Raw genomic sequence first — 56,574 nt, 5'->3', positions numbered from 1 at the left:
CGTGACCGAGCGGCTGCGCCCCGTCCGCGATGGGTGCGGCCGAGCCCAGGCCGAACCCGCCGTCGGCGACCTCGTCGAACCCGGAGACGCGTCGCCCGGAGGCCGCCGGCTCCTCGGCAGAGTCCGTGTCATCGGCCGTGTCGTCGGCGGTGTCATCGGCCGTGTCGTCGGCCGTGCCGTCCACGGTGTCATCCGTGGCGTCGGAGGTCTCCGCGTCAGCGGTCCTCGTGTCGGCGTCGGTCACGGCGGTGTCGTCGTCCGTGCGGGCGTCGGCCGCGTCCTGGTCGGACTCGTGCGCCGGCTCCGCCAGCTCCTCGTCGTCCTCACTCTCGTGCGAGTGCGGCGCCATGTCGACGTCGAGGCCGTCGTCGACGGTGTCGTCGTCGAGGTCGGTGCCCTCCTCGGGACCCCGCTCGCCCGGTGTCGTCGCCCACGGCTGACCGCGGTGGTCACCGGGGTCGTCGGTCGGGGTGCCGCCACCGGTCACGACCTCGTCGCGATCGTCGAGCGCGGGCACCTCGACGGACTCCGTGTCCGCGTCGGCCTGCGCCGGAACGCTCTGCGGCGTCGGGTTCTCCGAGGCGGTCGCGTCGGCGGCCAGGTCTGCGGGCTCATCGTCGGCGTGCTCGTCGTGGACGGGCTGCTCGTCGTGGTCGTGGTCGTGGTCGTCGTCGCTCGACGCCAGCGCGGCAGCAGCAGCCACACCTCCAGCCGCAGCCCCGACCTGCGGGGCCTCGTCCCGCGCGTCAGCACCCGCGTCGGCACCACCATCGGCACCCGCGTCCGCATCCGTCGCGGACCAGTCGTGACCGCCCGACTCTCCCGCAGCGGCAGCACCCGCGTCGGCACCACCAACGGCACCCGCGTCGGCATCCGTCGTGGACCAGTCGTGACTGCCCGCCTCTTCCGCGGCGTCAGCACCCGCGTCGGCACCACCATCGGCACCCGCGTCGGCGTCGGTCGACGACGCTGCCGCCGTCGCTCCGCCGGTGACCTCGGGCTCGTCGGTGACCTCGGGCTCGTCGGTGGCGTAGGAGGACTGCTCCTCGTCGGCGCGAAGGTCCGCCTCGCTCGCGAGGTCCGCGCGCTGCGTGGCCGACTCGCCGTCCGTGGCGGACGCGCTGGGCGCGAAGGGGTTCTCGGCGTCCGCGAGGTCGTCCTCGTCGTCGTCGTGCGCGAAGGCCGCGGCTCCGACCGCTGCCGCACCGGCAGCGCCGGCCGCACCGGCGGCGGACCCGGCACCGCGCGGTGGCTCCTGACCCGGCAGGCGGTTCCCGGCGTCGTCGACGCGGTAGCCCTCGTCGTCGGTGGCGACGTCGGGGTCGACGCGGTCGGCCTCACGCTCGAGACCCGCGTGCTCGACGCGGGCGGACTCGGCGGAGGCACGGTGCGCCTCGGCCTGGTCCTCGAGCCGCCGCGCCTCCGCGGCGACCCGCTCGGCCTCGGCGGCCTTGCGCTCGGCCTCGGCGCGGGCATCAACAGCCATCGCGGCCGTCACTGACGCGCGGTCCTCGGTGTCCTGCACCTCGGGCAGGCGCTCCTCGACCTTGGCTCGCAGCTCGCCGGCCTCGAAGCGCCGTGCCTCGACCTCGCGACGCCGCCCTGCCGAGACGAACAACCAGATGATCACTGCAATGACGACGATCGCCACCACGATCCACAGAATCGTCTTGCCTGTGTCGGACATGCCATCCCCTTACGGATTACGGGCCCTCACGACCACTTCCCCCGAAACCTACTGCGCTGGGGGACCTCTGCGGCACCCAGCGCGCCGTCGTCGTCGTGCACGTACCCCGAACCGTGGGCACGACCGCCCGGTTCGCACCCCGACGAGCGCGCTATGCCGTCCGGCCGGGCGGACGGCATACGCCATCGGTGCTCGGGTGCAGCCCCGCACGCTGCTCGTGCGCGCCAATCCCGTTGCTCCGCGGCCCCACTCGGGTCCGCCCGGGGTGCTCAGCCGAGTCCGAGCTTCTTCGCCGTGGTCTCGCGCATCTCGACCTTGCGGATCTTGCCCGTCACGGTCATCGGGAACTCGTCGACGATCTCGACGTAACGCGGGATCTTGTAGTGGGCGAGCTGACCTGTGCAGAACTCGCGCAGCGACTCGGCGGTCAGCGGGGTGGCGCTCCCCTTCATCCGCACCCAGGCGCACAGCTCCTCGCCGTACTTCTCGTCCGGGACGCCGATGACCTGCGCGTCGAGGATGTCCGGGTGCGTGTAGAGGAACTCCTCGATCTCGCGTGGGTAGACGTTCTCGCCACCGCGGATGACCATGTCCTTGATGCGCCCGGTGATCTCGACGTAGCCGTCGTCGTGCATCACCCCGATGTCGCCCGTGTGCATCCACCCGTCCTCGATGGCCTCCGCCGTCTTGTCGGGCTGCTCCCAGTAGCCGAGCATCACCGAGTAGCCCTTCGTCAGGAACTCGCCGGCCTTCCCCCGGGGCAGCGTCTCGCCGGTCACGGGGTCGACGATCTTGATCTCGAGGTGCGGGCCGACCCGACCGACCGTGCCGACCTTCTGCTCGAACGTGTCGTTCGTGCGGTTCTGGGTCGACACCGGCGACGTCTCGGTCATCCCGTAGCAGATCGTCATCTCCTCGATGCCGGCCGCGATGAGCTGCTTCATCAGCTCTGCGGGACAAGGGGATCCGGCCATGATGCCGGTGCGCACGGTGGACAGGTCGTAGTCGGCGAAGGAGGGAAGGTTCCACTCGGCGATGAACATCGTCGGCACGCCGTAGAGCGAGGTGACCTTCTCGTCCTGGGTGGCCTTGAGGGTCAGCGCGGGGTCGAAGCCGGGCGCCGGGATCACCATGCAGGCACCGTGCGTCGTGCAGGCGAGGTTGCCCATGACCATGCCGAAGCAGTGGTAGAAGGGCACCGGGATGCAGACGCGGTCGGCCTCGGTGTAGTCGCACAGCTCGCCGACGAAGTAGCCGTTGTTGAGGATGTTGCGATGGCTCAGCGTCGCACCCTTCGGGAACCCCGTGGTGCCCGAGGTGTACTGGATGTTGATCGGGTCGGTGTTCGAGAGTCCCGCCTGGACGCGCGCGAGCTCCTCCGGGGCCACCTCGTCGGCACGGGCGACGAGGTCGGCCCAGTCGGACGTCCCGATGTAGACGACGCGCTCGAGGCCGTCGACCTCGTCGCGCACCTCGTCGACCATCTGCCGGTAGTTGCTCGACTTGAAGGACTCCGCCGCCACGAGGGTGGAGATGCCGGCCTGCCCGAGGACGTACTGCAGCTCGTGGGACCGGTAGGCCGGGTTGATGTTGACGAGGATGGCGCCGATCTTGGCCGTCGCGTACTGCACGAGCGTCCACTCGGAGCAGTTCGGCGCCCAGATGCCGACCCGGTCCCCCGTGGCGACACCGACGGCGAGCAGCGCGCGGGCCAGCCGGTCCACGTCAGCCCGCAGCTCGGCATACGTCCACCGGCGGCCCTGGGTGACGTCGACGAGGGCGTCACGCTCGCCGAACCGCTCGGCCGTGGCGTCGAAGCTGTCGCCGATCGTCGTCTCGAGCAGCGGAGTGTCCGTCTCGCCGCGGGTGTGCGAGAGGTTCGGGTCGAGCGTGACGGGCGGTGCGGCGGTCATCGGTGGCCTCCCGGCGTGCGGCGATGGACGGTCTCACCACACCCAACCCCGGCGCGACCCGAGGCACAAGGGAAAGCCCGCGAGGTGGAGCGAACTCACATGGTGCGCCCACTGGACGTGTCCGTCGGGTATGTCACGCGTCGTCGACCGGAGGCGCAAGCGCCCCCCGGTGGATCTCGTAGACCCGGGCCTGACCCGGTGAGTCGGGGTCGTCGACGATCGGCTGGTCGGACATGAACTGCCGGATGACGTTGGCCAGCTCACCCGGGTGGCTGAAGTTGATGGCGTGGGCGGCCCCGTGGATGACGACGAGCAGGACCGAGTTGTCGATCTGCCCAGCCACCTCCTTGACCCGCGGCGGCGCGGGCATGAGCGGGTCGGCACTCCCGAGCACGACGAGGGTCGGGATGTGCAGCTGCAGCAGGCGGTCGAGCGCCGGATAGCGGGTCAGGGCGCGGAACATGCGCAGCGTGCTCGGCACCCCGAACCTCAGATAGTCCGGCACCGCCACCTGCATGAGCCCCAACGGCTCGCGTATGCCGTCCCGCGCGAGCTGCTGCAGCGCCCGGCCCAGTGGCTGGTTGTGGAGCCCGCCCGCAGGCGCGACGAGTACGGCCCGCTCGAGACGTTCGGGGTAGAGGTGGGCGAACTCGCAGATGACGGCGCAGCCCATCGAGTTGCCGACGAGCGTCACCTTCTCGATGCCACGGTCGTCGAGGAACGCCGCTGCCGCCTGGGCGAGCTCGGGCACGTCGAGCGGTTGACGCGGCCGGCCGCTGCGCCCGAATCCGGGGAGGTCGGGCACGAGCGTCCGGAACTCGCCGGCGAGCAGCTCGGCCGTCGGGAGCAGGTAGCGGCCCGAGAGCCCGAAGCCGTGCAGGTGCATCATCGGAGACGAGTCCGGCGGCCCTGGCGACTCGCGGTAGAAGACCTTGACGCCGTCGTTCGACGTCCATCGCTCGACGAGCGACCCCGCGGCCACGAGTCAGGCCTGCCCGAGCAGGGACGAGCTGCGCCACGTCCAGGACCGCGAGGATCGGACGGACGCCGGTACGGATGGGTGAGTCGACACGGGACCAGAGTCCGCCGCCGCACGTTTGGCCGCGTCACCCCCACAGGATGAACGCGGACCACCGAGCGCACCCCGGACAGCACGACGCCCCGGCCGGGAGACCCGGTCGGGGCGTGGTGTTCTGTCTCAACACAGAGTGCACCCGTAGGGATTCGAACCCCAAACCTTCTGATCCGTAGTCAGATGCTCTATCCGTTGAGCTACGGGTGCGTCGTTCCGTCACTCGGAGGAACGAAAAGTTACCTTAGCGCCTCTGGTCCGCATCCACGAAATCCGCCCCGGCCCGAGCCTGACGACCCCGCCCGGCACCCCACGAGCAGCGGCCCGCGGACGCCGCCTCACGGCCTACGCGGTCGGCCCGAGAGGGTGCCACGTTCACCCGCTGCCCGGTACCGGCGAGTACTGAAATTCCTGCAAGAAACCGACAATGGAGCGTCGTTTTTCTTGCGGGCCAGAGCCCATGTGAGGCGTCTCACCGCCTTGGCGCCCGCATGCGGTCAACGGCGTCCACGACGGCGCGTACCTTGAAGACATCACGTCATCTGTTCAGCATGTGGACACCTGGAGCCCGATCCGGGCTCGTCCAGGATCCACCTGTGGAGCAGCTTCACACCGGCACGACGTGGTGCCGGGCGGCACCGCGCGCGAAGGGATGGGCCCCGAGTTGACCACGACCCACGAGAAACAGACACACACGACGCACGCGGGTCTTGCCGCGTGGGTCGAGCAGGTCGCCGAGCTGACGCAGCCGCGCGACATCCGCTGGATCACCGGCTCCCCCGAGGAGTGGACCGAGCTGACCGACCACCTCGTCGAGGCCGGCACCTTCGTCCGGCTCGACGAGAGCAAGAAGCCGAACTCCTTCTACTGCGCCTCCGACCCCAGTGACGTCGCGCGCGTCGAGGGGCAGACCTACATCTGCTCCGTCGACGAGAAGGACTCCGGGCCCACCAACAACTGGATGGCGCCCGACGAGATGAAGGCTCGGATGACCGAGCTGTACCGCGGCAGCATGGCGGGCCGCACGATGTACGTCATCCCGTTCGTCATGGGTCACCTCGAGGCCAAGGTCCCGATGTTCGGCGTCGAGATCACCGACTCCGCCTACGTCGTCGTCTCCATGCTCGTCATGGCCCGCTGCGGCGACAAGGTGCTCCACAAGATCGAGGAGACGAACGCCGACTACGTGCCGGCGCTCCACTCGGTCGGCGCCCCGCTCGCCGAGGGCCAGGCCGACGTCGCATGGCCGTGCTCCGACACGAAGTACATCGTCCACTTCCCCGAGGAGCGCACGATCTGGAGCTACGGCTCCGGCTACGGCGGCAACGCCCTGCTCGGCAAGAAGTGCTACTCGCTGCGCATCGCCTCGGCCATCGCCCGCGACGAGGGCTGGATGGCCGAGCACATGCTCATCCTCAAGCTCACCTCGCCCAAGGGGTCCGTCCACTACATCGCGGCGGCCTTCCCGTCCGCCTGTGGCAAGACGAACCTCGCGATGATCACGCCGACCATCCCCGGCTGGAAGGCCGAGATGGTCGGCGACGACATCGCCTGGATGCGCTTCGGTGAGGACGGCCGCCTCTACGCCGTGAACCCGGAGTTCGGGCTCTTCGGCGTCGCCCCCGGCACGGGCGAGTCGACCAACCCCAACGCGATGGCCACCATCGAGAAGGGCAACTCGGTCTTCACCAACGTCGCCCTGACCGACGACGGCGACGTGTGGTGGGAGGGCATGACCGACGAGCCGCCGGCACACCTCACCGACTGGCACGGCAACAGCTGGACGCCCGAGGACGGCAAGGCGGGGACGCTCTCGAGCCACCCGAACAGCCGCTTCTGCACGCCGGCCTCGCAGTGCCCGATGATCGCCCCGGAGTACGACAACCCCGACGGCGTGCCGATCGACGCGATCCTCTTCGGCGGCCGCCGCAAGACGACCGTGCCGCTCGTCTACGAGTCGCGCGACTGGCAGCACGGCACGTTCATCGGCGCCACGCTCTCCTCGGAGACCACCGCCGCCGCAACCGGCGCCGTCGGCGTCGTGCGCCGCGACCCGATGGCGATGCTGCCCTTCATCGGCTACCACGCCGGCGACTACATGAACCACTGGCTCGAGATCGGCAAGAGCGCGGACGCCTCCAAGCTCCCCCGCATCTTCGGCGTCAACTGGTTCCGTCGCGACGAGGAGGACGGCTCCTTCCTCTGGCCCGGGTTCGGCGAGAACAGCCGTGTCCTCAAGTGGGTCATCGAGCGCCTCGACGGCGACGCCGATGCCGTGGAGACCCCGATCGGGTTCGTGCCGACCGAGGGCGCCATCGACATCGACGGGCTCGACATGACGCCCGAGCAGGTCGCCAAGGCCATTCGGGTCGACGCGGCCGACTGGGAGAAGGAGCTGCCCCTCATCCAGGAGTGGTTCGACAAGTTCGGCGAGCAGCTCCCCGCGGAGCTGTGGGCCGAGTTCGACGCCCTCAAGGCCCGCGTCAGCGTGCGCTGAGAGGTCGGTCCACCGCCTGCTGGCCGGCGGGCGGCGGACGACGTGATGCAGGGCCCGGCACCTCAGGGTGCCGGGCCCTCCGTCACGCCACGGGCCCGTGGCGTCGTAGGCCCGCACGGCACCGAGGGCGTATGCCGTGTCGCCGAGCACGCGGCATACGTTGCCTCTCGTGTCCGCTGTCCTCGAGGGCACTCCGTGGGGTACTTGTGAGCCATGAGCGACTCACAGCCCTACACCCGCGACGAGACCGAGGCCGAGCGGCTCGATCGCAACTTCGGCGAGCAGCTGCAGGAGCTGCGCATCGTCCAGACGGGCGTGCAGATCCTCTTCGCCTTCCTGCTGACCATCCCGTTCCAGCAGCGGTTCACCAGCCTCTCTGACCTGCAGCGGAGCATCTACATCGTCACCCTGCTGTGCATGACGATCGCCACGCTGCTGTTCATGACCCCCGTGGCCATGCACCGGATGCTCTTCCGCGAGGGCCTCAAGGACTTCGTGGTGCGTCACACGGACACCCTCATCGGCACGGGACTCTTCTTCCTCGGATCCGGCATGATCGGCGGCGTCGTGCTCGTCCTCGACGTCCTGCTGCACAGCTCCACGGCATTCTGGATCGGTGGCGTGCTGGCGCTGCTCGGGGTCGCCTTGTGGGTCCTGCTCCCTCTGGCGCAGCGCCGCCGTGGGCGGCGCGAGGACGCCCTGGACTGAACGGTCGAGAGGCCACGTCCTACACCCCACGCGTTCGACCAGCATCAGACAGAAGGACCCCGACGAAAAGCGTGTCGGGGTCCTTCTGTCTGGTGCTGGCGGAGGCGGCGGGAGCCGTCGCGCTGGTCGTGGCTCGTTCCTCACCACGACCAACCGCTCCTCCCGGCATCGCGCCGCCTCCGTGGAAGAACGCCGAATGCCCCCGAGCTCGCTCGGGGGCATTCGGCGTTCTGGAGCGGAGGCGGCGGGATTTGAACCCGCGAGAGGTTTTATCCTCAACCCGCTTAGCAGGCGGGCGCACTAGGCCACTATGCGACGCCTCCGTGCCCGCGACGAGGCCGCCGAGGCGGCGTCCGATGCACGGGCGAGCACAGGCTACCGGCACCGGTGCGCCCGACCCAAACCGGGGGTGGACGCGTCCAAGCGCCTTACCCAACTCGATGAGGCATATATCAGGTTGGCAGGGCACAATGTGCATCGGCTCGTGCGCACGGGCCGATGCAGAGAGGACTCCATGACCTACCCGAACACGCGAGGTCCGGCTGCGCCCCCGACCCGTGAGGCGCTGCGACGCGAGCTCAAGTCAGGCTTCCGCCGCGCCGTCGGGCTCACGGCCCTCGGCACCGTCGTCCCGGGAGCAGGCCTGACGCAGACCCGTAGCCGCAAGTTCGGCTGGCTGCTGCTCGCCCTCGCCATCGTCAGCCTCGGCGTCGGCGCGTACTACGTGATGCGCACCGGCGTGACGAACGCCGCGCTGTCGATCGTCGCGCGCCCCACGGTGCTGCAGACGCTCGCGGTCGCCTTCGTCATCGGCGGCATCCTCTGGTGCGGCTCGATCATCCTCACTGCCGTGCAGTCGCGCCCCACGAGGCTCGACCGCGCCCGCACGCGCCTGCTCGCCGGCTTCACCACCCTGATGGTCTTCGTCGTCGCCGGCTCGTCGTTCAAGTTCGCCGAGTACGCCACGATCACGCAGAGCACCGTGGCGCAGGTCTTCGGCAAGACCCCCACGACCCCCGGAGCCGGAGCCCAGGTCTCCGAGGGCGAGGACCCCTGGGCCGAGCAGGCCCGCGTCAACATCCTGCTGCTCGGCTCCGATGCCGGCGCCGACCGCGTCGGCATCCGCACGGACTCGATGATCCTCGCGAGCATCGACACCAAGACCGGACGCACGGCGCTCATCTCGATGCCGCGCAACCTGCTCAACGCGCCGTTGGCGCCGAAGAGCCCGCTGCGCGCCATCTACCCCTCCGGCACGTTCGGCTCGCCCGACAGCTCCTGTGACCAGGGCCCCGGCCAGTGCATGCTGACCAACCTCTACGTCGACGCCGAGAACTACGCCAAGGCCCACCCGGGCGCCTACCCCTCGGGTGACCAGCCCGGGCGCGTCGAGCTGCGTGGGACCGTCCAGGAGATCACCGGGCTCGAGGTCGACCAGATGGTCGTCATCGACCTCAAGGGCTTTTCGCGCCTCATCGACGCCATGGGTGGACTCGACATCAACGTCAAGCTGAGCGGCTACGGCACCAAGCTGACCATCGGCGGCGAGCACGCCCCCGACGGCAGCGTCTTCGGCGTCAAGGGCTACTTACAGCCCGGCCGCCAGCACCTCGATGGCTACCACTCCCTCTGGTACGCCCGCTCACGCGCCGCCGACAGCGACACGTTCCGCCAGATGCGCCAGCGCTGCGTCGTCCAGGCGATCGTCCAGCAGGTCAACCCGGCCCAGATGGTCTCGAAGTACCCCGAGGTCGCGAGCATCCTCAAGGACAACATCTACACCGACATCCCGGTGCAGAACCTCCCGGCCTTCGTCGAGCTCGTCGAGCGTGTGCAGAAGTCGAAGATCAACAGCGTGGCCCTGACGCAGAAGCAGAAGGTCTACTCCAACGACCCCGACTACGCGCTCATCCGCGAGCTGATCCAGAAGGGCATCGCGCCGCCGAAGGCGACGCCCAAGCCCTCCTCGACGTCGACGAGCACGCCGACGAAGACGAAGACCCCGACCACGTCGAGCACCGACTCCTACGAGACCTGCTGACCCGCAGGCCCGCCGACCCACAACAAAGCCCCCGGCCGCTGGCCGGGGGCTTTGTCACAAACGACTGAGGTTGGTGTCGCTCGTTGCTGTTGCTCTCGAGTGATCAGAGCGGGCGAACTGCGTCGGCCTGCGGGCCCTTGGGACCCTGCGTGACCTCGAACTCGACTCGCTGCGCCTCGTCCAGCGAACGGTAACCGTTCGACTGAATGGCCGAGTAGTGGACGAAAACGTCGGGGCCGCCGCCGTCCTGGGCGATGAAGCCGAAGCCCTTTTCAGCGTTGAACCACTTGACGGTGCCCTGTGCCATACGGGTAACTCTTCCTTCTTTAGCGTGTGGGACAACGCACCTCGCGCATCCCAAGCTGCCGCATTGACTCCACTCGACGGGCGCGAACCCACCGAAGCCGAAAGGAAACCCGTCACCGTTGTGGATGACGGGCACCTGCTCGACTGCGAGGAACTGCAACTGCAACCGCGACGAACCTAGCAGAATACCGGCCGGTCGGCCCGTCGGATGACACTCGTTTTTGGGCGTTCAGGAACCGTTCGTCGCGACGTCACGTCGGGTGCCTCGCAGCGCGAGCCGCGGGGGTCGGTCGCCGCGGATCGTCGCGACCATGTCGAGGACGCGCCGGGTCGCCCGGACGTCGTGCGCGCGGAACACCGTGGCCCCCAGCCAGGCCGCCACCGCGGTCGCCGCGAGGGACCCCTCGAGGCGCTCCTCGGCCGGCAGGTCGAGCGATTCCCCGACGAAGTCCTTCCGCGACATCGCCTGCAGCACAGGGTAGTTCAGGGCAGTGATGTCGGCCGTGTGCCTCAGGACCTCGAGCGAGTGCGCCGTGGTCTTGCCGAAGTCGAGCGTGGGGTCGACGAGGATGCGCTCACGAGGTATGCCGGCACGCTCGGCCGCGAGGGCGCCGTCGGCCAGGGTGCGCACGACGTCCCGCACGACGTCGAGCGGGTCGTCGCCGTAGGTGACGTCGACCGGATCGGTCCGGGGCGGAAGGCCGCCGGTATGTGAGATGACGTAGCCGGCACCGATGCCCGACGCGACGTGGACGAGCTCGGGGTCGTGCCCGGCCCACGTGTCGTTGACGAGGTCCACGACCCCGGCCGCCTCACGGGCCACCTCCGACCTCCACGTGTCGAGGCTCAGCAGGATCTCCGGGTGCGCGGCTCGCGCCCACTGCAGGAACGGTACGACCCGCCGGATCTCCTCGTCGGCGTCGACGACCTCGCCCTCCTGGCCGGCGCGCACGCCACCGACGTCGACGAGGTCCGCGCCGAGCTCGACGGCCTCGACGACGGCCGCCTTGGCGGACTCGAGGTCGGCGTGGCGGTTGCCGCTGAAGAAGGAGTCAGCGGTCCGATTGACGATGGCCATGACGGCGGGCGAGGCAGCGTCGAAGCGGCGCCCGCGCAGGACGAGAGGGCTCGCCGACGGGAGCTCGAGAGGGGCCAGCCGGCTCAGGATCTCGGCGGTGTCGGGCGCGGGATCCGAGCCGGAATGTCTGGTCACACTGTCGTATCTCATGGGGCCATCCAAAGGTCAACGGCGGTCCGAAGCATGGTTGCGGAACTGTTACCATTGTGGAGCAGACATCGCCCACGGCCCGGCCACGCTCCCGGCCGGGTCGCGGGTGGTCCGCCGGTCCTGATCGTCCCGCAATGACGGTCGACCAACCGGGTCCGCGACGACGCGTCGGCGGGCCCAGTCACCAAGGAAACTGAATACAGAGATGTCGTACATCGTGTCGTTCTTCGCGGCCATGAACCGTCCGTCCACGTCGATGCCGGTCGGTCAGTACAACTCCAGCACGACGTTCGAGGAGAGGCTCGGCCTGCTCTGAGAGCGCGTGCAACCGCTGGGCTCACCGTCGAGGCCGGTGCATGAGAACAAAAGGGACTCCGGATCTCCGGAGGCCCTTTTTTCATGCCCGGATCCGGTCCGAGGCCAGGCCGGAGGAGTGGGGTCGTGAGGTCGCGCGTGAGACCGCGCACGAGGTCGTGCGTCTGCTGCGCCCTGGCGACACGAACTGCGCGATCTCCCGCGCTGTCTGGGTGCACCCGTGGCCTCCGGCGTGGCGACGCTCCGGCCAGCGTGCGGAGGGCGTGGGACTCCGCGCCTACGGAGCAGTTGGCGGAGGGCGTGGGATTCGAACCCACGATGGGCTGTGAACCCATAGCGGTTTTCAAGACCGCCGCACTCGGCCACTATGCGAGCCCTCCAGTGTCCGCGGAAGTCTAGCCGCGGGCGACCCACCCGGCCGAATCATCCCGGCGCCGACCATCACGCGCCTGATGACACGCCTCATGATGCTGCGTCTGGTGTGGTCATCGCCCCACCAGCGGCAGGACCATCCGCAGGACCATGACGGCACTGCCGGGGCTGTGGGTCAGATGTACATCGCCGGGTCGAGCCACTGGTTGGTCGCGTCGCGCTTCGGGAACCGGATGACCGCCGGGATGCCGGTCGCCACCGCGCCGGAAGGGACGTCCTTGACGACGACGGAGTTCGCGCCGATCTGGACGTCGTCACCGATGCGGATCGGGCCGAGCACACGGGCGCCGGCCCCGATCGTGACGCGGTTGCCGACCGTGGGGTGGCGCTTGACGTGCTCCATCGACCGGCCGCCCAGGGTGACGCCGTGATAGAGCATGACGTCGTCGCCGACCTCGGCCGTCTCACCGATGACGACTCCCATGCCGTGGTCGATGAAGAAGCGCCGTCCGAGCCGGGCCGCCGGGTGGATCTCGACGCCCGTGACCGAACGCGCGACCGTGGCGAGCACGCGCGCGGGCAGCCGCCCACCCGGACGCTTCCACAGCTCGTGCAGGCCGCGGTGCGCCCAGATGGCGTGCAGCCCAGGAGAGGTCAGGACCATCTCGAGCCGGGAGTTGGCCGCGGGGTCGCGCTCGATCGCGCCGTCGACGTCCTCGCGGGCCCGATCGGCGAGCTTGCGCACGAGGCCGAGCGGGCCGGCATACGACCGCTCGCCGGGGACGACGGCGGCTGCGTGGGAGGTCACAGTCGCCGCCGGCTCCCCGGCCACCCCGACCACCTCGGCCGCGCCGTCACCGCGCACGAGCGTCAGCGGCTTCTCGGCCGGCCGGGGCTCGTGGTCGATCTGTGGTGCGGTGCTCATGCACGACTCCTTGGTGGCATTGCAGGTGGGACGGGCGAACGAGGGGACGTCAGTCGACGAGGCCCTCGAAGAGGATCGTCGACAGGTAGCGCTCACCGAACGACGGGATGATGACGACGATCGTCTTGCCGGCATTCTCGGGACGCTGGGCGACCTGGACGGCGGCGGCGATGGCGGCACCGGACGACAGGCCGACGAGCAGGCCCTCCTCGGTCGCGGCGCGGCGGGCCCATTTGACGGAGGTCTCGGCGTTGACGTCGATGACCTCGTCGTAGACCTCGGTGTCGAGGATCTCGGGGACGAAGTTGGCGCCGATGCCCTGGATCTTGTGCGGACCGGGCTGGCCGCCGTTGAGGATCGGGCTCTCCTCGGGCTCGACGGCGATGATCTGGACGCTCGGCTTGCGGGCCTTGAGCACCTGGCCGACGCCGGTGATGGTGCCGCCCGTGCCGATGCCGGCGACGACGATGTCGACCTCGCCGTCGGTGTCCTTCCAGATCTCCTCCGCGGTGGTCCTGCGGTGGATCTCGGGGTTGGCCTCGTTGGCGAACTGGCGAGCCAGCACGCCGCCGCGCTCGGCGACGATCTCGTCGGCCTTGGCGACCGCGCCCTTCATGCCGGTCGACGGGTCGGTGAGGACGAGCTCGGCACCGAAGGCGCGCAGCAGCGCGCGGCGCTCCTTGCTCATCGACTCGGGCATCGTCAGCACGACCTTGTAGCCACGGGCGGCGCCGACCATGGCGAGCGCGATGCCGGTGTTGCCGGAGGTGGCCTCGACGATGGTGCCGCCGGGCTCGAGCTGCCCGCTCGCCTCGGCGGCGTCGATGATGGCGACGCCGATGCGGTCCTTGACGGAGTTGGCGGGGTTGTAGAACTCGAGCTTGGCGGCAACGGTCGCCTGCGCCCCGTCGGTGACCTTGTTGAGGCGCACGAGCGGCGTGTTGCCGATCAGCTTGGTCACGTCGTCGTAGATCGGCATTGCTGGAGCCCTTTCGGCTGGGTACGGCGGAACGGTCTGTCGCCTCGATTGTCTCCGACAACCGAGTTCTCGTTATGCATATTCCAACACGTCGTTATCGATTGCCAAGGCCGCGCCCATGATCCGGGCGCCGCCGCGACGCCGGGCCACCCGGCATACACCCCGAAGGGCGTATGCCGCCCGGCGCGGGAGGAAGGGGACGAGCGTCACGCCGCGACGGCCGTCACAATCACTAAGCGCTTGCTCACGCGTCAGTAGACTCCCCGGCATGAGTGCGCTCCAGATCGTCGCCGTCGTCGTCTGCCTCGGCGTCACCGCCGTCGCCGTCGCCCTGCTCGTCAAGACGGTCAACCACTTCCTCGCGACCTTCCGCCTCGGCCAGCCCGAGGACCGTGGTGACGACAAGGGGGCCCGCACGCGCACGCTGCTGCGCGAGTTCCTCGGCCACACGCGCATGTCGCGGCTGCCCGTCGTCGCGATCGCGCACTGGTTCACGATGATCAGCTTCGGCGTCCTCTTCTTCACCCTGCTCAACGCGTTCGGCCAGCTCTTCCAGCCGGAGTTCGTGCTGCCGCTCATCGGCCACTTCTTCCCCTACGAGTGGATCACCGACTTCTTCGCCTTCGCGGGCTTCCTCTCGATCCTCGTGCTCATGGCGATCCGCCAGAAGAACCACCCGCGCTCGGCCGCCGGTGAGGACGGTCGCCGCAGCCGCTTCTTCGGCTCCACGTGGTGGCAGGCCTACTACGTCGAGCTGACGATCCTCGGCGTCACGCTCTGCATCGGCCTGCTCCGCGCCCTCGAGTGGACCCTCGCGCGCAAGACCGGCACCGGCATGGACACCGCCCTCCACTTCCCGCTGACGGGCTGGATCGGCAACTTCTTCACCGGTCTGTCGGTCAGCGCCGTCGAGAACCTCATCGTCGTCATCGCCGCCGTCAAGATCCTCATCTCCTTCGCCTGGATGATCACCATCGCGCTCCAGCCGACGATGGGCGTCGCCTGGCACCGCTTCCTCGCCTTCTTCAACATCTTCTTCAAGCGCCACGCCGACGGCCGCACGAGCCTCGGCGAGCTCCAGCCGATCCGCGTCGGCGGCGAGGTGCTCGACTTCGAGAACGTCGACGAGCTCGACGAGGACGCCGCGCTCGGCGTCGGCAAGGTCGAGGACTTCACGTGGAAGGGCCTGCTCGACTTCACGACGTGCACCGAGTGCGGTCGCTGCCAGAGCCAGTGCCCGGCGTGGAACACCGACAAGCCCCTCTCCCCCAAGCTGCTCGTCATGACGCTGCGCGACCACGCGCACGCCAAGTCGCCCTGGCTGCTCGCCTCCGAGGAGGTGCGCGCCGCTGCTCTCGAGGACGGCATCGAGTCGGCCGAGGGCTTCAGCGACGCCACGAAGGGCGCCGTCGCGACCGAGCAGCTCGTCGGCGAGACCGGCTACGACATCCGCCACCCGCTGACGGCCTACAACCCGCACGGGCCCGACGCCGTCATCGACGAGGACGTGCTCTGGTCGTGCACGACGTGCGGCGCCTGCGTCGAGCAGTGCCCCGTCGACATCGAGCACGTGGACGCCATCGTCGACATGCGCCGCTACAAGAACCTCATCGAGTCGGCCTTCCCGGCCGAGCTCAACGGCCTGTTCAAGAACCTCGAGAAGAACTCGAACCCCTGGGGCCTCGCGCCGCGGCTGCGGATGGACTGGGCCAAGGACCTCCCCTTCGAGGTCAAGCAGGTCGGGCAGGACGTCGAGGACCTCTCCGAGGTCGACTACCTCTTCTGGGTCGGCTGCGCCGGCGCCTACGAGGACCGCGCCAAGAAGACGACCCGCGCGGTGGCCGAGCTGCTCGACACCGCCGGTGTCTCCTTCGCCGTGCTCGGCGACGGTGAGGCCTGCACGGGCGACTCGGCCCGCCGCGCCGGCAACGAGTTCCTCTTCCAGATGCTCGCCCAGCAGAACGTCGAGACCCTCAACGAGGTCGGCGCGACGAAGATCGTCGTCACCTGCGCGCACTGCTTCAACACCATCAAGAACGAGTACCCGCAGCTCGGCGGGCAGTACGAGGTGCTGCACCACACGCAGCTGCTCAACCGCCTCGTCCGCGAGAAGCGCCTGACGCCCGTCGCGCGCCCGGGTGACGCCGTGGCGACCGGAGCGGCCTCGACCGGTGCCAAGGTGACCTACCACGACCCCTGCTACCTCGGTCGGCACAACCAGGTCTACGCCCCGCCGCGCGAGCTGCTCCAGATCCTGCCCGGCGTCGAGTACGCCGAGATGGAGCGCAGCAAGGAGAAGTCCTTCTGCTGCGGCGCCGGTGGCGCGCGCATGTGGATGGAGGAGAAGCTCGGCACGCGGATCAACACCAACCGCACCGAGGAGGCTCTCGCAACGGGCGCCGAGCGCATCGCCGTCGGCTGCCCCTTCTGCAAGGTCATGCTCTCCGACGGCCTCAACGCCGCGATCCAGGACGGCAAGGCCACCGACGCCGTCGAGGTCGTCGACGTCGCCCAGATGCTCCTCGCCGCCGTGCGCCGCGGCGACGGCGGCGGTGAGCCCGACAAGGCGGAAACGCCTGAGCCCCAGCCAGACCCGGAGCCCGCACCGGTCGCCTGAGCGCGCCGGGACGGCATACGCCCGCTTCCTGACGAAGGCCCCCTCCGCGCCCGCGGAGGGGGCCTCGTGCGTATGCCGTCAGGCGACGTCGGCGTGTATCAGCGGGTCGCGGCCGCCGCACTGACTCCCTGCAGCCGGGGCACCGCAACCGGCCTGAGCACCGGGGGAACCCATGAGCCTGACCGACACCTCCGAGGTCTTCGTCTCCGCCGAGGAGCCAGCCCTCAACGACCTCGTGACGGCGCTGTGCACCGCCAGACCACACCTGCTGTCGTACGGGTCCCCGGCCTTCGTGCCGGTCTCGGACGTGGCCGACACGCAGATGCCGCCGATCCTCTTCCCCGGCACCGGGGGCATCCAGTGGCACGTGCAATTCTCGGTGCCCCACCTCGACCTCTACGACGAGGACGCGCCCCTGCCGCCCCAGCTGAGCCTCGGCCCGGGGCAGTTCAGCGTGTCGACGAAGGTGCAGATCTGCGTCGACTGCCCGAAGGACCGGCACGATCCCGAGGACGACCCGCACGACCCGCACGGCGACCACGGTGGCGACCACCCGAACGAGCCGAACGACCCTCGCTGGGACGACAAGTCGGGCAAGGCCCAGAACCCCGTGTGCACGACCATCGAGCTGTATGCCGTCGGGCACCTCGTCGGGACGACGCTCGACGGGCAGCCCGCCCTCGGATTCGCCGTCGACGCCGTCGAGCTCGTCGACGTGATGCCGGACGACCTCGAGTCGGTGCTCGAGTGCCTCATCGGCCAGATGCTGCGCGCCGTCCTCACGACGATCCGCGTCCCCGTCTCGGCGCTGCGCGTCGGCGCCTTCACCCTGACCCCGACGGTCGGCCCGCTCATCGACACCGACCGCGTGCTCGCCCGCGGCAACCTCTAGGAGACCCACATGTCCGAGATCATCGCCGCCATCGACGAGGGCGCGGCCAACGACTTCCTCGACACCGTCGTCGCCGGGCTCGGCCCGCAGTCGACGAGCGGCTCGTCCAGCCTCGGACCGTTCGCGGTCAGCTACTCCGTGAGCGGCACCCTGAGCAACGGCACCGTCGACCTCATCCCGCCGGGCACCATCCGGATCGCCGACCTGCGCCTCGACTGGAGCGCGAGCGCGACGCTGTCGCTCGACCTCGGCGACTTCCTCCCCGAGATCCACATCCCCCAGGTCTGCATCGACATCCCGTGCGTCGGGACGGTCTGCACCCCGCGGATCGACATCACGTGGCCCACCGTGTCGGTGCCCGTGTCGTTCGGCGACTTCGTGCGGGCCACTGTCGACCTCGGGCTGTCCGTGACGCTCGTCGGTGGCGTGTGGAAGGTCGAGGGCATCGTCCAGGGCGTGCCGAGCCTGGCCTTCGGCCCAGGGACCGCGGCGATCGTCGCCGGCATCGGGCTCGCCGTCGCGGCCGCCGTCGCCTGGGTGCCGCTCATCGGCCCCTTCCTCGCGGGGCTCGTCATCGCCGTCACCGCGGCCATCGGGATCGCCGGGCTCACCGGCTGGTTGGGCCCCATCATCACGCCGTTCATCTCGGGCACCCGCTTCCCGGTCTACGAGCAGCCCGAGTGGTTCGAGGTGCTGCCGGCGACGTCGGCGATCGACCCCGCCGTCTCGATCCACATCGACGCCGTCGGCGCCGAGGTCCAGCACAATGCGCCCGAGGACGAGCTCGTCCTCAGCGCCGACATCAGCGCCTGAGGAGGGCGGAACCATGAGCGACCACTTCGACAGCAGGGCGCTGCGACAGACCGACTGCTACGGGCAGCGGTTCATGAAGCCCGGCACCTACGCCTACGCGATCGGCCACGCCGGCACCGCCGGCCTGGCCCAGGACCACCCCTACGTCGTCGTCGTCGAGGGTGACTCCCCGAAGCGCGGCGAGATGGCCCAGACGCTCGTCACCGTCCACGCCGCGGGCAAGGCCTTCGCGCCGGACGTCGAGAAGGTGACGGTCAACGCGGGCGACATGGTCATGTGGCACTGCCCCGACCCGCACGCCCGGCCCTTCGCCGTCTCGGGCGAGAAGGACTTCTTCTCGAGCGACCGCCTCGTCAACGAGTCGGGCTACTCCCACGCCTTCACGTGCACCGGGACCTACGAGTGGGCCGACGCCCACGGCTCCGGCGCCAAGGGAGTCGTCCGCGTCTCGGCGCCCGACTCGACCTCGGACAAGGGGATCCGGGCCTGGCAGAGCCAGCAACGCCAGGGCGTCCTCGTCATGGTCACGGACGGCAAGGCAGAGCCCGCCGAGGTCGACGTCGTGCTCGGCCAGACGGTCTTCTTCGCGATCGTCGCCGGGTCGGGCATCTCGATCACCGACACGGCCGTCATCGAGGCCGAGCAACCCGTGCCCGGGATCGCCTTCTACCGCAAGCCCACTCGAGGGAAGAACGCCGTAGCCTGACCGGATGACCGCGACCCCGACGCCCGCCATCGCCCAGGACCTCGCCCCGACCGGCGTCCTCCGCGCCTCGATCAACCTCGGCAACCCCGTGCTCGCCCAGGGCACACCGGACTCGCCCAGCGGGGTGACCGTCGACATCGCCCACGCCGTCGGCGATCGGCTCGACGTGCCCGTCGAACTGGTCTGCTTCGACGCGGCGCGCCGGTCGTTCGAGGCCATGGCGACGGGCGCGGCCGACCTGTGCTTCCTCGCCGCCGACCCGGCCCGGGCGACCGAGGTCGCCTTCACCGCGCCGTATGCCGTCATCGAGGGCGTCTACGTCGTGCCCGTCGACTCGCCCGTGGTGTCCGTCGCCGACGTGGACCGCGATGACGTCCGGGTGGGGGTCAAGGAGGGCTCGGCCTACGACCTCTTCCTCTCCCGCACCCTGGCGCGCGCAACGGTCGTGCGCGGCGACGAGGGCGTCGACGTCTTCGTCACCGAGGGTCTCGAGGTCGGTGCAGGCATCCGCGAGCCCGTCACGGCCTTCGCCGCGCGCCGCGACGACGTGCGGGTCGTCGACGAGGCGTTCATGCAGATCGGGCAGGCCGTGGGGACGACGTGTACGCGTACGGTCGAGACCGTGGCCTTCCTCCACGAGCTCGTCGAGGAGCTCAAGGCGAGCGGCTTCGTCGCCGACGCGATCTCGCGGTCGGGGCAGTCGGGGGCGGCGGTCGCCCCGCCCGCCTGACGGCATACGCCCGCCGGACGGCACACGCCCGACGACACCCGCCCACGACGGCGTGGAGGTCCGCACCCCCGCACCGGTGTGCGGACCTCCACGGTCCGGTCGGACTCAGCCGACGCGGCCCACGGTCGGAGCGGTGATGCCGAAGGCCGACAGCTCCGCGCCGGTGAGCAGGCGCGAGCGGATGAGGAACCGCACACCCTCGGGCGCCTCGACGGAGAAGCCGCTGCCCCGGCCCTTCACGACGTCCACGGTGAGGTGCGTGTGCTTCCAGTATGCGTACTGCGAGACCGACATCCAGAAGCCGATGGGCGCCGGGGTCCCCTCGACGACGAGGTCGGCCAGGTGCACGTCGGCCTCGCTCGTCATGAACTCACCGGCCGGGAAGCACATGGGAGAGCTGCCGTCGCAGCAGCCGCCCGACTGGTGGAACATCAGCGGACCGTGGATCCCGGTGAGGCGGCGGAGCAGGTCCGCCGCCTCACCGGTGAGGTCGACCCGGCTGGGGGAAGCCGATGGCTCACCGGGTGCGACCGTCTCTGGGGGTGTGGTGGCCACGGGGGCCGGCCCGCTCAGAAGAACCCGAGCGCGTCGGGCGAGTAGGAGACGAGGAGGTTCTTCGTCTGCTGGTAGTGGTCGAGCATCATCTTGTGGTTCTCCCGGCCGATGCCCGACTGCTTGTAGCCACCGAACGCGGCGTGCGCCGGGTACTGGTGGTAGCAGTTCGTCCAGACGCGACCGGCCTTGATGCCACGGCCCATCCGGTAGGCGCGCGAGCCGTCGCGGGTCCACACACCGGCGCCGAGGCCGTAGAGGGTGTCGTTGGCGATGGAGAGCGCGTCGGCCTCGTCGTCGAAGCTCGTGAGCGAGACGACCGGGCCGAAGATCTCCTCCTGGAAGATCCGCATCGAGTTGTCGCCCTCGAAGATCGTCGGCGCCACGTAGTAGCCCTCGGCGAGGTCGCCGTCGAGCACGTTGCGGTCGCCGCCGGTGAGGATCTTCGCGCCCTCCTGGCGGCCGATGTCCATGTAGGACAGGACCTTCTCGAGCTGGTCGTTGCTCGCCTGGGCGCCCATGGTCGTCTCGGTGTCGAGCGGGTTGCCCTGCTTGATCTTCTCGACCCGGGCCACGGCGTCGGGCACGAAGTCGCTGTAGATCGAGCTCTGCACGAGCGCCCGCGACGGGCACGTGCAGACCTCGCCCTGGTTGAGGGCGAACATCGTGAAGCCCTCGAGAGCCTTGTCGTAGAAGGCGTCCCGCTCCTGAGCGACGTCGTCGAAGAAGACGTTGGGGCTCTTGCCGCCGAGCTCGAGGGTGACCGGGATGATGTTCTGCGCGGCGTACTGCATGATGAGGCGGCCGGTCGTCGTCTCGCCGGTGAAGGCGATCTTGGCGATGCGCGGGCTCGACGCGAGCGGCTTGCCCGCCTCGACGCCGAAGCCGTTGACCACGTTGAGCACGCCCGGGGGGAGCAGGTCCCCGACGAGCTCGACGACCTTGAGGATCGACCACGGGGTCTGCTCGGCCGGCTTGAGCACGACGCAGTTGCCGGCGGCGAGAGCCGGGGCGAGCTTCCACACGGCCATGAGGATCGGGAAGTTCCACGGGATGATCTGGCCGACGACGCCGAGGGGCTCGTGGAAGTGGTAGGCGACGGTGTTCTCGTCGATCTCGCTGCTCGAACCTTCTTGTCCCCGGAGGACGCCCGCGAAGTACCGGAAGTGGTCGACGGCGAGCGGGAGGTCGGCGGCCAGGGTCTCGCGGACGGCCTTGCCGTTCTCCCACGTCTCGGCGACGGCGAGCGACTCGAGGTTGGCCTCGATGCGGTCGGCGATCCGGTTGAGGATGAGGGAACGCTCGCCGAGCGAGGTCTTGCCCCACGCGGGTGCGGCGGCGTGGGCGGCGTCGAGGGCGGCCTCGATGTCCTCCTCGGTGCCGCGGGCGACCTCGCAGAACGGCTTGCCGTTGACCGGCGAGATGTTCTCGAACCAGAGGCCCTTCTTCGGGTCGACCCAGTTGCCGCCGATGAAGTGGCCGTAACGGTCGAGGACGGTGACGAGCGAGTCCGGCGAACCGGGCGGTGCGTAGACGGTCATGGTTGATCTCCCAACATCCTTGGTGGTTCCCCTCCCAGGGGTTGGCGTGACCGTAGACAGCGCAACGTTGCAACCACGTTGCGTCGCGTGTGCCGGGTGGCGGCGTCACGGCATACGCCCGGTTGGGGTCAGGTGGGGCCGAGCTCGCGGTCGAGGCGGTGGATCTGGTTCTGGACGAGGGGCATGAGCGGGGAGCCGGGCCCGAGCACGCGTGCCTGCGCCTGCCACATCTCGTAGTCGTCGGCGCCCGTCGCGGAGCGGGTCCACGCCGACATGAGGTCGGCGCGACCGCTTCCGAGGACGGCTCGACGCAGGTCGCCCTCGACGCTCGCGCGCAGCCGGACCACCCCGGGGGCCGTCGAACGCGGGAGCAGGGGTCCCCGGTAGGCCCGCATCGCGCTCGCGACGTCACCGGCGGCGAGGTGCGCCTCGACCCCGATCCAGTCCCCGGAGAGCTCGGCGACGAGGCGATACGGGCGCGAGGCGAGGAGGTCCTCCCCGAGCAGGCTGCGCAGCCGGCCCATCTCGACCCGGAGCGTCGAGGCGCTGCTGTCCTCCTCGTAGAGCAGGACGGCGAGCTCGTCGCCAGAGAGGCCGCGCGGTGCCGAGGCGAGCAGGAGCAGGATCTCGCTGTGCCGCGGGCTGAGCCGCACCGTCCGGCGGTGGCCCCGGCCGTCGTCGACGGTCAGGAGGGTGTCGTTGCGACCGAGCGACTCCATGAGCACCGAGAGCCCGCGCCCGACGGCCTCGGGCTGGGCGCCTCGGCCGCTGACGAGCAGCTCGCGGGCCAGCTCGGACTCGGCCATCCGGGCCGCGGCGCGCACCATGGCCATCGTCTGCGGCACGACGATGTCGTCACCCCCGGTGATGTCGAGCACCCCGAGCACGCTCTGGTCGGACGGGTCGTGGATCGTCGTGGCCGCGCAGCTCCAGCGCTGGACGGAGTGCCGGAAGTGCTCGGCGCCGATGACGTTGACGGACTGGTCGAGGCGCAGCGCCATGCCGGGGGCGTTGGTGCCGGCGAGCCGCTCGTCCCAGTTGCTGCCCTCGACGAAGCCGATCGACTCGGCGCGACGGAGCACGCTCGGCGTCCCGCACACCCAGAGCAGCTGACCGGAGGCATCGGAGACCGCCATCACGGCGTCACAGTCGCGCGCCGCCTGGCCGAGCACGTCGTCGAGCAGGGGGAAGACCCTCGCCAGCGGGTGCGCTTCACGGTGGTCGCGGAGGGCGTCACCGGGCAACGTGATCGGCGCGTCCACGGTGTCGACCTGCACGCCGGCTGCGGCCGAGCGCAGCCACGAGTCGGCGACGTGGGCGCGGACCCCGCCGCTCTCGGACTCGGCGTGCGCGTCGACGGGCATGGGCCGATTGTGCACACACTCCGACGCCCAGCGACAGGAGTGCAGGCGATCCCACAGCCACCGCCCCGACCACGGGGTTAGACAGAAGGGGTGGTCAAGGAGCCGATTGAGGCGCACCATGAAGGAACCCGCACAGGATCCTTGATGGGAAAGTCCGAGGAGCGACGATGTCACGACGAGCCCCCTTCGTGCCCGACGGCGTGCCAGTGCTGTCGCGCGGCCGCCACCGCAGCTCGCGCAAGGGCGCGTGCTTCATGGAGATGGCCTCATTCCTGGCCGGCGAGCGGTGGAGCGACCACCCGGAGTGCACGCACCCGGTGCTCGCGACCCTCGCACGCTGCGTCAACGACATGCTCGACGAGACGCATCGGCAGCGCCTCGTGATGATGATCCCCGAGGTGGTCGGCCTCAACCCGGACGACCCACGGGTCACGACGGCGCTCGTGCTGACCACGGCTCGGGCGGCACTGCCCGTCGCCGCCGAGGAGCGCCAGAACGTCATGGCCCTCGCCATCCTCAACGCCGAGGGCATCCTCGCCGAGCAGGACGGGCGCGCTCACGGACAGCTGTCCAGGGCCTCTCGCGCCGCGCTCACCACCGCACCGGCGGCCGAGCGTTGGGCGCGGATCCACTTGGCCCGCATGGGATTCAACACCGCAGCCGTCCGGCCGGCCAACGCGGCCAAGGTCGTCGCACTCGCCGTCGACGGCATCGCCCGCGCCTGCGTGGACGACCCGGAGGAGCGTCTCGTGAAGCTCCTCCGCGACGGCATCGACGTCGTGGCCACGTTCGCGCCGCTCGCCCCCGAGCCGGTCCGCGTCAGCTGGGCCACCCCCGAGTCGACGCCCGTCGCCCCCGAGCCCGCCAGGCAGGCAGGCAGCCTCACCCGCTGATCGCGTCGGCATACGCGAGTGGCCACGTCCGAGGTCGGACGTGGCCACTGCGCGTCGCCCGCAGGTCGCGGCAGGCGCCTGCTGTCAGCGGGTCTCGCGGAAGTCGACGTGCTCGCGCGCGACGGGGTCGAACTTGCGCAGCACCATGCGGTCGGGGTTGCTGCGACGGTTCTTGCGCGTCACGTAGCTGTAGCCGGTGCCGGCGGTCGAACGCAGGGTGACGACGGGGCGCAGGTCGTTGCGCTTGGCCATGGGGGCTCCTTCGGTCTCGTGGTCACGAGTTCTCGCGACTGTAATGAGAACCATTCTCGGCGGTGGTACATTCCCGGTACGGCCGAGTCAGCCCGGCCGGGTCCTGTCGGGCACGCCTGAGGCCCCCGCATCCGACGCGGGGGCCTCAGGCGTGTCCTGCGGACGGACGGCGTATGCCGTCGGCCGCTCAGCAGGTGCCCCGGATCAGGCGAGACCGGCGCTGGCGAGCCACGTCTTGGCGACCTCGCTCGCGTCCTTCTTGTCGACGACGACCTGCTTGACCATGTCGGCGAGCGACGTCGTGTCGAGCTTGGCCGAGACGGCGTTGAGGACCGCCTTGAGCGAGTCTGCCTTGTCAGTCCGCACGAGCGGCACGACGTTGTCGGAGCCGAAGAGGCTCTGCGGGTCATCGAGCACGACGAAGCCGTTGGCGGCGATCGACGGGTCGGTGCTGAAGATGTTGGCCGCCTTCACCTGACCGTTCTTGAGCGCCTCGACCGTGGCCTGGCTCTGCAGCGGACGGAACTCCTTGGGCGTGATGTTGTAGACCGACTTGAGGCCGACGAGGCCCTGCTGGCGGGTCTTGAACTCCGGCGGGGCGCCGATGGTGAGGTCGGCCTGGTGCGCGGCGAGGTCGGGGATCGCCTTGAGGGACCACTGGCTCGCGGTGTCCTTGGTGACGGCGAGGGAGTTCTTGTCCTCGGCGGCGGACTTGTCGAGCACCGTGAGCCCCTGCGGCACCACCTTCTGGAGAGCGGAGTAGACCTCGTCGGGCTGGGTGACCTTGGCGTTCTTGTCGTAGAAGTTGAGCAGCGAGCCGGTGTATTCGGCGAGGACGTCGACCTCACCGCCGGAGATCGCCTTGAGGTAGGTCTCACGACTGCCGATGTTGAACTGGCGGGTGGCCGTCATGCCCTTGGCCTCGAGCGCCTGGGCGTAGATCTCGCCCAGCAGGGCACTCTCGGGGAAGTCGGCGGAGCCGACCTTGACCGAGCCGGCGGCGCCGGTCGATCCACCGGTCCCGCCGGCAGCGGGGCTCGAGGCAGGGGCGAGTGGGTCACCGCCGCCACCGCAGGCGGCGAGCGGCACGACGGCGGCGAGGAGCAGGCCCGCGGCGAGGAAGCGCGTGCGTGTCATGGTCGGTCCCTTTCGGATGGGGTGCCCGTGGCGGCGGTCGCCTCCACGGGGCCGGTGCTGCCGGAGCCGACGACTGCGGGCTGCCGCGGGTCGGGATCCGAGCGGTCTGCACCGTCGGGGTCTGGTTCGGAGTGGGGATCGGAGTTTCGTGCGCGTGAACGGGCAACACGCGTGGCCCGTCCGGAGATTCCCGGTGAGACGGCCCTCTTCTCGAGCAGGGCAAGGAGGCCGTCGGCGACGAGCGCGAGGACGGCGACGAGGATCGACCCGCAGACCATCTGGACGTAGTCGCGCGAGGCGAGCCCGTCGATGAGGTAGCGCCCGAGACCCCCGAGGCTGACGGAGGCGGCGATGGTGGCGGTGGCGATGACCTGGAGGGTCGCGCTGCGCAGGCCGCTGAGGAAGAGCGGGAGCGCGATGGGGGCCTCCACCTTGGTCAGCACCTGCCAGCCGGTCATGCCCATCCCCCGGGCCGCGTCGCGCGCGGCGGGCTCGACGCTGTCGATGCCGGCGTAGGTGCCCGACAGCAGAGGTGGGATCGCGAGCAGCACGAGGACGGTGATGCTCGGGATGACGAAGGCGAGATCGCTCTGGATGAGCGGCCCGACGAACATCGACACGGCGAAGAGCAGCCCCAGGGTCGGGATGGCCCGGGCGGCGTTGGCGCCCGTGACGAGCCAGCGCAGGCGTCCGGAGTGGCCCACCCAGGCGCCGAGCGGCACGGCGACGACGAGAGCGATGAGCAGGGTCAGCCCGGTGTAGAGCAGGTGCTCGAGCACGCGGTTGGGCACGCCGTCGGTGCCCTGCCAGTTGGCCGGGTCGGTGAACCAGGTCCAGATCGTCGCGAGGCTCATGCGGCCACCGCCCTGGTCCACGGCGTGAGCACGCGGGACACGACCTGGATGACGAGGTCGAAGACGAGCGCGAGGAGCAAGCACGCGACGATACCGACCCACACCTCGGTCGGGAAGGAGCGGGCGTAGCCGTCGGTAAGGAAGTAGCCGAGCTGCGAGATGCCGATGAGCGAGGCGACACTGACGATGCTGACGTTGCTCACGGCAGCGACGCGCAGACCGGCTGCGATGACGGGCACCGCGAGCGGGAGGTCGACGGCGCGGAACCGGGCGAACGAGCCGTAGCCCATCGCGATGGCCGCCTGCTGCGTCGACCCGTCGACGGAGAAGAGCCCGTCGGCGACGGTGCGGGTCAGCAGCGCCACGGTGTAGACGGTCATCGCGACGATGACGTTGACGGGGTCGAGGATCTTCGTGCCGAGCAGCGGCGGCAGCAGGATGAAGAGCGCGAGCGACGGGATCGTGTAGAGCAGACCGGTCGTCGTGAGCAGCACGGCCCGCAGCCGCGGCCGGCGCGCCGCGAGCCAGCCCAGCGGCAGGGCGATGACGAGACCGAGCACGAGCGGCAGCCCCGCGAGCCAGGCGTGCTGGCCGGCGCGGGACATGATGTCGCCGATGTGGTCGAGGGCCCAGGTCACCGGGCGGTCGCCTCCTCGGCCGGGGCCTGGGAGGCGACGGCGTCGCGCCGGGCCTCGATCGCGGGGATCACCTCGGCGGCGCGGATGGTGCCGACAAGGCGTCCGTCGTCGTCGGCCACGACGCCGCGCCCGCTCGGGGACGACAGGGCCGCGTCGAGCAGGGCCCGCAGCGATCCGGTGGTCGAGGCCACGGTGCCACCGCGGTGCAGGACCGTGCGCGTCACCTCGGACTCGACGGCAGCCGCCCGGACCCAGCCCAAGGGCTCGCCCGCGGCACCGACGCACAGCACCCACGGCGTACCGACGGCTCGGACGTCGTCGGCACTGGCATCGAGGGACACGGTGGGCTCGTCGGCGAGCGAGAGCTCGGGGGCCGCCGCAAAGGAGAGCGCGCGGTAGCCGCGGTCGCGGCCGACGAAGCCGGCGACGAAGTCGTCGACGGGGTCGGCGAGGAGCTTGGCCGGCGAGTCGAGCTGGGCGAGAACGCCGCCCACGCGCAGGACCGCCACCTGGTCGCCGAGCTTGACGGCCTCGTCGATGTCGTGGGTCACGAAGAGGATGGTCTTGCCGAGGTCGGACTGGAGCCGCAGGAACTCGTTCTGGAGCTGCTCGCGCACGACGGGATCGACGGCCGAGAAGGGCTCGTCCATGAGCATGACGGGAGGGTCGGCTGCGAGCGCGCGGGCCACACCGACGCGCTGCTGCTGGCCGCCGGAGAGCTGCGCGGGATAGCGCTTGGCCATCGCCGGGTCGAGGCCAACCCGCTCGATGAGCTCCATGGCCCGCGTCCGCGCGGTGCGCTTGTCGGTGCCGAGCAGCCGCGGGACGGTCGTGACGTTGTCGAGGACCGTGCGGTGCGGGAAGAGACCGGCGTGCTGGATGACGTAGCCGATGCCGCGGCGCAGCTCGGCGACGTCGAGCGAGGCGGTGTCGCGGCCGTCGATCGAGATGGTGCCGGACGTCGGGGTGATCATCCGGTTGACCATGCGCAGCGTCGTCGTCTTGCCGCAGCCCGAGGGACCGACGAGGACGGTGATCTGGCCCGTCGGGGCCTCGAGGGTCAGGTCGTCGACAGCGACCGACCCGTCCCCGCGCGCGGTGCCGGACGCCTCGGCGTATCGCTTGGTCACGCCCTCGAAGCGGATCATGTCCCTCAACGTACCCGCCTGCGCCGACCGCGCCGCGGTCCTCGTCGAGGGTCAGATGTCGACCGTGACGCCCCCGGAGTGCACGACCCGGGCGACGACGGCCCCGATCGGGCCGGATCGCGGCTCACCCGTGCCACCGAGCTCGTGCGCGAAGGAGGCCTCGACGACCTCGGTGACGAGGTCCGTCCAGAGCCGGGCCCGCACGAGCATCGCGTGGTCGGCGCGGGCGACGCGGACGAGGGAGGCGTCGAGCCCCTCGGCCTGCATCTGCTCCACCGCGCGGCGGGTGCGGGCGAGCGAGCAGATGACGTCACGGTCGCCGTGGATGAGGACGGTGCGCCGGCCCGCGCCCGGGTGCGGGTCGCCCGGCTCGACCCACGGAGCGAGGCCGACGACGAGGCGGACGTCGGGCTCGTTGCCGACGAACATCGCGACCCGTCCGCCCATCGAGTGACCGACGAGGGCGATCGGGACACCGGGGTATGCCGCCCGCACCTGTGCCAGCGCCCACCGGGCGTCCTCGACGGGCATCGCATCGCCGTTCCAGCCACGGACGCGGAAGCGGAGCCGGGCGACGGCGATCGGACCGGGCACCCTCTTGAGGGACCGGGCGAACGGCACGAGGCGCGCGACGTTGTGCGACCAGGGCCGGTTGGGCTCGTGCCCGTCGACGGCACCGCCGTGCATGACGAGGGCGACGACGGCGGCGTCCGCGGGCCGCGCGTCCCAGACCAGGGAGGCCAACGGCATGCTGTCGCCGTCGGCCGCGGTGGTGTCGAGGTCGGCGCTCACACCTGGGTGCGGTGGAAGCTCGCGAACGAGCGGCTCGCCGTGGGACCGCGCTGCCCCTGGTAGTGGGAGCCGTAGGCCGCTGAGCCGTAAGGGTTCTCGGCCGGCGAGCTGAGGCGGATGAAGCAGAGCTGGCCGATCTTCATGCCGGGGTAGAGCATGATCGGCAGGGTCGCGACGTTGGACAGCTCGAGCGTGACGTGGCCGGAGAAGCCGGGGTCGACGAAGCCGGCGGTCGCATGGGTCAGCAGGCCGAGCCGTCCGAGCGAGCTCTTGCCCTCGACGCGCGCAGCGAGGTCGTCCGGGAGGGTCACGGTCTCGAGCGTCGAGCCGAGGACGAACTCGCCCGGGTGCAGCACGAAGCTGTCCTCGTCGGGACCGACCTCGACGAGCCGCGTCAGCTCCGGCTGCTCGGCGGCCGGGTCGATGTAGGGGTACTTGTGGTTGTCGAAGAGCCGGAAGAACTTGTCCAGCCGGACGTCGACGCTCGACGGTTGGACCATCGAGGGGTCCCACGGGTCGAGCACGACCCGCTCGGCGGCGATCTCGGCCCGGATGTCCTTGTCGGAGAGCAGCACGGGACGAGGCTATAACGCCGGGCCGGATTCGCCCCGGCACTCCTGCCCGACTCTCTTCCCTCGCGGACGCCCCACGGACGCCGTCGGCGACCTATCGTCACGTCATGGACCCCTCCGACCCCTCCGGCCCGGGCTCCGGCCGCGCCGACGACGCCCTGCTCGCCGACTTCCACTCCGTCCTTCGGCGGATCCTCGAGTCGCTACCGTCCGACGAGGCCGGACAGCGGCTGTCGGACGCCCTGCGCGAGCACCTCGGGGTCGAGCCGCACCTGCTGGCCGTCGTCTCGGCGACCGTGCTGCCGCACCGCCTCGTCGACGCGGACATCGCCCTGTCCGAGGTCGCTGGCGCCGACCCCGACGCCGCCGTCATCGGCATCGCCGGCGACGCGCGTCACCACATGTCGCTCGGCGACCTCGTGCAGCGCTTCCACGGCCAGGTCATGTCGGTCGGCCAGGTCGACTACGACCGGATGCCGACCGGCCCCGGCAAGGACGACCAGCGACAGGTCGTGACGTCCGGCATCCGCCTCTTCCACTTCGACGGACACGCCGTCGCGGTCCGTCAGCAGGGCATGAACCGACAGTTCGGGCGCGAGTCCGGGAGCATCGAGGTCGTCGCCCGCGACCGCGACGTGTCCGACGCCCTCATGGCGCGCATCCAGGAGCTCATGGACGAGCGCAGCGTCATCCGCGGCCAGGTCGTGACGTTCGGCTCGGACCCCTACGGGCCCGGCATGGCCGGCGTGACCTTCATCGAGCGACCGACCATCGACGCGGCCGCCGTCGTGCTGCCCGAGGGGGTGCTCGACCGGGTGGCGCACCACGTCATCGGCATGGGCGAGCACCGGGAGCGGCTCGTGGCCCACGGGCAGCACCTCAAGCGCGGAGTCCTGCTCTACGGGCCGCCCGGCACCGGCAAGACGCACACGGTCCGCTACCTGCTCTCGGCGACGCCGGGCACGACGGCCGTGCTGCTGAGCGGCGGCTCGTTGCGCTTCATCCACGACGCCGCCAAGGTCGCGCGGGCGCACCAGCCGGCGATCGTCGTCCTCGAGGACTGCGATCTCGTCGCCGAGGACCGGTCGTTCGCCCCGATGGGGGCCTCTCCCCTGCTCTTCGAGGTGCTCGACGCCCTCGACGGCCTCGACTCCGACTCCGACGTCGCCTTCGTGCTGACGACGAACCGCGTCGAGGACCTGGAGGTCGCCCTGTCGCAGCGGCCCGGCCGTGTCGACCTGGCCGCCGAGATCCCGCTGCCGGACGCCGAGGGCCGTCGCGAGCTGCTCCGCCTCTACGGCGGGCACCTCTTCGGCCCCGAGGCGATCTCGGCCGCGGCTGCCCGGGCCGAGGGCACGACGGCGTCCTTCGTCAAGGAGCTCGTGCGGCGCGCGGTCCTCGCGGCGGCGGTCGCCGACGAGCCGCCGGCCGACGACCACCTCGGCCAGGCCCTCGACGAGCTCCTGTCGGACGCGCAGGCGCTGACGCGCAGCCTCCTCGGCGTGGGCGGCAAGGACGAAGACGGCGCCGCCGTCGACCCCGGTGGTATGCCGTCCGGCCGGCTGCGACCGCGTCGCCCGGTCGTGCTCCTCGGCCCGTCCTCCGACGGCCGGATGACCCGCCCGGGACCACCGCCGTGAGGTGATGCGTGCCGAGCGTGCCCGGGCCCCGCTGCGCGACCCGGGCACACGGCATACGCCCTCGTGGTCTGGGGGCTGCGCTCAGCCGGCGAAGGCGCGCACCGGCTGCCCCGGCACGGCGACGCGCACGCGGAAGACGGCTCCGGCCTGGGGCTCGGGGTCGTCGAGGTTCTCGCGCGACGTCGTGACGTAGAGGTCGCGCAGGTCGTCGCCGCCGAACGTGCACGCCGTCGTGAGGCGCACGGGGACGGCGACCTCGGCGAGCACGTCGCCCCCCGGTGAGTGGCAGCGGACGCGGCCCGCGCCGTTGAGAGCGACCCAGACGTTGCCGGCGCTGTCGACGGTGAGCCCGTCAGGGTGGCCGACGTCGTGGGTGACGAAGGGGCGCCGGTCGGTGAGCTCGCCGTCGACGACCGTGAAGACGTCGGTGCGGCCGGTCGGGGTGTCGTCGTAGTAGGCGAGCCGGCCGTCGGGCGAGAGGTCGATGCCGTTGGAGATCGTCACGTCGGGCAGCAGGGTCGTGACGTCGCCGTTGCCGTCGACTCGGAGGAGCCGCGCGCTGCCGGGCACGCGGTCGTAGCCCATCGTCCCCGCCCACAGGCGGCCCTCGCCGTCGACGCCGCCCTCGTTCATCCGGACCGTCGGGTCGTCCCAGAGGTCGAACCACGGGGTGGGTGTGCCGTCCGGCTCGTCCGCGAGCGCCAGACCGCGCTCGGTCGCGACCACCCAGCCCCCGGACCTGCGTGGCCGCACGAAGGCGGCGACGTCGCCGACGTGCAGGCGGTCGACGGAGCCGTCGGCGCGCAGGGTCAGGACGTCACCGGCGAGAAGGTCGACCCAGCGCAGCCCACCCCACGTCGGCGACCACACGGGCCCCTCGCCGTGGTAGCAGACGGCGTCGGTGACCTGCTCGAGCTCTCCCGTGACGATCGGGCCGCCGTCGGCAGCCATCAGTCCCACCACACGCCGACGTAGTGGTGGCCGTCGGGCACGACCGGCCCGTCGACGAGCCACTGCGCGCTCGCGGCGGGGCCGCCGCTCGACTCGGTGTCGGCATCGATCGTCATCGCGTCGACCTCCTCGGGGAGCAGGGTCGTGATGACGGCCACCCCACTCGCGTAGGGCCATTCGTCGTCGGGGAAGTCCTGGAACTCGAGGACGTCGAGCTCCACCCGCACGTCGTGCACCTCCGGGTGCTCGCGCAGCTCGAAGAGCACCCGGCGCACGGTGTCGAGCGGCACGTCCTCGGGACGGTTCGGCGCGATGCACCACTCGCAGTCGTTGCCCTCGAAGAACTGCTCGAGGGTGACGGCCACCTGGGCACTCGCACCGCCGCGCTCGCGGACGTGGTCGACGAAGGCGGTCTGCTTGGCGAGATCCATGACGGTTTCGGCCCCTGGGGTCGCGTTCCTGACACTGGCGCGGTGTCGGCTACACTGACGCCGCGTGCCGCCTTGCGGACCCTTCGCGGGGCACCTCCGGGCGGCCCGTGCGAGCGTAGCTCAATGGTAGAGCGCCAGCTTCCCAAGCTGGATACGCGGGTTCGATTCCCGTCGCTCGCTCCGCGCACGACGAGTCGAACCACCGAGAGGTGGGCACCGCCCGGTGACACGGCCCCGAGGGTCGACACGGACCCCCGGGACCGATCCGGGTCAGGGCATGCGGCCTGCGACCCAGCTCGTCGTCCAGATCCTCGAGAGCTGGACGCGCTGGCCGGGTCTGGGTGCGTGCCAGACCTTGCCGTAGCCGGCGTAGATGCCGACGTGGTACGCGCGGCCTCCGGACATGAAGAAGATGAGGTCGCCCTGCTGGACGTTCGCCTTGCTGATGCGGACGCTGGCGAGTCGTTGGGCGTTGGCGGTGCGCGGGACGCCGACGCCGAGACGGGTGCGGTAGGTGTAGTAGACGAGGCCGGAGCAGTCGAACGCCGACGGGCCCGCAGCCCCGTAGCGGTAGGGATCGCCCTGCTGTGCGGCAGCGACCCTGACGGCGGTCCTGCCGCGCGCAGCGCGCGTGGCGGCCGAGACGTAGGCGACCGGTCTGGCCTTGATCGTGACCGGAGCGGTTCCCGCTCGAGAGGCAGCCTGGTGCGTCACCGACGATGTCGGCGCGCTACCCGTCCCGACGAGGAGGGCGGCTGCGAGAAGTGGCGTGATAGCCAGGGACTGCAAGGGAATTCGGCGTGCAAGGGTAGAAGTGGGCATGGTGGATTCCTTCCCACGCCTGTGAGGTGAGCTGTCGGGTTCGGGCGGAAGATGCCCGGCCGCAGATGCGGCTTCACCCCAAKGACCGGTTGGCCGGCCCGAAAGTGGGTCCCCCACTCCTGTCCGTTATTGCGTTGCTGCCCCACCGGTGGACAGGACTCGGCGTGCGGTGGGCCGCTCGGGGGAGACCCCGGGCGATGAGCATCCATCGACGGTGACAGACAGGTCACGAAAAGGGTCCTAGACGAACAGATTGTGGCAATAGTTGACAAGTCAAATGCGGTGGAAGCAGACATTCCATCCGCCACCGTGGCGTGGAGGACGCTCTCGGCAGCCCACGGCATACGCAGTCCGGCGCTGCGGTGCTCGGTAAACCAGTGGACCACCGTGGACGTCGTGACGCACCATGGACGCTGCTCCGTCGGGGCACGTCAGTCGTCAGCGGGGAGGCCCGCGGAGAGGTGGGTGGCCGTCATGGCCTGCTCAGCGGTCACGGTCCCGCTCCACCTCCCCCACCCCGGCTGACCGGGCACCCCGGTCCTGCCCGACTGACAGGAACAGACCGTGAAACCATTGACGGACAACGAGATTCGCGCCTCCTTCGTCAACGCCTCCCGGCGTGAGGCCAAGCAGGCAACCCTCCCCGCCGACCTCGACCTCGGCCCGCGCTGGGAGACGCTCGACTACCTCGGCTGGGTTGACCGCAGCAACCCGCAACGGGCCTACGCCGTCGTCCCGGTCGACGACGAACCCGTCGGCTTCCTCCTCCGGACCGCCGAGCGCACGCGCAAGGCGAGCGCGATGTGCGCCTGGTGCGAGGACGCCTTCGCGACGAGCGAGGTGGCCCTCTTCGTGGCCCGGCGGGCCGGGGCATCCGGCCGCGAGGGCAACAGCCTCGGCACCCTCGTGCACGCCGACTTCAGCTGCTCGACGCACGTCCGACGCCCGCCGAACGGCATGGAGGGCGGCCTCGACCCGCTCGCCCTCGTCGAGCGACGTGTCGAGGAGCTGCGGGCGCGGTCGTCGGCCTTCGCCCGCCGCCTGCGCGACGGCTCGTGACCCTCGGCTGACCTCGAGCACGTCGGCCCGGACCCGAGCGGGCGGTCCGGCGGCGCGCCCGAGCGCGCCGTTTGGACGTCGCGGCCCGACTGTTGCTACGGTTGGCGACGCCTCGCAGGCGTAGTTCAGTAGCAGAACAGCCTTCTTCCAGAAGGAAGACGTACGTGCAATTCGTGCCGCCTGCTCCAGATGGGAAGGGCCCGGTCTCCGTGACCGGGCCCTTCTGCTGTCCGGGCCCTTCTGCTGTCCGGGCCCTTCTGCTGTCCGGGCCCTTCTGCTGTCCGGGCACACATGCCGTCCGAGCACGTATGCCGTCCGGCCGGGCCTCGCGGGACGGGTCGCGGGCGCTCCCCCACCGTCAGCGCTCGTTGCCGCGCCGGTAGTTGCCGGTCGCCCGGGCCAGGGCGTACTGGACCGCGTCCTCGTCGTCGCCGTCGAGCACCCGGTCGAGGCGGCGTGCGGTCGCGCCGGCGATGACGGCGACGAGCCGGCCGGGCGGCATACGCCCTCAGAGGCCGCTCGTGGCGGAACCGTGACCTCTCCCCCTTGCGATCGTTACCGGTCAGTAGCATCATGGAAGTGACCGGCCAGTAACTTGGCGCGCCCGCCGACGACAGCGCGGACGCACGACGAGCAACAGAACGTGGAGGGTCCCCGGATGGGCCACTACAAGAGCAATGTGCGTGACCTCGAGTTCAACCTCTTCGAGGTCTTCAACCGTCAGGACGTCCTCGGCACCGGCATCTACGCCGACGTCGACGTCGACGCCGCCAAGGACATCCTCCGCGAGGTCTCACGCCTCGCCGAGCACGAGCTGGCCGGCAGCCTGCTCGACAGCGACCGCAACCCGCCCGTCTACGACCCGGTCAGCCAGTCGGTGACGATGCCCGAGTCGTTCAAGAAGTCGTTCAAGGCCTACGTCGACGGCGACTGGGGCAACCTCGACGTCCCCGCCGAGCTCGGTGGCATGGTCGTGCCGGCCTCGCTGCGCTGGTCGGTCGCCGAGATGGTCTGCGGCGCCAACCCCGCGATCCACATGTTCACGGCAAGCTACTCCTTCGCCAACCTCCTCTGGCACCTCGGCACCGACGACCAGAAGAAGCTCGCCAAGCACATCGTCGACCAGGCCTGGCACACGACCATGGTGCTCACCGAGCCCGACGCCGGCTCCGACGTCGGCGCGGGCCGCACCAAGGCCGTCCAGCAGCCCGACGGCACGTGGCACATCACCGGCGTCAAGCGCTTCATCACCTCGGCCGAGTCCGACATGGTCGACAACGTCGTCCACTTCGTCCTGGCCCGCCCCGAGGGCGCGGGCCCCGGCACGAAGGGCCTCTCCCTCTTCATCGTGCCGAAGTTCCAGGTCGACCTCGAGACCGGCGAGCTCGGCGAGCGCAACGGCGCCCACGTCACCAACGTCGAGCACAAGATGGGCCTCAAGGTCAGCACCACGTGCGAGGTCACCTTCGGCGAGCACGAGCCGGCCGTCGGCACCCTGCTCGGCGACGTGCACGACGGCATCGCCCAGATGTTCAAGGTCATCGAGAACGCCCGGATGTTCGTCGGCACCAAGGCGATCGCCACGCTCTCGACCGGCTACCTCAACGCCCTCGAGTACGCCAAGGAGCGCGTCCAGGGCGCCGACCTGACGCAGATGACCGACAAGGCGGCGCCCCGCGTCACCATCACGCACCACCCCGACGTCCGCCGCTCGCTCATGCTCCAGAAGGCGTATGCCGAGGGTCTGCGCGCCCTCGTCATCTACACCGCGAGCCAGCAGGACGCCGTCAACCAGGCGCAGGGCGGCAACCCGACGGTGCCGCTCGAGAAGGGCTCGGCGGCCGAGGTCGCCAACCGGATCAGCGACCTCATGCTGCCCCTCGTCAAGGGCCTCGGCTCCGAGCGCGCCTGGGTGCTGCTCGGCACCGAGTCGCTCCAGACCTACGGCGGCTCGGGCTTCCTGCAGGACTACCCGATCGAGCAGTACGTCCGCGACGCGAAGATCGACACGCTCTACGAGGGCACGACCGCCATCCAGGGACTCGACTTCTTCTTCCGCAAGATCGTCCGCGACAAGGGCCAGGCACTGCAGCACGTCGCCGGACAGATCCAGGAGTTCGCCAAGGACCTCGGCGGCTCGCTCGACACCGAGCGCGAGCTGCTCGGCCGGGCCCTCGAGGACGTACAGGGCATCGTCGGCCACATGATCGGCGACGCCATGAAGAGCGACCCGCGGATGGGGGGCGACACGGCCAACCTCTACAAGGTCGGCCAGAACACGACCCGCCTGCTCCTCGCGGCCGGTGACCTCGTCGTCGGCTGGCTGCTGCTCCGCCAGGCCGAGGTCGCCCAGAAGGCGATCGACGGCGGCGCCACGGGCAAGGACGCCGACTTCTACCGCGGCAAGGTCGCGGCGGCGTCCTTCTACGCCAAGAACGTCCTGCCGAAGCTCGCCTCCGAGCGCGCCATCGCCGAGGCCACCGACAACGACCTCATGGACGTCCCCGAGTCCGCGTTCTGACGCGCACCACCCTCACCTCGAGGCGCCCCTCCCCACCCGGGAGCGGGCGCCTCGTCGTCTCACGACGGCGTGCGTATGCCGTCCGCCCCGGTCACGGGGTGCCGTGACGGGCGCGCGGTGGCGCGGCCGTGAGTGGAACGCGAGCCGACTCGGTCGCGAGGACCGAGGGGGACGGGCGAGGTCAGGCGAGCGACCGCTGGTAGGCAGGGCACAGCTCGACGATGCGGAAGCCGAGGTCCTCGTTGATCGAGACCATCCACGAGTTCGTGTCGTCGTTGCCGGTGACGACCCGCTGCCGCTCGGGGTGGTCCACCTGCAGGCGCCGGAGGTTCTCGACCTTGAGGGCCATCCCGAGCCGACGTCCCCGGTGGTCGCGGTGCACGAGCGTCCCCCACTGCCAAGCGATCCCAGGGGCACCCGAGGGCAGCATGAAGTCGGTGTAGGCCACGACGTCGCCACTGTCCTGGTGGACCGCGACGGTCGTCAGGCGTACGCGCCCTTGGGCACTCGCGACGTCGAGGTACTCCCGGTAGCGCGCCGGCGTGAGGGACTCCTCCTCGAACTCGATGTCGCCCGTGGGCGCGTCGACGGCGAGCTGGTTCATGACGGCGCAGAGCGACTCCTGCAGGTGCTCGGGCACGCCGCCGACATGGGTCTCGAGGCGGTAGACACCCTCCCAGCGCGGTCGGGCGTGCTCGGCGTGCCGCGTGAGGAGGTCCTCGTCGACGGGCAGCTGGAGGTGGCGCATGATCTCGGTGTTGCTGAGGTGGAAGCCGTGCCGCTCGGCGAAGCGGCGGTAGCCGTGTCCCTCCGAGTCCGGGGGCACGAGGAAGTCGACGACCATCGTGACGCGACCCTCCTCACGGGCCCGCTCGAGGAGGCGCTCGACGAGGGCGGTGCCGGCGCCGCGCCTGCGGTGGGCCGGGTCCACCTGGACGTCGGTCCACGTCATCGTCGTGTTGTCCGACAGCGGCAGCCAGAGCGTCGCGACGCCGACGAGCTCGTCACCGTCGTGGGCAGCCCACATCTCCATGCGTTCGGCCTCGTCGACGTGACGCCACTCGACGAGCGTCTCCGCGAGGGAGGGCGGCTCGTTCCACGGGCGCTCGTGGCCCTTGCTGGCGATGATGACGTCGTACGCGCGGGCGCAGACGGCGTCGTCGTGCACGTCGATGAGCCTCGTCTCCATGGCACGACGGTAGGGGTCCGCGCGTGGGCGCTGCCATCGAGTTTCCTTGGGACGGAGCGCTCACTCGACGGGGACGGGGCGCTCACTCGACAGGCGGAGCGCGCGTCAGGTGCGGGGTGCGCGGGGGCGGGTCGTGCGCAGCAGGAGCAGCCCGGCCCCGAGGACGGCGAAGCCGACGATCGGCGTGACGTCGCCGACGAGGAAGAAGACCGGCCGGTTGCCGAGCACGTCGACGCCGACGATCGAGACGATGAGGATGCCGAAGAAGAGCACACCCGCCGACACGGCGGCCACGGGGTCGACCCAGCCCCGCGGTTCCGCCGCCGCGTCAGCCGCCGTGCGAGGCCCGCGGTCGAAGCGGACGAAGACGGCCACGAGCAGGCCGGTCACGACCGCGAGCACGGTGAAGAGGAGCGGCCGGGTCAGCCACCACTGCCACGACGCGACGGACGGCTGGACGACGCCGAGTGCGCGCAGCGCGAGGAGGACCGTCATGAGCGCCGTGAGGTGCCAGAGGAAGGCGGTCATCGCGAAGGGTCCGGCCAGGACGACCGAGCGCCAGACACGGGGCCGGGCGAGCACGCGCGCCATGACCGGCCGCAGGACGACGGCGAGGCCGCAGATGCCGATGCCCTGGGCGAGCAGGGCCGCCGTGGGGGGCGCCATGTTGGAGACGGCCTCTCCGGGCAGGCCCACCATCGACGTCGGGTAGGGCCCGAACGCGACGGCGAGACCCATCCCGCCGAAACCGAGGAGGGCCATCGCCCACCCGCGAGCGCTCGTGAGCAGGCCGTCACGCCAAGCGAACCCGAGCTGGTGCAGGGCCAGCCAGACGAGGGCGAAGTTGAGGTTGCCGACGAGCTCGGGCCCGCCGCCGAAACGCACGACGTCGACGACGCACGCCAGCACCACGAGCACCACGACGACGACGAGGCCCCAGCGCCGGTGGAGGTCACGCACGAGCGGGGCGAAGGCACAGGCCCCGAGGTAGATCCCGACGAACCACAGCAGCTGCGGCACCATGACGAGGGCGTCGCGCGCGAGCCTCCCCGCGTCGCCGGGACGCGACGTCAGGCCCGAGAGGTCGGCGACGACACCGAGTACGACCCAGACGGCGAGGAAGGCGAGGGTGGGGCGCAGCAGGCGCGTCGCCCGCGCCCGGAAGAACGCGGCATACCGTCCGCGGGGCTCGGGCCGGCTGCGCTCGAGCGACTCGAGCGTGTGGGCGTGGGCGACGCCCCCGACGAGGAAGAAGAGCGGCATGACCTGGAGCAGCCAGGTCAGTGGCTGGAGGGCCGGCACGACCGCGAGCGCGTTCGTGATCTGCCCGTCGGGCGTGATCGAGACCATGAGCCAGTGCCCGAGGACCACGACGAGGAGAGACCCGGCACGGAGGGTGTCGACCCAGCGGTCCCGGTCGGCGGGGGTCGCGGCGTCGATCTCGGAGGCCGTGCGGGGCGACGCGTCGGGGTGGGTCCGGCTCACGTCTCATCGAAGCACGGACGGCGCCCCGCGCAGGTGAGTTCTCCTGCTCAGGCCACCGTCCGCGGCTCAGCCCCCCGTCCCCGACTCACCCACCGTCGAAAGGCCACCAACCGGGCTCCGGTTCGTGGCCTTTCGACGGTCGAGGGCCGGGTTCGTGGCCCTCGACGGTTCTAGATGGTGCCGTCGCGGTGCTCGACGCGGTGCTCGACGACCTCGTCGCCGTCGACCCGGCGCTCGACGACGTCGGGAGCGCCGCGGCGCTCCGTGACGACCGTGTGCTGGGTGCGCGCGCGCTGGGCGTTGAGGACGAGCGCGAGGATGATCGCGAGCGCGCCGGCCACCATGAGGATGATCCCGATCGTGTTGCCCGTGCTGCTGCTCAGGTTGAGGACGCTGGAGTCGATGTTCGTGAAGCTGAAGATCGCGCCGACGACGAGCAGGAAGATCCCGAGTCCGATACCCATGGAGGTCTCCTTGGCTGGGGTACGCCCTGGACGCGTACCTGCGTGCCACATACCCGCCGGTCGGCAAACCATCACGATCCCGGCATCGACGGGCCGCGGTCAGCCGGAGCGCCGCCGCCCGAACGCGAGGGACACGGCCGAGACGACGAGCATGACGACCCCGACACCCACGGCGATCGCGATCTCGTAGTAGAGGGTGCGCGCCGCGAGACCGTAGGCGGCGTCGGCGATGGTGCGCGCCACCTCCGGGTCGACGCGGCGCATGAGCGGCTCGCGCGAGACCATGACGGCGAGGGCGAGCGCGAGGGCCGTGGCGATCCAGCCGATGGCGACGAGCGTGGTCGCCGTGCGCCAGCGCCGCGCGAGCGCGATCGACAGCAGCGCCAGGGCGCCCACGACGAGCGGTCCCCACGGGCCCCACGCGTCGGCGATGCGGTATGCCGTCTGGGCCTTCTGCAGGTCGGCGGCCTTGACGAGGGGGATCGTCACCACCGGCGCGATCGACCCGGCGTCGGGGACCCCGGCCTGCTCGAGCGTCGACGTCAGGGCGGGGACGGGGATCGTCAGGCGCACCGAGACGCGCCCCTGGTCGTCGAGCTTCGTGTCGGCCCGGCCCTCCATGACGGCGATGAACTGGGTGTGCAGCGCCCGGATGCCGGTGGCCCAGGCCGTCGTGACCTGGGGGCTCGCGACGAGGGCGGCAGCCTGGGTCCGGATCGGCGCCTCGAGCGCCTTCTCGATCGCCGGCTGGAGCTGGACCGCACCGAGGACGCCCTCGACGACGCCGTCGGTGAGGGCCTCCTGGACCAGCGGTTTCGTGACGACCGGCCGCAGCTCCTCCACGAAGACATCGGTGCGCGTCAGCATGACCGATGCCCAGAAGCCGACGAGCGACACGGGCAGCAGGACGATGGCCAGCAGCCCGCACACCGCCGAGAGGACGGAGCGTCCGCTGCCACCAGATGCCTGTCGTGCCACGTGTGCCGCCTTGTCGTCCACTGGTCTCGTCCCGACCTGCCGGACGGGTCGAACCGGCTAGCTTCCGGCCCGGACCCCGCGAAGGTCGAGAGTCAGTGTGGCATCGGCGGTCGGGTCGAGGGTGACCGGGATCCCCCAGTCCTGCTGGAAGAGGTGGCACGCGGCGTGCTCGGGCACCTCGCCCGTCTCGGGGTCGCCGTCGCAGGCGGCAGCCTGCACGGAGATGTGCAGCGTGCCTGACCCGATGCCGTCACGGAGGACGAGCGTCCGGGTCAGGCCCTCGGCCCGCCCGGCCCCGGAGACGAGGAGCGCGTCGGGCGTCGCGGACACGTCGAGGCGTGTCGGGTCGCCCCAGCGCAGGTCGAGCTTCTGCCCGGTCGGCGGCACGAAGGTCACCTCGAGCGCGACCTCACCGGCGGGCAGCGGAGTCGGCGGCCGCTGGGTGCGGTGGGCGGGGCCATCGACGCGCTGGGCGGCCTCGGGCAGGCTCACGCGGGTGAGGCGGTGGGCAGCGGACTCGACGACGACGAGGCGCACCTCGCCGGTCTCGGGGTCGTGCTCGACGACGGCGTCGCTCGGCTCGGCCAGTCCCTGGGCCAGGGTCGACACCTGGCCCGTCACGGGGTCGAAGCGTCGGACGGCACCGTTGTAGGTGTCGCTGACGGCGACCGAGCCGTCGGGCAGCTCGGTGACACCGAGCGGGTGCTGGAGCAGCGCGTCGGCGGCGTCGCCGTCACGGTGACCGAAGTCGAACAGGCCTGTGCCGACGTGGGTCTCGACGACGAGGTCGCCCTCGGGCGTGGTCGTCACCGACCGCAGGGCGGAGGTCTCGGAGTCGGCGACCCAGACGCGGTCGCCGGACGCGGAGGCGGAGAGCCCGGAGGGCTGCGCGAACCACGCCTCGGGTGCCGGTCCGTCGACGAGGCCCTCGTTGGACGTGCCGCCCACGACCTCGACACTCCCGTCCTCGAAGGTGTTGCCCGGCGTCCACGCCCACAGCTGGTGCGTGCCAGCCATCGCGACGAGGAGCCGGTCGCCGAGCCACGCGAGGTCCCACGGCGTCGACAGCGGCTGCTCGAGGGCGGGACCGCCCCCGGTGCGCTCGCGGAGCTGCGACCCCGTGCCGGCGACGACGTGGACCGATCCGTCGGAGAAGCGGATTCCCTTGACCTGGTGGTTGACCGAGTCGGCGACGAGCAGGTCGATGCCGAGCCGCTCGGCCACGTCGGGGGTCGCGAGGACGACGCCTTGCGGCTCGTTGAGCACGCCCTCGCCTCCCCACCGGGCCCGCTCGGTCTCGAGGTCGTCCTCGAGGTGCACGACCTCGTGGTCGGCCGTGTCACTGACGACGAACGACCCGTCCGGCAGGGCGACCGCCTTGCCGGGGAAGCGAAGGGCGGTGTCGGGGGCGGGCGGCGGGACGTAGGGATCGTCGCCCGGCTGGAGGGTGCCCTTGGCCCGGTGCTCCTCGACGAGCCCCGTGACGAGGGAGGCGAGACCCGGGCCGTGGCCCTCCCCCGACATCGACGCGACGACGTAGCCCTCCGGGTCCAGCACGACGAGCGTGGGCCAGGCGCGGGCGGCATACGCCTTCCACGTCACGAGCTCGGGGTCGTCGAGCACGGGGTGGTGGACGGCATACCGCTCGACGGCGGCACCCAGCGCGTCGGCCTCGGCCTCGTGCTCGAACTTCGGCGAGTGGACGCCGATGATGGTCAGCGCATCGGGGAACTGCGCCTCGACGGGCCGCAGCTCGTCGAGCACGTGGAGGCAGTTGACGCAGCAGAAGGTCCAGAAGTCGAGGACGACGACGCGACCGCGCAGGTCGGCGAGCGACAGCGACCGTCCGCCGGTGTTGAGCCAGCCCCGGCCGACGAGCTCGGGGGCCCGGACCTTGACGCGGGAGCGCAGCGAGGCGGTCTCGACCCCGGCACCCGGCGTCACGAGAGCCTCCGGTCGGCCAGCACGGGGAAGGTGCGGCGCCACTCCGGCGTCGCCGCGGTGTCGATGTCGATGCTCAGCACCTCCTCGTCAAGGCCGGCGGCGGCCAGAACCTTCCCGGTCGCGTCGACGACCTGCGAGTGGCCACCCATCTCGTGGCGGGCGTGCGTGCCGGCGGTGTTGCACTGGAGCACGACGCACTGGTCCTCGACGGCTCGCGCCTGGCCGAGCAGGGTCCAGTGCGCGACCCGCTTGCGCGGCCAGGCCGCGGGGATGACGAAGACCTCGGCACCGTGCTCGAGAAGGCGACGGTAGAGCTCGGGGAAGCGCAGGTCGTAGCACGTCGAGAGCCCGACCGGCACCGTGCCGCCGTCCGCGACCGGCACGTCGACGACGACGAGGTCCTCACCCGCGTCCATGAGGCTCGGCTCACCCTCGCCGAAGCCGAAGCGGTGGATCTTGCGGTACGTCGCGACGACTTCGCCATGGGGCGAGAAGACGAGGCTGGTGTTCCAGAGCCCTCGGCCACCGGGCTGGGCGGGCTCGGCCCGCTCGACGATCGAGCCGCCGTGCAGCGTGACCCGGGCGTCGCGGGCGGCGGCGGCGAGCGCCTGCGCGACGGGCCCGTCGACGGCCTCGGCCCGCTCGTCCCACGCGGTGTAGTCGAAGCCGCCGGCAGACCACAGCTCGGGGAGGACGACGAGGTCGTGACCGGCCTGGGCCCGCACGAGATCGACGACGCGGGCGGTGCGGTCGGCGACCGACTCGTCGTCACCATAGGCCAGCTGGATGAGCGCAACCTTCATGGTCCAACTCTCACACGGTCGAGCCGGTGCCGGGCCCGCGGTTCCGTCACGCGGGCACCCCCGGGACCCGAGGCCGCCGACCGCGGTCGCCTTCAGGCCATCGAGGCGAGACTCGCACTCGCGACGCAGGTCGACGCGACGGGGCTCACGGCATACGGCCCCTGTCGGGAGGTCTACCTCGAGACGCCGATGGACGACGCCGACGCGTGGGTCACGGGAGCTGCGGCAGCCGGTGCGCTGAGCCGCGCCGCGTGGCGCTCGCGGCGTCGTGCCGCGAGCTCCTCGCGGAGCTCCGGGTCGCTCCGGACGAGGTAGACGAGGCCACAGTCCTGCGGTCCGCTCGCCCCCGGGAAGCAGAGGGTGCACGGCTCACCCAGCCTGATCGGGCACCTCGGGTCGGACGGTCGCTGCGGCATGTCGCCTCCTCGAGGCCAATACTACATCGCGTAGTAGTGACGCTCTGACCGCCCGGTCAGCGCCGCGAGCCCTCGTCGCGGCGGGCGAGCGCGGCCAGCCGCTCGTTGTATGCCGTGAGCTCGGCGTCGCCGTCACGGTCGGCCCGGCGGTCCTGCCGCACCGACTCCGCGCTGTCGGTGCGGAACCACTGCAGGGCGACGGTGAGCGCGAGCACGAGGCTCGGCAGCTCGCCGATGGCCCACGCCACACCCCCGCCGTAGCGCTGGTCCGCGAGCGGGTCGGTGACCCACGGGATGGCGACCGTCGGGAAGAAGTCGCCGCCGAGGAGCGTCGTGCCGCTGATCATCGCGACACCGAAGAAGGCGTGGAAGGAGATCGTCGCGAAGAGCACGACGAGGCGCAGCGCCGGGCTCCAGCGCTTGGGGCCCGGGTCGACCCCGACGAGCACCCACGCGAAGAGGTAGCCCGTCAGGACGAAGTGCGCAGTCATGAGCAGGTGCCCCGTGTGCGTCTGCAGGGCCAGCTGGAACAGACCGGTCCAGTAGAAGACGACGAGGCTCATGAAGAAGAAGACCGCCGCGAAGACCGGGTTGCCGACGACGGCGAGGAACCGCGAGTGGATGAGCGCGAGAAGCATCTCGCGCGGGCCGAGCGTGCCGTCGCGGCGTGACCGGAGGGTGCGCAGCGCGAGCGTCACGGGCGCACCGAGCACGAGGAAGATCGGGACGACCATCGCCTCGATCATGTGCAGCGTCATGTGCCACGAGAAGGCGACCCGCCCGTAGATGCCGAGCACGCCGTTGGTGGCGTAGACGAAGAGCAGCCAGCCCACGACCCAGCTGACGGCGCGCATCACCGGCCAGGCGTCGCCACGACGGCGCAGGCGCACGACACCGGCCAGGTAGAGCCCGACCGCCAGCAGGCCGGTGGCGAGGAAGAGCCACTCGACCCGCCAGGCCGTGAGCCACGACATCGCCGTGGGGGCGGGCGGCGCGGGGTAGCCGGTCAGCGAGAGCGCGGCGCTCGGGTCGGCCACCGTCTCCGGCACCGGGGGCTCGCTCCGCGCGAGCGCGGTCGCGACGCCGAACGCGAGCGCCATGACGAGGGTCTCGGCGACGGCGAGGCGCACGAAGAGCCGGCTCCGCAGCCTCCGGGCACCCTCAGCGACGCCGGTGCCGGCGGCGCCGGCACCCGAGGTGCCGGTCTCGTCGATGCGGTCGAGCGTGACGCGCCGGTGCCAGACGCCCGCGACCCCGAGGACCGCGAAGGCCAGGACCTTGACGAGGACGAGGACGCCGTAGGGCGTCGCGAGGTCGGACCACGAGCCGAGCCGCGTCGTCGCCGACATGACGCCGGAGACGCCGAGGGTGACGTAGCAGCAGAGGGCGACGGCGGAGTAGCGGCGGGCGACGACGCCGAGCGCGTCACCCAGGGGACGCCGGAGCACGATCAGTGCGAGGAGTCCGCCGACCCAGACGGCGGCACTGAGCAGGTGGGCGGCGATCGCGTTGACGGCGGTCTCGTGGTCGGCCGACCCGCCCGCGTGGCCGGCGAGGCCGAGGACGAGCAGGCCGAACCCCGAGACGACGGTGAGTGCGAGCGCGACCGCACGAGAGCGGGCCACGGCGGCGACCGAGGCGACGACGAACGCGGCGACCGCGCTGATGAGCCCGACCCGGAGCGGTTCGATCGACCACACCGACCCGGTGAGGTTGCGTCCGAAGAGAGGGTCACTCAGCGGCATACCCGCGGCATCGGCGAACGTGAAGACGACGCCGACGGCCCCCGCGAGCGCCCAGACGAACGCCGCGGCGGTCGCGACCCGGAGGGCGGCGGCGCGGCGCGGCTCGTCGAGCGCGGCGCTCTCGGCGCGCGTGCGGCCGGGGATCATCGTGGCGGCGAGGAGCAGCGAGCCGATGGTGAGCGAGGCGGCGACGTCGTGGACGACCCGGACGAGCGGAAGGGCCCAGCGGACGACCGGACCCGCGTCGGTCAAGCCGCCGGGCAACGGGGCGGCCGCGCCGGTGTAGCGCGCGGCGACCACGCTCGCCAGCAGACCGACCGCGACGACGGCGGCGAGGACGAGCGGGACGAGCCCGGGGACCGGGGAGGTGGGGCCTGTCCGCGGGCCGGCGAGACCGTCTCGCTGCAGGGTTGGCATGCCTCAAGGGTAAGTAGTCTGATGACATGCCCATGCACCCGGCCGCCCCAGACGACCGCAACGGACTGATCGACGCGTTCGACCACTCCGTGCAGTCGATCATCGACCTCGGGCACTCCTGCCGAGACGAGGACTTCGAGATCCAGACCGAGTGCCCCGGCTGGACCGTCAAGGACCAGATCGCCCACGTCGTCGGGGCCGAGAAGTCCTTCGCCGGCATGCCCCGGCCCCAGGTCGAGGTTCCCGACTACCCGCACGTCCACAGCGACTTCGCCCGCTTCGTCGAGGTCGACGTCGAGGCGCGGCGCGGCCTCTCGGGACGCGAGGTCGTGGCCGAGCTGGCCGAGTTCCACCCGCAGCGTGTCGCCGACCTGCGCGCGTCGGACGCCGACATCGACACCGTGATCGGCGGTTTCTTCGGGCCCGAGACGACCTTCGGCGACCACCTGCACCGTCGGATCGTCGACGCCTGGGTGCACGAGCAGGACCTCCGCGCCGCCCTCGACCGGCCCGGCAACCTCGACTCCGCGAGTGCCGCGGTCTTCACCGCCGACATCCTCGCCGCCCTCCCGCGCATCGCCTCGAGGGTCGCCGGCATCGGCGCCGGCCACGCCGTGGTGCTCGACGTGAGCGGTCCCGTCGTCGCGCGCGGTGGGGTGCGCATCATCACCGGTGACGACGGGCGCCCTTACGGGGAAGCACTTTTCAGCGGTAACGACCGGCCCGAGGGTGAGGAGCAGCTCGACGTCACGTCGATCCACCTCACGACCGACGCCCTGACGCGTCGGGCCGCCGGGCGCCGCGGCGTCGACGAGATCCACTACACCGTCACCGGTGACGAGGACATCGCCCGGCGCGTCCTCGAGGCGCTCGTCGTCGTCACGCACTGAGGCCCCTGGGCCGGCTGGTCCCACGCACCGGGAACACCGCCGGGGCCGTCGCTGCTCGCGCCCGCGTATACACCTCGGGACCCCTGGACGGGGCCGAAGTCCACCTTGTGTATATAGGGGCAACGGCCTAGCGTCACTAGTAGTCGGTCAAGCCAGCGCCGCATCGGGGATCCGATCCATCGGAGTTGAAATGACCGACCCATCCGTGGGTCCGCGCAAGGATGCGCGAACCAGAGAGCTCATCAATACCCTGCGCACCTCGGACTCGTCATCCGAGCGCGCCACCGCCCTCGAGACCGTGACCGTGCTGCACATGCCGCTCGCCCGCTCTCTCGCCCACCGCTACTCGGGCAAGGGCCTCGACCGAGAGGACCTCGAGCAGGTCGCGTTCCTCGCACTGCTCAAGGCGCTCCAGCGGTTCGACCTGTCCAAGCCGACCGAGTTCGGCGCCTACGCCACGCCTACCATCACCGGTGAGCTGCGCCGCCACTTCCGTGACCACGGCTGGCTCGTCCGCCCGCCGCGCGAGCTGCAGGAGCGACGCCAGCTCGTCACCGACACGAGGTCACGGCTCGAGCAGCGGCTCGGCCACGACCCGGACGCCGGCGAGCTCGCCCACGAGCTCGACATCACGCTCGATGCCGTCAAGGAGGCCCAGGTCGCGGCGACCAACCTGCGCCCCGCCTCCCTCGACGCGACGACCGCGGACGGTGGCCGTCCGGTCCTCGACCTGCTCGACGCCCGCGGCGACTCGGGGTCCGACCCGGCCCTCGACGAGGGCATCGTCGTGCGCACCGCTCTCGGGCGGCTCCCCGCCCGGGACCAGAAGCTCGTCGAGCTCCGGTTCGGCGGCGACATGACGCAGGCCGAGATCGCGGAGTCCATGGGGCTCAGCGCGATGCAGGTGAGCCGCCTGCTCCGGCGCACGCTCGACGAGCTGCGCCGCCAGCTGTCCGCGGAGGGCATGGCCTCGGCCTGATCCCCCGCCGCTCCGACCGTGGTCCCGMCGCCCGTCAGGCGCGTCGGGACCACGTGTCTTCCAGCGCAGGGTCGTGCCCGCGTGCGCGCCCACGTCGGGCACGTCGGGCGTCGGGCGCCGTGTCGGGTCAGACCGTCGAGTCCGCCGTGGCACCGCCGGCCGGCCCGGCGTGACCGAACTGCGACTCCTGCCCCTGGATGACCTGCGAAGCCACCTGGGCCAGCTTCATGTTGAGCTCCTGCGAGGTGCTGCGCAGCAACTCGAACGCCTCCTGGCCGCTGACGTGGTGCGCCGCCATGAGCAGACCGACGGCCTTGCCGATCTCGCGGTTGCTCGTCAGCCCCTGTCGGAGGGTCGCCGCCTCCTCGCGCGCCCGGATCGCCATGAGCGCGACCGAGGCGAACGAGGCGATGACCGCGCCGACGTCGGCCGACTTCGAGGTGAGCCCGCCGGGGGTGTCCGAGAAGAGATTGAGGGCACCGACCTTGTCGCCCTCCAGCAGGAGCCGGTAGCCGATGGCCGACCGGACCGGCGTCTCGGCGACGATGCGCTCGGTGAAGCGCGGCCACGGGGTCTTCGCGTCGGTGAGGTCGGCGTCATGCTGGTAGGCCTCGGAGACGATGGCGTCGACACACGGACCCTCCCCGACCTCGAGCTCGATCTGGTCGATGCGTCGGGCGATGTCGTCGGTGCTCGCCGCCGTGACGTAGCGGTCGCGCGTGCGCACGAGGAGCGAAGCCCGGTCACAGCCCTCGACGAGGCGTAGCGCGGAGTCGACGAGCGACTGGTGGATCGAGCCGGCGTCGGCGCCGGCATAGATCAGGGCCGACATCTGTCGGAAGGCGTCGTTGATCGTCGGATCGACGGGAACGTCGCTCGTCATGGCACTCCCTGCACATCTGGCCCGACTGCTCCGCACACTGCTGGACGGTTCGGGCACGTGAGTCATCCTCGCACCTCCCCGATGGCGCGAGACCACAGACAACCACATGAGCGCCACACGTGGCGAGACGATCCGATGGCTGGACAAACCTTCGACACGTGAGTTGACAGCCGAGATGGTTCGGGCAAATACTTGCATGCTGCAAGCAAGTAGTTGACCCAGGGGGCATGTGATGGCCGTGAGCAGGGACGAGGCGAACGACGTCTTCCTCGGGCTCCTGCGCGTCCAGAAGCTGCTCGTCGCGGCCAAGCACACCGCCCCTCGGCTCGAGGACGGCGTGGACGTCACGGCATACCCCGTGCTCTTCGTCGTCGCAGGCCAGGGCACCGTCCGCATCTCCGAGCTCGCGACGACGCTGCACAACGACGTCTCCACCGTGAGCCGCCAGGTCAGCGCACTCGTGGCGAGCGGACTGCTCGAGAAGAGCGCCGACCCCAGCGACGGGCGGGCGTGGGTCGTCTCGCTCACCGAGCACGGCAGCGCAGCCCTCCAGCGCATCCAGTCGAGCCGCGCCAGGTGGTTCCAGGGGCTGCTCTCCGAGTGGGACGGCCCTGCCACCGAGGAGTTCGTCGACCGGCTCCGCGAGCTCGGCGACGCGCTCGACAGCAACCTCCGGGCCCGGGGTGCAGCGCCGCCCCCCATGCCCTTCGACTCCACCAGAGCCCAGAAGCAGAAAGAGGACTGACATGTCCGACACCACCGCCGAGCCGCCTCGCGTCGACGCGACCGCGGACGCACCAGCCGGTGCAGGCCCCGACGCGCGACCGGTGCTCTCCCACAAGGAGATCCTGACCATCCTCGTCGGGCTCATGATGGGGATGTTCCTCGCCGCGCTCGACCAGACCATCGTCGCGAGCGCCATGCGCGTCATCGCCGACGACCTCAACGACCTCGCCGGCCAGGCGTGGGTCACGACGGCATACCTCATCACCGCGACGATCACGACGCCGCTCTACGGCAAGCTCGGCGACATCTACGGGCGCAAGAAGCTCTTCATCTTCGCGATCACGATCTTCACGATCGGCTCGATGCTCTGCACGCTGTCGTGGTCGATCCCGTCGCTCGCGGCCTTCCGAGCCGTCCAGGGCATCGGCGCCGGCGGCCTCTTCTCGCTCGCCCTCGCCATCATCGGCGACATCGTGCCGCCGCGTGAGCGCGCGAAGTACCAGGGCTACTTCCTCGCCGTCTTCGGCACCTCCAGCGTGCTCGGCCCGGTCATCGGCGGCTTCTTCGCCGGCCAGGAGACGATCCTCGGCGTCACCGGCTGGCGCTGGGTCTTCCTCGTCAACGTGCCGATCGCCGTCGCCGCGCTCATCGTCGTGACGCGCACGCTGCACCTGAAGCACACGCGTCTCGACCACCGCATCGACTACTGGGGCGCCCTCAGCCTCTCGGTCGCCCTCGTGCCGCTGCTCATCGTGGCCGAGCAGGGACGTGCGTGGGGCTGGGGTTCACCGACCTCCATCACCTGCTACGCCATCGGCCTCGCCGGTCTCGTCGCCTTCTTCCTCTTCGAGCGGTCCATGGGTGAGGAGGCGCTCATCCCGCTGCGCCTCTTCACGAACCGCACCGTCGCGTCGTCGTCGGTCGCCTCCGTCTTCATCGGCATGGGCATGTTCGGCGGCCTCGCCGCGATCCCGCTCTACCTGCAGATCGTCAAGGGCTCCTCGCCGACCCAGGCCGGCCTCCAGCTGCTCCCGATGACCCTCGGGATCATGGCCGGCTCGATCGTCTCCGGTCAGCTCATCTCCCGGACCGGGCGCTACCGCCACTTCCCGATCATGGGCGCGGCGATCCTCGTCCTGTCGCTCTTCGCCTTCCACTTCGTCGGCGCGGACACCCCGCTCTGGAAGACGATGATCGTGATGTTCTTCTTCGGTATCGGCCTCGGCTTCAACTTCCAGCCGCTGACCCTCGCCGTGCAGAACGCCGTCGACCGCCGCGACATGGGCGTCGCCACGTCGTCCGCGACCTTCACCCGCCAGATCGGCGGCACGCTCGGTACCGCGGTCTTCCTGTCGATCCTCTTCTCGCAGGCCGGCACGAAGATCTCCGAGGCGTTCGCGACGATCGCCCCGACCCCGGAGTTCCAGGCGGCCCTGCGCAACCCGACGGGTGGCGACCCGGCCGCCAACAAGGCCTTCATCGAGCAGCTCCAGGCCTCCCAGCAGTCCGGTGGCTCGGGTGCGGGCGTCGGTGGCGCGGCCCTGTCGGACAGCTCGTTCATCAACCAGCTCGACCCGACGCTCGCCAAGCCGTTCCTCGTCGGCTTCTCCGACGCCATGTCGGTCGTCTTCCTCGTCGCCGGCGGGGTGCTCGTCCTCGCGTTCATCGCGACGCTCTTCCTGCCGAACATCGACCTGGGCCCCAAGCCCGGTCAGGCCGCACCGGCGAAGGACGAGGACGTCGTGGTGGCCCCCGCCGGCCACTGACCCTCCGGGCACACCCCGCCCCACCGTCGAGAGGCCACGATCTGTGGCCTCGGAGCAGTCGAAAGGCCACTTCTCGTCGGAGAAGTGGCCTTTCGACGTGGTGGGACCCGCGAAACGTGGCCTTTCGACGGTTCAGTCGGGGGCGTATGCCGTGGGCTCGGGTCAGCGGAGGTTGTGCAGCTCGCGGCGGGTGAGGAACGCGCGCGTGCCCAGGGCCATGACGAAGGCGAAGGCGCCCGCGATGATCGCGACCCAGTAGCCGTGCTGCGGTCCGACGTGGTCGACGACGATGCCCGACACGGCCGAGCCCGCCGCGATGCCGATGATGAGTCCCGTGAGCACGATCGTCATGCCCTCGTTGAGCTGGGCCCTGGGGACGATCCGCTCGATGAGGTTCATCGTCGTGATGAGGGTCGGAGCGGTGGCCATGCCCGCGACGAGCATGAGACCGGCGAGGACCCAGAGGTTGCCGGCAAAGAGCACCGGGATCTCGAGGACCGCCATCCCGAACGTCCCGGCGATGAGGAGCTTGACGAGGCTGCGGCCGTGCGAGACGTGCCCGAAGACGAGGCCCGCGGAGGCCGACCCCACGGCATACAACGCGAGGATGGCGCCGGCGGCGCTCGGGGCGCCCAGCTCCTGCGACACGGCGAGCGTCACGACCTCGTTGACGCCGAAGATCGCCCCCGTCATCACCATGATGAAGGCGAGCGGGATGAGGCCCGGCACCGTGTAGGCGTGCTCGGTGGGTCGCTCGTGGTGCGGCACGACCGGCGGCTCCGTGGACCGTGCCGAGATGAAGATCAGCACGCCCACGGTGTAGGCGATGGTGGCGAACGCGAAGCCCGCCTCGGGGAAGAGCGTCGTCGACAGCCAGATCGCGAGGACCGGTCCGATGACGAAGGTGACCTCCTCCATGACCTGCTCGAACGACATCGCCGCGTGGAGGTTGCGTGGGTCGTCGGCGAAGATGTGCGACCACCGCGCGCGGGCCATCGTGCCGAGGTTGGGAATCGCGCCGCACAGCGGGAACGTGATGAAGAGCAGCCACGAGGGCAGCCCCCGCATCGAGACGAGGAGGGTCATGACGGCCCAGAACCCCGACCAGAGGAAGAAGGGGATGGCGATGCGGCGCTGGCCGTAGCGGTCGACGAGCCGCCCGAGGAAGGGGGCGAAGAGCGCCAGGGAGACCATCCCGACCGCCACCACGGCCCCGGCGAGCGCGTAGGAGCCGGTGCGTGCCGAGACCATCGCGACCACGGACACGGCGAACATCGAGCCTGCCGAGCGGGCGATCAGCCCGCCGGTGATGAAGACGCGTGCCCCCGGCACCTCGAAGAGAGGTCGGTAGGACGCCAGCACAGGTGCTCCTTCGCGGTGGGGGACGGCCAACTTCCCCATCCTTGCACCACGACCCCCGAGGATCCGAAATGCCGGGTTCGTGGTGAGCCGTGCCTCACCCCCCGTGCTTGCGGCGCAGCGACCACATCTGCGGCGAGCGCTCGAGCTCGACGGCGACGTCCCACGGCATGCCCCCGGGCACCGTCTCCCGGCGGAAGCTCGCGACCATCCGTCGGGCGAGAGCGGGGTCCCGGGCGACGCGGCCGGCGACCGCGATCGCCGCGTCCTGCACGTCGCCGTCGTCGTAGGCCGCCCAGGCGAGTCCCAGCGCGACGGCGCGCTCGCCGTCGACCTCGTCACCGAAGAGCCCGAGGGCCGCGGCCGCCTCGCGCCCGGCGACCCGGTTGATGAGCGTGAAGTGGCCGCCGCCGGGGTGGATGCCGATCTGGGCGAAGCCGGGGAGCAGCCGGGCCGTGCGCGAGACGATGCGCAGGTCGGTGGCAAGGGCGAGGTTGAGGCCGGCCCCCACTGCCGCCCCGCGCACGGCCGCGACGGTCGGGACCGCGAGCCCGCCGATCGTCGTGAACGCGGCGTAGACGGTCTCGAGGTTGCGGTAGGCCTCGTCCTCGACAGGGTCACGGCCCGTGTCGGCGAGGACGCTGCGGACCGCTCCCGCGCAGAAGTGGGCTCCGCCCGTGACGACGACGGCACCGACCTCGTCGTCGGCCTCGGCTGTGCGGGCGGCGTCGATGAGCTCGCGCGACATCTCGACGGAGAGGGCGTTGCGGCGCTCGGGCGCGTCGAGGGTGATGAGCGCGACGCCGTCGGTCACGTCGTAGCGGATCTCGGTCATGCGGCGAATCTCCTTGGCTACCAGCGAGCTCGGTGGTTCAGGGGGTCCAGATGGGTCCAGAGGGGTCCAGAGGAAGGGGTCCCGGGTGGTTCAGGGTCGTTCAGGGTCGTTCAGGGTCCGTTCAAGGGGCGTGCTGCGTCTTGGCACGGCCGGTCGTGATGAGGGTCCAGAGTCGGTCGTGACCAGCGGACGAGGCGAGCGCCGTGAGGGTCTCGTCCCAGTCCTGGAGGGAGCCGTACTCGCTGCGCCGGGCGAGGATCGGGCGCGTCAGGGTGTGCAGCTCGTGCTCGAGGGTCGTGCCGATGGCCCCGAGCGCCTGGTGCGACCCGCGGACGACGACCGAGGCGGCGTGCCCGACGCACGACTTGGCGACCCCGACCGCGAAGAGCATCCCGGGGTCGGTCCAGTCGGACGCGGCGGCCCGGGCGACGGCGGCGTCGGTGGCGGCACGGGCCAGGGCCGTCTCGCAGGCGATGTCGGACACGAGGTGCTGCACCGCCTGGAAGCGCCCGATCGGCCGCCCGAACTGCTCGCGCTCGCGCACGTGCGCGAGGACGACGTCGACGACGCGTTCCATGGCGCCGACGACCTGGGCCGAGCGGGCCAGCGCCCCACGCAGGTGGAACTGCTCGCCGATCGCGTGGTCGACGACGATGCCCGCCTCGAGGTCGTCGAGGTCGAACTCGACGGTGTCGCTGGGCTCCCCGGCGAGGTTGCGGCGCTCCTCCACGCCGACGCGGTCGATCGGCACGTCGGCGACCCGCCACTGGTCGCGGTCCTCCCAGAGGGCCACGACGCTGCTCGCGTCGCGCGCCCACGTGACGTTGAGGGCGACCCCGGACGGGTCGGGACGGCATACGGTCCGGAGGCCTCCGTCGTTGGGCAGCCCGGCCGCCTCGAGCAGCCAGCCTCCGAGCACGTCGTGCTCTGCGAGCGGCACGGGCGCGGCCGCCGCGGCGGCGAGCCCGAGCAGCGCTGCGGCGTCGACCCAGCCTCCCCCGCTGCCGCCGGCGGACTCCGAGCCGGTCAGCCGCGTCAGTCCGAGGTCCTCGAGGCGCTGCCACAGGCCGCGGTCGAGGTCGACGACGGCGGTGGGCGTGGCGCGGGTGGCGCGGTAGTCGGCGAAGAGGTCGGTGAGGACCGCGACGAGGTCGGGGTCCGGCGTCGTGGGCGCGGCGAGGTCGCGGGGGTCGGCCATCAGCGCATCCCCAGGCCACGGGCAATGACTCCACGGAGGATCTCGTTGGTGCCGCCACGCAGCGTGAAGCCGGGACGCTGGAGGATCGCGGCGTGCAGGAGGGTGTCGAGCTCCTCGTCGAGGGCCCACCCGGTGGCGGTCAACGTGTCGACGTAGTCGGCGATGTCGCCCTCGCCCGTCGTGCCGAGCACCTTGACGACGGCGGCAGCGGTGTCGGCGTCCTCGGCGTTCTCGAGCGCCGTCGAGACGGCGAACGACATGTGGTGGAGGGCGGCGACCCGGGCGACATGGCGCCCGAGGCCCGGGTCGGTGGGCAGACGGCCGTCGTCCATGGCCTGCGCGGCCGCGGCGAGGAGCTGGAAGGTGGACAGGACGCGCTCGGGCCCGCTGCGCTCGTGGGCGAGCTCGGACGTCACCTGCGACCAGCCCTCCCCCACCTCGCCGAGCACGCGGTCGTCGGCGATGAGGACGCCGTCTAGGTGCACCTCGTTGAAGTGGTGGTCGCCGCCCATCGAGATGATCGGGCGGATCGAGACACCCGGCGCCCGGAGGTCGACGATGAACTGGCTCAGCCCCGCGTGGCGGTGGGCGGGGTCGAGCGGCGCCGACCGGGCGAGCGCGAAGAAGGCGTCGGCCTCGTGGGCGCCGGAGGTCCACACCTTGGTGCCGGTGAGCCGCCAGCCGCCGTCGACCCGCTCGGCGCGGGTGCGGACGCTGGCGAGGTCGGAGCCCGAGTCCGGCTCGCTCATCCCGATGCCGAAGACGACCTCTCCGCGGCTGATCCCGGGCAGGAACGCCTGCTTCTGCTCCTCCGTGCCGTAGCGCAGCAGCGACGGTCCGATCTGCCGCTCGGCGATCCAGTGCGCCGCGACGGGAGCCCCGACGACGAGCAGCTCCTCGGTGACGACGAAGCGCTCGAGAAAGGTGCGGCCCTGCCCGCCGTACTGCTGCGGGATGACCATGCCGAGCCAGCCGCGCCGGCCGAGCTCGCGGGTGAAGTCACGGTCCCAGCGGGTGAGCCACGTGTCGACGTGGGGCACGAACGCGCCGGCCGCGACCTGCTCGGCGAGGAAGGCGCGCACCTCGAGACGCAGCCGGGTCAGGGCGGGCAGCTCCCGCGCACCCGGAGGGACGAGACGGGCCATGCTCACCTTCCTCACGCGACGTCGCAGCGGTTCGTGCGCCACTCTCCCACACGGTCCCTCGCGAGACCCGAGGCCGTATGCCGTCGCGCCGGGTACCGTCCGCCACACCCGGTCCGCATGGTGCCGAGCGCTCACTCGACTGAGCGCGCAACCCCACCCCAATGGCCGCCMAACCAAACTCGAGTGAGCGCCCAACCACACTCGAGTGAGCGCTCAACCCACCCTGGCGGCGCAGGGGGGTCTGTCAGGCGAACGGTGTAACTGGCGTTTTCATGGTTAGAGGTTCTCCGGCGCCGGCATGCGCGCCTCGAAGGTGACCGCGAACGCGTTCAGGGCCGGCTTCCACCGGGTGACCCATCGTGCCTGCCCGAGTCCTTTGGGGTC

At 71.0% G+C, this 56,574-nt stretch carries 50 protein-coding genes, 5 tRNA genes and 1 riboswitch (1 of these 56 only partly in view); of the genes, 18 read left to right on the top strand and 37 right to left on the bottom strand.

What is annotated here, in order from left to right; translation table 11 throughout:
* The 4 genes from AB4Y83_RS16230 to AB4Y83_RS16215 form a co-directional block, all read right to left on the bottom strand.
* A protein-coding gene (locus AB4Y83_RS16230; protein WP_442297506.1) for a sunset domain-containing protein crosses the window boundary here: on the bottom strand, positions 1-1,687 show its 5' portion. 134 nt of this gene lie to the left of the window's left edge; only the first 1,687 of its 1,821 coding nucleotides appear in the window; the start codon lies at positions 1,685-1,687; the stop codon falls past the left edge of the window.
* 269 nt (positions 1,688-1,956) lie between these two features.
* Entirely contained in the window at positions 1,957-3,600 is a 1,644-nt protein-coding gene (locus tag AB4Y83_RS16225; RefSeq protein WP_442297505.1) for an AMP-binding protein, read from the bottom strand.
* A 133-nt stretch (positions 3,601-3,733) separates the two neighbouring features.
* Positions 3,734-4,582: an alpha/beta fold hydrolase gene (locus tag AB4Y83_RS16220; RefSeq protein ID WP_442297504.1), complete on the bottom strand. Its 849-nt coding sequence runs from the start codon at positions 4,580-4,582 to the stop codon at positions 3,734-3,736.
* A gap of 227 nt (positions 4,583-4,809) precedes the next feature.
* Positions 4,810-4,882, bottom strand: a tRNA-Arg gene (locus AB4Y83_RS16215).
* 442 nt (positions 4,883-5,324) lie between these two features.
* On the opposite strand from AB4Y83_RS16215, the gene AB4Y83_RS16210 reads away from it, so the two are divergent.
* Together AB4Y83_RS16210 and AB4Y83_RS16205 are read left to right on the top strand one after the other, a co-directional pair.
* Positions 5,325-7,169 (top strand): phosphoenolpyruvate carboxykinase (GTP), encoded by a 1,845-nt coding sequence (locus AB4Y83_RS16210; RefSeq protein WP_442276441.1) that lies wholly within the window; start codon positions 5,325-5,327, stop codon positions 7,167-7,169.
* A 213-nt stretch (positions 7,170-7,382) separates the two neighbouring features.
* Positions 7,383-7,877, top strand: coding sequence for a DUF6328 family protein (locus tag AB4Y83_RS16205; protein WP_442276440.1), 495 nt, complete (start codon positions 7,383-7,385; stop codon positions 7,875-7,877).
* Between the two features lie 236 nt (positions 7,878-8,113).
* Here the strand turns inward: AB4Y83_RS16205 and AB4Y83_RS16200 are convergent.
* A tRNA-Ser gene (locus AB4Y83_RS16200) sits at positions 8,114-8,200 on the bottom strand.
* Positions 8,201-8,391: 191 nt separating this feature from the next.
* Here AB4Y83_RS16200 and AB4Y83_RS16195 point away from each other — a divergent pair.
* Positions 8,392-9,918, top strand: coding sequence for an LCP family protein (locus tag AB4Y83_RS16195; protein ID WP_442297503.1), 1,527 nt, complete (start codon positions 8,392-8,394; stop codon positions 9,916-9,918).
* A 103-nt stretch (positions 9,919-10,021) separates the two neighbouring features.
* On the opposite strand, the gene AB4Y83_RS16190 is transcribed toward AB4Y83_RS16195, so the two are convergent.
* The 5 genes from AB4Y83_RS16190 to cysK all read right to left on the bottom strand — a co-directional run bounded on the left by AB4Y83_RS16190 (position 10,022) and on the right by cysK (position 14,043).
* Positions 10,022-10,225, bottom strand: a complete 204-nt coding sequence (locus AB4Y83_RS16190; protein ID WP_013491183.1) for a cold-shock protein — start codon at positions 10,223-10,225, stop codon at positions 10,022-10,024.
* Positions 10,226-10,453: 228 nt separating this feature from the next.
* The gene (folP, locus tag AB4Y83_RS16185) at positions 10,454-11,452 is read right to left on the bottom strand and encodes a dihydropteroate synthase (RefSeq protein ID WP_442297502.1); all 999 of its coding nucleotides are present in this window, start codon (positions 11,450-11,452) and stop codon (positions 10,454-10,456) included.
* Between the two features lie 604 nt (positions 11,453-12,056).
* Positions 12,057-12,147 (bottom strand) — tRNA-Ser (locus AB4Y83_RS16180).
* Between the two features lie 167 nt (positions 12,148-12,314).
* On the bottom strand, positions 12,315-13,064 hold the full coding sequence (gene cysE / locus AB4Y83_RS16175) for a serine O-acetyltransferase (protein ID WP_442297501.1): 750 nt from the start codon (positions 13,062-13,064) through the stop codon (positions 12,315-12,317).
* 49 nt (positions 13,065-13,113) lie between these two features.
* Positions 13,114-14,043 carry a cysteine synthase A gene (gene cysK / locus AB4Y83_RS16170; RefSeq protein WP_056774255.1) on the bottom strand — a complete coding sequence of 310 codons (930 nt, stop codon included), beginning with the start codon at positions 14,041-14,043 and terminating at the stop codon, positions 13,114-13,116.
* A gap of 268 nt (positions 14,044-14,311) precedes the next feature.
* On the opposite strand from cysK, the gene AB4Y83_RS16165 reads away from it, so the two are divergent.
* The 5 genes from AB4Y83_RS16165 (at position 14,312) to AB4Y83_RS16145 (ending at position 19,801) form a co-directional block, all read left to right on the top strand.
* Complete coding sequence (locus AB4Y83_RS16165) at positions 14,312-16,660, top strand: heterodisulfide reductase-related iron-sulfur binding cluster (protein ID WP_442297500.1); 2,349 nt, start codon at positions 14,312-14,314, stop codon at positions 16,658-16,660.
* Positions 16,661-16,832: 172 nt separating this feature from the next.
* Positions 16,833-17,552, top strand: coding sequence for a hypothetical protein (locus AB4Y83_RS16160; protein WP_442297499.1), 720 nt, complete (start codon positions 16,833-16,835; stop codon positions 17,550-17,552).
* Positions 17,553-17,561: 9 nt separating this feature from the next.
* Entirely contained in the window at positions 17,562-18,365 is an 804-nt protein-coding gene (locus AB4Y83_RS16155) for a hypothetical protein (protein ID WP_442276434.1), read from the top strand.
* Positions 18,366-18,378: 13 nt separating this feature from the next.
* Positions 18,379-19,071 (top strand): hypothetical protein, encoded by a 693-nt coding sequence (locus AB4Y83_RS16150; protein ID WP_442297498.1) that lies wholly within the window; start codon positions 18,379-18,381, stop codon positions 19,069-19,071.
* Positions 19,072-19,075: 4 nt separating this feature from the next.
* Positions 19,076-19,801, top strand: a complete 726-nt coding sequence (locus AB4Y83_RS16145) for a transporter substrate-binding domain-containing protein (protein WP_442297497.1) — start codon at positions 19,076-19,078, stop codon at positions 19,799-19,801.
* A gap of 105 nt (positions 19,802-19,906) precedes the next feature.
* Here AB4Y83_RS16145 and AB4Y83_RS16140 read toward each other — a convergent pair whose 3' ends face one another.
* The 3 genes from AB4Y83_RS16140 to AB4Y83_RS16130 form a co-directional block, all read right to left on the bottom strand.
* Positions 19,907-20,356, bottom strand: a complete 450-nt coding sequence (locus AB4Y83_RS16140) for a DUF779 domain-containing protein (RefSeq protein WP_442297496.1) — start codon at positions 20,354-20,356, stop codon at positions 19,907-19,909.
* Positions 20,357-20,370: 14 nt separating this feature from the next.
* Positions 20,371-21,894 (bottom strand): acetaldehyde dehydrogenase ExaC, encoded by a 1,524-nt coding sequence (gene exaC, locus AB4Y83_RS16135; protein WP_442276430.1) that lies wholly within the window; start codon positions 21,892-21,894, stop codon positions 20,371-20,373.
* Between the two features lie 128 nt (positions 21,895-22,022).
* Positions 22,023-23,258 carry a GAF domain-containing protein gene (locus AB4Y83_RS16130; protein WP_442297495.1) on the bottom strand — a complete coding sequence of 412 codons (1,236 nt, stop codon included), beginning with the start codon at positions 23,256-23,258 and terminating at the stop codon, positions 22,023-22,025.
* A 167-nt stretch (positions 23,259-23,425) separates the two neighbouring features.
* On the opposite strand from AB4Y83_RS16130, the gene AB4Y83_RS16125 reads away from it, so the two are divergent.
* On the top strand, positions 23,426-24,151 hold the full coding sequence (locus tag AB4Y83_RS16125; RefSeq protein WP_442297494.1) for a hypothetical protein: 726 nt from the start codon (positions 23,426-23,428) through the stop codon (positions 24,149-24,151).
* Between the two features lie 84 nt (positions 24,152-24,235).
* On the opposite strand, the gene rpmG is transcribed toward AB4Y83_RS16125, so the two are convergent.
* From rpmG to dcd, 7 genes are all read right to left on the bottom strand, one after another.
* Complete coding sequence (gene rpmG, locus AB4Y83_RS16120) at positions 24,236-24,403, bottom strand: 50S ribosomal protein L33 (protein WP_442297493.1); 168 nt, start codon at positions 24,401-24,403, stop codon at positions 24,236-24,238.
* A 204-nt stretch (positions 24,404-24,607) separates the two neighbouring features.
* Entirely contained in the window at positions 24,608-25,540 is a 933-nt protein-coding gene (locus tag AB4Y83_RS16115; protein ID WP_442297492.1) for an ABC transporter substrate-binding protein, read from the bottom strand.
* Positions 25,537-26,394 (bottom strand): ABC transporter permease, encoded by an 858-nt coding sequence (locus AB4Y83_RS16110; protein WP_442297491.1) that lies wholly within the window; start codon positions 26,392-26,394, stop codon positions 25,537-25,539. Before AB4Y83_RS16110 ends, AB4Y83_RS16115 begins: the two co-directional genes overlap by 4 nt.
* Positions 26,391-27,032, bottom strand: a complete 642-nt coding sequence (locus AB4Y83_RS16105) for an ABC transporter permease (RefSeq protein WP_442297490.1) — start codon at positions 27,030-27,032, stop codon at positions 26,391-26,393. Before AB4Y83_RS16105 ends, AB4Y83_RS16110 begins: the two co-directional genes overlap by 4 nt.
* Positions 27,029-28,180 carry an ABC transporter ATP-binding protein gene (locus AB4Y83_RS16100; protein ID WP_442297489.1) on the bottom strand — a complete coding sequence of 384 codons (1,152 nt, stop codon included), beginning with the start codon at positions 28,178-28,180 and terminating at the stop codon, positions 27,029-27,031. The genes AB4Y83_RS16105 and AB4Y83_RS16100 overlap by 4 nt, the downstream gene beginning before the upstream one ends.
* Before the next feature lie 51 nt (positions 28,181-28,231).
* Positions 28,232-28,972, bottom strand: coding sequence for a serine aminopeptidase domain-containing protein (locus tag AB4Y83_RS16095; RefSeq protein ID WP_442297488.1), 741 nt, complete (start codon positions 28,970-28,972; stop codon positions 28,232-28,234).
* Positions 28,969-29,547, bottom strand: coding sequence for a dCTP deaminase (gene dcd / locus AB4Y83_RS16090; protein WP_020143865.1), 579 nt, complete (start codon positions 29,545-29,547; stop codon positions 28,969-28,971). The genes AB4Y83_RS16095 and dcd overlap by 4 nt, the downstream gene beginning before the upstream one ends.
* 104 nt (positions 29,548-29,651) lie before the next feature.
* Between dcd and AB4Y83_RS16085 the strand changes: the two genes are divergently transcribed.
* Complete coding sequence (locus tag AB4Y83_RS16085; RefSeq protein ID WP_442297487.1) at positions 29,652-31,184, top strand: AAA family ATPase; 1,533 nt, start codon at positions 29,652-29,654, stop codon at positions 31,182-31,184.
* An 81-nt stretch (positions 31,185-31,265) separates the two neighbouring features.
* Here AB4Y83_RS16085 and AB4Y83_RS16080 read toward each other — a convergent pair whose 3' ends face one another.
* Both AB4Y83_RS16080 and AB4Y83_RS16075 read right to left on the bottom strand, forming a co-directional pair.
* Positions 31,266-32,135, bottom strand: coding sequence for an SMP-30/gluconolactonase/LRE family protein (locus AB4Y83_RS16080; protein ID WP_442297486.1), 870 nt, complete (start codon positions 32,133-32,135; stop codon positions 31,266-31,268).
* Positions 32,135-32,566: a hypothetical protein gene (locus AB4Y83_RS16075; protein ID WP_056774299.1), complete on the bottom strand. Its 432-nt coding sequence runs from the start codon at positions 32,564-32,566 to the stop codon at positions 32,135-32,137. The genes AB4Y83_RS16080 and AB4Y83_RS16075 overlap by 1 nt, the downstream gene beginning before the upstream one ends.
* 109 nt (positions 32,567-32,675) lie before the next feature.
* On the opposite strand from AB4Y83_RS16075, the gene AB4Y83_RS16070 reads away from it, so the two are divergent.
* Positions 32,676-32,746: transfer RNA gene (locus tag AB4Y83_RS16070), tRNA-Gly, on the top strand.
* Between the two features lie 90 nt (positions 32,747-32,836).
* Here AB4Y83_RS16070 and AB4Y83_RS16065 read toward each other — a convergent pair.
* A complete protein-coding gene (locus tag AB4Y83_RS16065; protein WP_442297485.1) occupies positions 32,837-33,355 on the bottom strand; it encodes a C40 family peptidase in 519 nt (172 codons plus the stop codon).
* Positions 33,356-33,389: 34 nt separating this feature from the next.
* Positions 33,390-33,532, bottom strand: a riboswitch (cyclic di-AMP (ydaO/yuaA leader).
* Positions 33,533-33,952: 420 nt separating this feature from the next.
* Here AB4Y83_RS16065 and AB4Y83_RS16060 point away from each other — a divergent pair.
* Entirely contained in the window at positions 33,953-34,447 is a 495-nt protein-coding gene (locus AB4Y83_RS16060; RefSeq protein WP_442297484.1) for an FBP domain-containing protein, read from the top strand.
* A 114-nt stretch (positions 34,448-34,561) separates the two neighbouring features.
* A tRNA-Gly gene (locus tag AB4Y83_RS16055) sits at positions 34,562-34,635 on the top strand.
* Between the two features lie 170 nt (positions 34,636-34,805).
* On the opposite strand, the gene AB4Y83_RS16050 is transcribed toward AB4Y83_RS16055, so the two are convergent.
* A complete protein-coding gene (locus AB4Y83_RS16050; RefSeq protein ID WP_442297483.1) occupies positions 34,806-34,949 on the bottom strand; it encodes a hypothetical protein in 144 nt (47 codons plus the stop codon).
* 156 nt (positions 34,950-35,105) lie between these two features.
* Between AB4Y83_RS16050 and AB4Y83_RS16045 the strand changes: the two genes are divergently transcribed.
* Entirely contained in the window at positions 35,106-36,968 is a 1,863-nt protein-coding gene (locus tag AB4Y83_RS16045; protein WP_442297482.1) for an acyl-CoA dehydrogenase, read from the top strand.
* A gap of 181 nt (positions 36,969-37,149) precedes the next feature.
* Here the strand turns inward: AB4Y83_RS16045 and AB4Y83_RS16040 are convergent, their stop codons facing one another.
* From AB4Y83_RS16040 to AB4Y83_RS16005, 8 genes are all read right to left on the bottom strand, one after another.
* Positions 37,150-38,157 carry a GNAT family N-acetyltransferase gene (locus AB4Y83_RS16040; RefSeq protein WP_442297481.1) on the bottom strand — a complete coding sequence of 336 codons (1,008 nt, stop codon included), beginning with the start codon at positions 38,155-38,157 and terminating at the stop codon, positions 37,150-37,152.
* A gap of 105 nt (positions 38,158-38,262) precedes the next feature.
* Complete coding sequence (locus tag AB4Y83_RS16035; protein WP_442297480.1) at positions 38,263-39,642, bottom strand: acyltransferase family protein; 1,380 nt, start codon at positions 39,640-39,642, stop codon at positions 38,263-38,265.
* 170 nt (positions 39,643-39,812) lie between these two features.
* Positions 39,813-40,106 (bottom strand): DUF6458 family protein, encoded by a 294-nt coding sequence (locus AB4Y83_RS16030; protein ID WP_442297479.1) that lies wholly within the window; start codon positions 40,104-40,106, stop codon positions 39,813-39,815.
* Between the two features lie 99 nt (positions 40,107-40,205).
* Positions 40,206-41,084, bottom strand: coding sequence for a hypothetical protein (locus AB4Y83_RS16025; protein WP_442297478.1), 879 nt, complete (start codon positions 41,082-41,084; stop codon positions 40,206-40,208).
* A 57-nt stretch (positions 41,085-41,141) separates the two neighbouring features.
* Complete coding sequence (locus AB4Y83_RS16020; protein WP_442297477.1) at positions 41,142-43,028, bottom strand: NHL domain-containing thioredoxin family protein; 1,887 nt, start codon at positions 43,026-43,028, stop codon at positions 41,142-41,144.
* Entirely contained in the window at positions 43,025-43,831 is an 807-nt protein-coding gene (locus AB4Y83_RS16015) for a carbon-nitrogen family hydrolase (RefSeq protein WP_442297476.1), read from the bottom strand. Before AB4Y83_RS16015 ends, AB4Y83_RS16020 begins: the two co-directional genes overlap by 4 nt.
* A 173-nt stretch (positions 43,832-44,004) precedes the next feature.
* Complete coding sequence (locus AB4Y83_RS16010) at positions 44,005-44,247, bottom strand: DUF6767 domain-containing protein (protein WP_442297475.1); 243 nt, start codon at positions 44,245-44,247, stop codon at positions 44,005-44,007.
* 56 nt (positions 44,248-44,303) lie between these two features.
* Entirely contained in the window at positions 44,304-46,409 is a 2,106-nt protein-coding gene (locus tag AB4Y83_RS16005; RefSeq protein WP_442297474.1) for a cytochrome c oxidase assembly protein, read from the bottom strand.
* Positions 46,410-46,435: 26 nt separating this feature from the next.
* On the opposite strand from AB4Y83_RS16005, the gene AB4Y83_RS16000 reads away from it, so the two are divergent.
* Together AB4Y83_RS16000 and AB4Y83_RS15995 are read left to right on the top strand one after the other, a co-directional pair.
* A complete protein-coding gene (locus AB4Y83_RS16000) occupies positions 46,436-47,299 on the top strand; it encodes a maleylpyruvate isomerase family mycothiol-dependent enzyme (protein WP_235508686.1) in 864 nt (287 codons plus the stop codon).
* A gap of 190 nt (positions 47,300-47,489) precedes the next feature.
* Positions 47,490-48,278, top strand: coding sequence for a sigma-70 family RNA polymerase sigma factor (locus AB4Y83_RS15995; RefSeq protein ID WP_442297473.1), 789 nt, complete (start codon positions 47,490-47,492; stop codon positions 48,276-48,278).
* Positions 48,279-48,405: 127 nt separating this feature from the next.
* Here the strand turns inward: AB4Y83_RS15995 and AB4Y83_RS15990 are convergent, their stop codons facing one another.
* Positions 48,406-49,161, bottom strand: a complete 756-nt coding sequence (locus AB4Y83_RS15990) for an ANTAR domain-containing protein (RefSeq protein ID WP_442297472.1) — start codon at positions 49,159-49,161, stop codon at positions 48,406-48,408.
* Positions 49,162-49,393: 232 nt separating this feature from the next.
* Between AB4Y83_RS15990 and AB4Y83_RS15985 the strand changes: the two genes are divergently transcribed.
* Positions 49,394-49,906, top strand: a complete 513-nt coding sequence (locus AB4Y83_RS15985) for a MarR family winged helix-turn-helix transcriptional regulator (protein ID WP_442297471.1) — start codon at positions 49,394-49,396, stop codon at positions 49,904-49,906.
* 1 nt (position 49,907) lies between these two features.
* Positions 49,908-51,653: an MDR family MFS transporter gene (locus AB4Y83_RS15980; RefSeq protein WP_442297470.1), complete on the top strand. Its 1,746-nt coding sequence runs from the start codon at positions 49,908-49,910 to the stop codon at positions 51,651-51,653.
* A gap of 162 nt (positions 51,654-51,815) precedes the next feature.
* Here the strand turns inward: AB4Y83_RS15980 and AB4Y83_RS15975 are convergent, their stop codons facing one another.
* From AB4Y83_RS15975 to AB4Y83_RS15960, 4 genes are all read right to left on the bottom strand, one after another.
* Positions 51,816-53,015, bottom strand: coding sequence for an MFS transporter (locus tag AB4Y83_RS15975; protein ID WP_442297469.1), 1,200 nt, complete (start codon positions 53,013-53,015; stop codon positions 51,816-51,818).
* Between the two features lie 94 nt (positions 53,016-53,109).
* Positions 53,110-53,847, bottom strand: a complete 738-nt coding sequence (locus tag AB4Y83_RS15970) for an enoyl-CoA hydratase-related protein (protein ID WP_442297468.1) — start codon at positions 53,845-53,847, stop codon at positions 53,110-53,112.
* 121 nt (positions 53,848-53,968) lie between these two features.
* Entirely contained in the window at positions 53,969-55,045 is a 1,077-nt protein-coding gene (locus AB4Y83_RS15965; RefSeq protein WP_056774358.1) for an acyl-CoA dehydrogenase family protein, read from the bottom strand.
* Positions 55,045-56,190 carry an acyl-CoA dehydrogenase family protein gene (locus tag AB4Y83_RS15960; RefSeq protein ID WP_442297467.1) on the bottom strand — a complete coding sequence of 382 codons (1,146 nt, stop codon included), beginning with the start codon at positions 56,188-56,190 and terminating at the stop codon, positions 55,045-55,047. The genes AB4Y83_RS15965 and AB4Y83_RS15960 overlap by 1 nt, the downstream gene beginning before the upstream one ends.
* Between the last annotated feature and the right edge of the window lie 384 nt (positions 56,191-56,574).

It is taken from the genome of Terrabacter sp. RAF57, assembly GCF_052113925.1.
Classification (GTDB): Bacteria; Actinomycetota; Actinomycetes; order Actinomycetales; family Dermatophilaceae; genus Terrabacter.
Note: the sequence above shows the minus strand (reverse complement) of the source record. Positions and strands in the feature narration are given on the sequence as shown.

Bases quoted from the DNA above. Each gene is read 5' to 3' on its own strand.
- AB4Y83_RS15990 (WP_442297472.1), bottom strand. From the start codon at position 49,161: ATGACGAGCGACGTTCCCGTCGATCCGACGATCAACGACGCCTTCCGA.
- AB4Y83_RS16210 (WP_442276441.1), top strand. From the start codon at position 5,325: ATGGGCCCCGAGTTGACCACGACCCACGAGAAACAGACACACACGACG.
- AB4Y83_RS16115 (WP_442297492.1), bottom strand. From the start codon at position 25,540: ATGACACGCACGCGCTTCCTCGCCGCGGGCCTGCTCCTCGCCGCCGTC.
- cysK (WP_056774255.1), bottom strand. From the start codon at position 14,043: ATGCCGATCTACGACGACGTGACCAAGCTGATCGGCAACACGCCGCTC.
- AB4Y83_RS16130 (WP_442297495.1), bottom strand. From the start codon at position 23,258: ATGCCCGTCGACGCGCACGCCGAGTCCGAGAGCGGCGGGGTCCGCGCC.
- AB4Y83_RS16010 (WP_442297475.1), bottom strand. From the start codon at position 44,247: ATGCCGCAGCGACCGTCCGACCCGAGGTGCCCGATCAGGCTGGGTGAG.
- AB4Y83_RS16125 (WP_442297494.1), top strand. From the start codon at position 23,426: ATGTCACGACGAGCCCCCTTCGTGCCCGACGGCGTGCCAGTGCTGTCG.
- AB4Y83_RS15965 (WP_056774358.1), bottom strand. From the start codon at position 55,045: ATGGCCGACCCCCGCGACCTCGCCGCGCCCACGACGCCGGACCCCGAC.
- AB4Y83_RS16110 (WP_442297491.1), bottom strand. From the start codon at position 26,394: ATGAGCCTCGCGACGATCTGGACCTGGTTCACCGACCCGGCCAACTGG.
- AB4Y83_RS16030 (WP_442297479.1), bottom strand. From the start codon at position 40,106: ATGGGTATCGGACTCGGGATCTTCCTGCTCGTCGTCGGCGCGATCTTC.
- AB4Y83_RS16155 (WP_442276434.1), top strand. From the start codon at position 17,562: ATGTCCGAGATCATCGCCGCCATCGACGAGGGCGCGGCCAACGACTTC.
- AB4Y83_RS15995 (WP_442297473.1), top strand. From the start codon at position 47,490: ATGACCGACCCATCCGTGGGTCCGCGCAAGGATGCGCGAACCAGAGAG.
- exaC (WP_442276430.1), bottom strand. From the start codon at position 21,894: ATGACCGTCTACGCACCGCCCGGTTCGCCGGACTCGCTCGTCACCGTC.
- AB4Y83_RS16040 (WP_442297481.1), bottom strand. From the start codon at position 38,157: ATGGAGACGAGGCTCATCGACGTGCACGACGACGCCGTCTGCGCCCGC.
- AB4Y83_RS16085 (WP_442297487.1), top strand. From the start codon at position 29,652: ATGGACCCCTCCGACCCCTCCGGCCCGGGCTCCGGCCGCGCCGACGAC.
- AB4Y83_RS15980 (WP_442297470.1), top strand. From the start codon at position 49,908: ATGTCCGACACCACCGCCGAGCCGCCTCGCGTCGACGCGACCGCGGAC.
- AB4Y83_RS16045 (WP_442297482.1), top strand. From the start codon at position 35,106: ATGGGCCACTACAAGAGCAATGTGCGTGACCTCGAGTTCAACCTCTTC.
- AB4Y83_RS16015 (WP_442297476.1), bottom strand. From the start codon at position 43,831: ATGAAGGTTGCGCTCATCCAGCTGGCCTATGGTGACGACGAGTCGGTC.
- AB4Y83_RS15985 (WP_442297471.1), top strand. From the start codon at position 49,394: ATGGCCGTGAGCAGGGACGAGGCGAACGACGTCTTCCTCGGGCTCCTG.
- AB4Y83_RS16075 (WP_056774299.1), bottom strand. From the start codon at position 32,566: ATGGATCTCGCCAAGCAGACCGCCTTCGTCGACCACGTCCGCGAGCGC.
- AB4Y83_RS16160 (WP_442297499.1), top strand. From the start codon at position 16,833: ATGAGCCTGACCGACACCTCCGAGGTCTTCGTCTCCGCCGAGGAGCCA.
- folP (WP_442297502.1), bottom strand. From the start codon at position 11,452: ATGAGATACGACAGTGTGACCAGACATTCCGGCTCGGATCCCGCGCCC.
- AB4Y83_RS16165 (WP_442297500.1), top strand. From the start codon at position 14,312: ATGAGTGCGCTCCAGATCGTCGCCGTCGTCGTCTGCCTCGGCGTCACC.
- AB4Y83_RS16225 (WP_442297505.1), bottom strand. From the start codon at position 3,600: ATGACCGCCGCACCGCCCGTCACGCTCGACCCGAACCTCTCGCACACC.
- AB4Y83_RS16050 (WP_442297483.1), bottom strand. From the start codon at position 34,949: ATGCCGCCCGGCCGGCTCGTCGCCGTCATCGCCGGCGCGACCGCACGC.
- AB4Y83_RS15970 (WP_442297468.1), bottom strand. From the start codon at position 53,847: ATGACCGAGATCCGCTACGACGTGACCGACGGCGTCGCGCTCATCACC.
- AB4Y83_RS16150 (WP_442297498.1), top strand. From the start codon at position 18,379: ATGAGCGACCACTTCGACAGCAGGGCGCTGCGACAGACCGACTGCTAC.
- AB4Y83_RS16190 (WP_013491183.1), bottom strand. From the start codon at position 10,225: ATGGCACAGGGCACCGTCAAGTGGTTCAACGCTGAAAAGGGCTTCGGC.
- cysE (WP_442297501.1), bottom strand. From the start codon at position 13,064: ATGAGCACCGCACCACAGATCGACCACGAGCCCCGGCCGGCCGAGAAG.
- AB4Y83_RS16100 (WP_442297489.1), bottom strand. From the start codon at position 28,180: ATGATCCGCTTCGAGGGCGTGACCAAGCGATACGCCGAGGCGTCCGGC.
- AB4Y83_RS16000 (WP_235508686.1), top strand. From the start codon at position 46,436: ATGCCCATGCACCCGGCCGCCCCAGACGACCGCAACGGACTGATCGAC.
- AB4Y83_RS16195 (WP_442297503.1), top strand. From the start codon at position 8,392: ATGACCTACCCGAACACGCGAGGTCCGGCTGCGCCCCCGACCCGTGAG.
- AB4Y83_RS16205 (WP_442276440.1), top strand. From the start codon at position 7,383: ATGAGCGACTCACAGCCCTACACCCGCGACGAGACCGAGGCCGAGCGG.
- AB4Y83_RS16080 (WP_442297486.1), bottom strand. From the start codon at position 32,135: ATGGCTGCCGACGGCGGCCCGATCGTCACGGGAGAGCTCGAGCAGGTC.
- rpmG (WP_442297493.1), bottom strand. From the start codon at position 24,403: ATGGCCAAGCGCAACGACCTGCGCCCCGTCGTCACCCTGCGTTCGACC.
- AB4Y83_RS16005 (WP_442297474.1), bottom strand. From the start codon at position 46,409: ATGCCAACCCTGCAGCGAGACGGTCTCGCCGGCCCGCGGACAGGCCCC.
- AB4Y83_RS15960 (WP_442297467.1), bottom strand. From the start codon at position 56,190: ATGGCCCGTCTCGTCCCTCCGGGTGCGCGGGAGCTGCCCGCCCTGACC.
- AB4Y83_RS16145 (WP_442297497.1), top strand. From the start codon at position 19,076: ATGACCGCGACCCCGACGCCCGCCATCGCCCAGGACCTCGCCCCGACC.